This is a genomic window from Streptomyces sp. NPDC001594, assembly GCF_042893675.1.
Lineage (GTDB): Bacteria > Actinomycetota > Actinomycetes > Streptomycetales > Streptomycetaceae > Streptomyces.
In genome coordinates this window covers 277,918-333,032 of record NZ_JBIAVB010000004.1, presented here as the reverse complement: position 1 = coordinate 333,032, position 55,115 = coordinate 277,918, and the positions used below count along the sequence as shown (strand labels likewise).

The window sequence follows — 55,115 nt, the reverse complement described above, 5'->3', positions numbered from 1 at the left end:
CATCGTCACGGCCCACAGGATCACGACCGTCCAGAGCATCTGCTTCTGGTAGCGCGGACCCTTGGACCAGAAGTCCACGGCGATGACACGGAGACCGTTGAGCGCGTGGAACAGGATGGCGGCGACGAGGCCGTACTCCAGCAGCGCGACGATCGGGGTCTTGTAGGTAGCCACGACATCGTCGTACGCCTCAGGGGAGACGCGGACGAGTGCGGTGTCGAGGACGTGTACGAACAGGAAGAAGAAAATGAGGACGCCGGTGACTCGATGAGCCACCCAGGACCACATTCCTTCCCGGCCGCGGTACAACGTTCCAGCCGGCACGGAAAACCCTCCGGAAGCGGGGCGGGGGCCAGCCGGCTTCTTTGTCGGTCGGGCCCGGCCGGGTACGGTCCACCGGCCCCGGACATCGTAGCGACGCTTCGTCGGTTCCCTCGCGCGGGGTCCTCTGGTGTGATCAAACAGGCACGGACGGCCTATCCCACAGGGGCAAACAGGCCGAAATCGGCCGCCGACCGGCCGTCACCAGGCTCGTCGCGGTGCGCACCCGCCAGCCGGTCGAGCAGGCACAGCAGTCGCGAGCGGGCAACGAGCCGCAGTTCGTCGGCCGCGATCGAGCGCTCCTCGTCGATCTCGTGACCCATCCTCCGGCGGATGGCGGCCAGCAGCTGGCTTATCTGCTCCTCGGGCGGATGGCCGTCCAGACAGATCACGAAGGCGTGCCCGAAGGTGCGCTCGTACTCCGCCCGGGCCGCGTCCAGCGCGAGCAGCGCCGCGAAGGGCGCGCCGTGGCCCAGCTCCGCCGAGGACTCCCGGGCCAGCGCCTCGGTGAGGTCGCCCTGTGACATGTCGTACGCCGCCTCGTCACCCGCCGCCAGCAGGGACGCGGTGTCCGGGTAGGGCCGGTGGTCGGCCACCCGCTGGGCCCAGCGGACGCTGCCGCAGCAGTGCAGCAGGGCCGTCCGCGCGTGCTCGGGCGGCAGCGAGTTGAACCGCACCAGCCCGGTGCCCGGAGGGGAGACCGGGCCGCGGACCTGTGCCGGAAGGGGGCTGGACAGCGGGGGTCTCCTCGGGGCGCGGCTCGGGTGTACCGCCACGCTAGCGATCTCGCGGAGGCGGTGGCGTACGCATAAGGGGTTTTCACCCGGAAGTGAGCCGAAAGGATGACACCCGGGCCGGATTGAACCGGCCGAAGAGAGGGGAGGGCGACCGAGGCCGCCACCCCCCACAGGAGAGGCCCCGGCCGCCATCCGTCACGGGCTCGTGCGACAAGCCCGTATCTGTGTCAGCGTCCGGAGTGCGTTTTCTGTCACACCTCGCTCCGCGCAGGCTTGGTTGCTGGTTGTACAACGCGTGGACGAGAGGTACGCGAAAGCCGTAACGTGCGGATTTGCGCCACACGTACAGGACGTCGAACGGGTTGGGGACTTTGCTGGGGGACGACGCGGAGCTGACCGCCGCGGTGCTCGCGGCACAGGACGGCGACGAGAGCGCGTTCCGGACTGTGTACCGCGCCGTGCACCCGCGCCTGCTCGGATACGTACGCACGCTCGTCGGCGACGGCGACGCGGAAGACGTGACCTCCGAGGCATGGCTGCAGATCGCCCGCGACCTCGCCTCCTTCACCGGGGACGCCGACCGCTTCCGCGGCTGGGCGGCCCGGATCGCCCGCAACCGGGCCCTCGACCACATCCGCATGCGCGGCCGCCGGCCCGCCGTCGGCGGGGACGAGACCGAGCTGACCGGCCGGGCCGCGGACTCCGACACCTACGGCGAGGCCATGGAGGCCCTGTCCACCGGCCGCACCATGGCGCTGATCGCCCAGCTCCCCCAGGACCAGGCCGAGGCCGTCGTCCTGCGGGTGGTCGTCGGCCTCGACGCCAAGAGCGCGGCCGAGACCCTCGGCAAGCGCCCCGGCGCGGTCCGCACGGCCGCCCACCGAGGGCTGAAGAAGCTCGCCGAGCTGCTGGGAGCCGAGGCCGGCCTCACGGGTGGGGCCGACGCCCTGCCGCGGGTCGGCCATAATTCCGGAGACCTGGCACGGGACCGGGACCTCGACGCCGTACCCGCGCAGCGGGCCCGGGCGAAGGACCTCGTGGAACAAACCGGTGTGACGCATTCACGTTGGCGGACGCAGAAGGACATGTGATGGCCGACGAGCACAAGGCGTGGCTGGACGGAGCCACGGCGGAAGAGCTGCTGTGTGGACGGGCCGCCGCCCCGGTCGGACCCGGCGCCGACCCGCGCGCCCGGGCCGAGGCCGCCCGGCTGCGCGCCGCCCTCGACGCCCTGGCCCCGCCGACCGCGGACCGCGGCGAGCTGCCCGGCGAGGCCGCGGCCCTGGCCGCGTTCCGCGCGGCGCACGCCACCCGCGCCGCCGCGGCGGCCCCCGCGACCGGGGCGGGCGTCCCCGACGAGCCCCTCGTCGATCTGGCCCCGATACCCGTCGTACGGATCCCCGCACAGCGTCGCCACGGCACCCACGCCCGCTTCGGTCTGGCGGCCGCGCTCGCCGGGGTCGCGGTCGGCGGGATCGCCGCCGTGGCCGGCACCGGCCTGCTGGACCGCGACGCCCGCCTCACCGCGGGACCCGCCCCGGCGGTCTCGATCAGCGCCGACTCGGAGCGGACCCCCGCCGGGGAGACGGCCGGCCCCAGCCCCCTCCCGCAGCTGCGGCCCACCCCGGAGGGCGGCGGCCTCGCCTCGCTCCCCCCGGGCTTCTCCGTGCCGCCGGACGGGCTGGCCCGCACCCCGCTGGACCCGGCCCCCAACCTCTCGCTGCCGCCCGGCACGGTGACGACCCCCGGCACGCAGGGCGGCGGCACGACGGGCACGGACGGCGGCACCCGCAACACGTTCACCGACAAGAACGACGGCACCAAGGACGGCGGCGGCGACAACGGCGGCAAGGACCGCGACCAGCAGGCCACGAACCGGCCCGACACCCTGTGCCGGGACCACGCCGCGAACAGGCTGGGCGAGGACCGCAAGCAGTACCTCGCCAAGATCGCCGGCGGCGCCGCCAAGATCTCGCGCTTCTGCGCGAACGTGCTGGAGGCGCCGCGCTCGGGCACCCCGCAGAGCGGCAGCGCCGACCAGGGCGGCGGCGTCGTCCTGCCCACGCCGATCGTCAGCCCGGCCGGCCCGCTGGGCTTCCGCACCCGCTGACGGGCCCCCGGAAACCGGTGCGGAAACGCTTCGCCGAAAGTTCGCGCGAAGGGCAGTAACACTTTTCGACCCCCCGGCGCAGTACAGAACGAGCCGACTGGTCATCGGCCGCGCGAGAGCCGGGGTTCCCCCCGTACCCCTGGGCTCTGCGCACCGGCGCGGGCGGGGCACGTTCCCCCGGCCCTGCCCGCGCCCTCTCTCCACCCGCGGCCACGCCCGATCGGTCGACCGATCGGGCGCCACCGCCGCCGGGGTCACCAGTAGACGACGACCTGGTCCCCGACCCTCACCTGGTCGAACAGCGCCGACAGCTTCGCCTTGTCCCGGACGTTGACGCAGCCGTGCGAGGCACCGGCGTAGCCGCGGGCCGCGAAGTCCGCCGAGTAGTGCACGGCCTGGCCCTGACTGAAGAACATCGAGTACGGCATCGGCGTGTGGTAGATCGTCGACGTCCAGTCCTTCGCCTTCCACTCCACCTGGAACAGGCCCTCGCGGGTGGGGGTGTTCTCCGAGCCGAAGCGCACGTCCATGGACGAGACCACCTTGCCGTCGATCATCCAGGCCAGGGTGCGGCTCTCCTTGCTGATGCACATCACCCGGCCCCGCATGCACCGCGGGTCCGGGGCGGCGACCTCGTTGGTGGTCGGCGGGCGCAGCTCCTCCTCCGTGGGCTTGCGGCTGAGCTCCTGGATCTTCCGCCAGGTGGCCTCGTCCACCGCCCCGGTGGCGTCGAGCCCGTGCTGCGACTGGAAGGCCTTCACGGCGGCGGTCGTCTTCGACCCGTAGAAACCGGTGGGCGCCGACGTCATCAGCTTCAGCTGGCGCAGCCGGGCCTGGAGCTCGCGGACCTGGTCGGTCTCGTCCCCGTTGGCCATGACCGCCTTCACGACGGGCGCCGCCGACCGCGACGGAGCCTCGGAGGGCGAGCCGGACGGGGAAGCGGAGTCCGAGGCCGACGGCGAGGGGGAGCCGGGCTTGTCGTCCTGCCCGGACGCGGACGCGGACGCCGACGGGGACGCCACCGGCGCGGACGGCGCCGCGGGACCGGCCCCGCCATGCTGCGGCCCACACGCCCCCGCGCCGAAGACCACGGCGGCGGCGAGTCCGAACGTACGGATGAGGGCTCTCTGTCGGTGCATCGCGGTTCCCCCGAATTCATCGTCGTGTATCTGGGTGATGCTCCACGGGCGTGGACAGTTGCGGACGAACCCGCGATGTTGCGCCATTGTGACCAGCGGTCGTCGCGGGCACGGTTGTACCAGCACCGGGCCGGTCGGCTCCACGGACACGGAGGTCCACGGCATGGTCCGTCCCACGGCGCGTACCGAGAGCGGAATCCCCATCGAACCGGTCTACGGGCCCGCGGACCTGGCGGGGTGGGATCCGGTGGGGCGGCTCGGGGTGCCGGGGGAGTATCCGTACACCCGGGGCATCCATCCCGCGATGTACACGGCGCGCCCCTGGACCATGCGCCAGTACGCCGGCTTCGGCACGGCCGCCGAGTCCAACGCCCGCTACCGCAGGCTCATCGAGGGCGGCGGGACCGGCCTGTCCGTGGCCTTCGACCTGCCCACCCAGATGGGCCACGACTCCGACGCCCCCCTCGCCGCCGGGGAGGTCGGCAAGGTCGGTGTCGCCGTCGACTCGGTCGAGGACATGCGCGTGCTGCTGGAGGGGATCCCCCTCGACCGGGTCTCCACCTCGATGACGATCAACGCCCCGGCCGCCCTGCTGCTCCTGATGTACCAGCTGGTCGCGGAGGAGCAGGGCATCCCGGGCAGCCGGCTGACGGGCACGGTCCAGAACGACGTCCTGAAGGAGTACATCGCGCGCGGCACGTACATCTTCCCGCCGGGCCCCTCCCTGCGGCTGACCGCCGACACCTTCCGCTACTGCCGCGCCGAGATCCCGAAGTGGAACACCATCTCCATCTCCGGCTACCACATGGCCGAGGCGGGGGCCTCGCCCGTGCAGGAGATCGCCTTCACCCTCGCCGACGCCGTCGCCTACGTCCGGACGGCGATCGCCGCCGGGATGGCCGTCGACGAGTTCGCCCCCCGCCTGTCCTTCTTCTTCGTCGCCCGCACCACCCTCCTGGAGGAGGTGGCCAAGTTCCGGGCGGCCCGCCGGATCTGGGCCCGCGTCATGCGCGAGGAGTTCGGGGCCAAGGACCCCAAGTCGATGATGCTGCGCTTCCACACCCAGACCGCCGGCGTCCAGCTGACGGCGCAGCAGCCCGAGCTGAACCTCGTACGGGTGGGGGTGCAGGCGCTGGCGGCGGTCCTCGGCGGGACGCAGTCGCTGCACACCAACTCCTTCGACGAGGCCATCGCCCTGCCCACGGAGAAGGCCGCCCGGCTGGCGCTGCGGACCCAGCAGGTGCTGGCGTACGAGACGGACGTGCCGCACACCGCCGACCCCTTCGCCGGGTCCTACGCCGTGGAGCGGATGACGGACGAGGTGGAGGAGGCGGCCCTGGCGCTGATGAGGCGGGTCGAGGAGCTCGGCGGGGCCGTCGCGGCGATCGAGGCGGGCTTCCAGAAGGGGGAGATCGAGGCCAACGCCTACCGGATCGCGCGGGAGCAGGAGGCCGGGGCGCGCGTCGTGGTCGGGGTCAACCGGTTCGCCCTGGAGCGGGAGGAGCCGTACGAGCCGCTGCGCGTCGACCCGGCGGTCGAGGCCCGCCAGTGCGCGGCGCTGGCCCGGCTGCGGGCCGGGCGGGACGCGGAGGCGGTACGGGGCACGCTGGAGGAGCTGCGGGAGGCGGCCGCCGGGACGCGGGAGAACGTGCTGCACCCGATGAAGGAGGCGCTGCGGGCGCGGGCCACGGTGGGCGAGGTGTGCGGGGTGCTGAGGGAGGTCTGGGGGACGTACGAGCCCGCCGGTCTCGGTTCGTGAAACCCACTGGCGTGACAGGTGCGTACCTATGGGACACTCCTGCGCATGCTGGGTGTGACAGATCTTCCTACTTATCTCGCCGCGGTGCTGCTGATCGTTCTGCTGCCCGGGCCGAACTCCCTCTACGTCCTGTCCGTCGCCTCGCGGCGCGGGGTGCGGGCGGGCTACAAGGCCGCCTTCGGCGTGTTCACCGGGGACAGCGTGCTGATGGTGCTCACCGCCGTCGGCGCGGGGGCCCTGCTCAAGGCCAGCCCGGTGCTGTTCGGCGTGGTCAAGGTGCTCGGCGCCGGCTACCTGGGCTGGCTGGCCATCGGCATGATGCGGGCCGCGTGGGCCATGTGGCGGGCGCGGCGGACGCGTGACGAGGAGACCGGCCCGGCGGGGCCGGAGGCCGCGGGCGCGGCCGAGCGGCCGTACCGGCGGGCGCTGCTGGTCAGCCTGCTCAACCCGAAGGCCATCCTGTTCCTGCTGTCGTTCTTCGTGCAGTTCGTCGACCCCGGGTACGCCCACCCGGCGCTGTCGTTCCTGCTGCTCGGGACCGTCTCGCAGCTGGTCAGCCTCGCCTACCTGTCCACCCTGATCTTCACCGGCACCCGCCTGTCGGCCGCCTTCCGGCGCCGCAAGCGGCTCTCGGCCGGGGCGACCTCGGCGGCGGGCGTGATCTTCCTCGGCTTCGCCGCCAAGCTCGCCATGAGCTGACCGGCGTCAGGAACCGACTCCGAGGCGGCCCAGCCGCCTGCGCAGGCGGTGCGCCGCCCGCCGCACGGCACGGTGGCGGGGCAGGAACGCCAGCCGCCGCGGGATCCCGCCCGGCAGGCCCAGCGCGGTCAGCCGGCGGCGGCCGAAGTAGCGCCGGGTGTACGGGTCGAGGTGCCGGGCCAGGTACGCCTCGGCCGCGGGGCGGCGGTCCGGCAGGATGCGGGGCTGCATCGTGAAGCCCACCGCCGCGACCAGGCCGGGCAGGTCGGCGGGGGGATCCTGCGGGGGCCCGTCCAGGTCCGGGACCAGCGCGTCCACCAGCGTCAGCGGGATCCGGTTGCTGTTCTGGTACGGGGCCAGCCGGTCCAGCAGGGCCCCGGTACCGGTCCGCGCCACGGGGATCCCGTACAGGGCCCGGGCCGTCAGCAGCCCGGTCGAGAAGCAGCCCACCACCAGCGCCGGGCGCAGCCGCCGGTACAGGGTCTCGGCCAGCACCGGCGCGTCCAGCACCGTCAGCCGGGCCCCCAGCCGGTCGGCCTCCGCCCGGGCCCGCCGCGCGTACGCCGCCGGGGCGCTCGGATGCGGTTTGAACACCAGGTCCCGGTGGCCCCACTCGTGGGCCCCGCGCACCATCGCGGCGTGCAGCTCCTCCTCCTCGTCCGGGGACATCAGCTCCAGCGCGGACAGGTACTGGCCCAGCAGCAGCGCGGGCGGCTCCTCGTCCGTACCGGCGTCCGCGCCGGGCAGGGGGTCCGCCAGGTCCGCCAGCTCGGCGAAGACCTTCAGCACGGCCGGGGCCGGGACCAGCTCCCCCCGCACCCCGAACTCGGTCAGCAGCAGCGGCTCCAGCCCCGGCACCAGGTCCAGGTGCAGCACCCGGCGCACCCGCATCCCGATCTGCGGGTCGAGCCGGAAGCGGGTGGGCCCGTACGACATGAGCCCGTCGGCGTAGACGTCGACCGCCGCGCCCGGGAACAGCCGGCACAGGCTCTGCGCGGGCGGCACCTGGAGCGACTCCACGACCAGCTCGACCCGGTCCCCGCCCAGCCCCCACAGCCGCCGCAGCTGCCGCTCCCACAGCGGGACGTCCTCCGGGCGCGGCGCCCAGACGCCGGGGTGGTGCGGGGCGACGACCGCGTTCCAGTCGAGCACCTCGTCGAAGCGGGAGCGCAGCGCGGCGAAGCCCGGCATGGTGTCCAGGCCCGGGGTGGCCTCGGGGGCGGGGGAGTGGTTGCTGGTCAGCAGGATCCGGCGGCCGGCCGGCGGGAAGCAGCCCGCGTCGAGGGCGGCGGCGAGGGTGGCCGCGCCGTAGAGGGTGGAGGCGAGGAAGACCTGCGTCACGTTCACGCCGCCGCCCCGAAGGGGGTGCGGCGGCGCAGCCTGCGCAGCAGGGCGGAACGTTCGGCGTCCATCGAGTCCAGGGCCCGTTCCAGCACCGCGCGGGGCATGCGGGCGAGTGCGTCCGCACTCGCCGAACGGAGTTTTTTCGCCACGGCCGGTTCGAACCTTTCGATCGAGCCGATATGGTGCGCGATAATTGCGCAATACGTTCGGACGGCTTTGGGGATCAAGAGTTCGGATTCCCGGTCGGCGGCCGTCTCGCCGAGCACCTGGTCGAATGCCCGGATGAAATCGAGCTGGCGCTCGTCCCCGATCTGCGTCAACGAGGTGGAAATACCCCGCCGGTAGAACACCCCCGGCAGGCCGACCGTCGCGAAGGACTCCGCCTCCCGGTGCAGCCGCCAGATCCACGGCCGGTCCTCCGCCGTCCGCAGCCCGTCGGTGAAGTGCAGCAGCCCCCGGTCCAGCAGCCGCCGGTGGTACATCCCGGCCCAGGCGTACGGATAGTCCACCGCTGTGGCCCGCGACGCGGGCAGGATCCCGGCGCGCGGATCGGCCACCACCGACTCCGGCCCGTACGGCACCCGCTGCACGACCCGCTCACGGCCCGTCACCTGCACGTGGTCGGTCCGGACGAAGTCGCAGTCCAGGGCCTCGATGGCGGTCAGGGTGCGGGCCAGGTGCCCCGGCGCCAGCCAGTCGTCGCCGTCCAGGAAGGCGAGGTAGCGCCCGCGCGCCGCGTCCAGCCCGGTGTTGCGGGCGGTCGCCAGCCCGCCGTTGCGCTCCCGTCTGAGCAGCACCGCCCCCGGCAGGGTCGCGGCGGCCCGCTCCAGCAGCCCGGGCGTCCCGTCCGTGGAACGGTCGTCGACGAGCAGGAACTCGAAATCCTCGCGGGCGTTGAGTTCGAGACTCCGCAGGGCGTCCGGGGCATACGTCTGCACGTTGTAGAACGGCACGACCACAGAGAGCTTGAGCACCCACGAGACCCTAGGGCGCGGCCCGGCATTCACCGTGGCCCCGACGCGTATTCCATGTGAACGACGCGGGGCGTTCGCGTTAACCAGGGCGCTTTCGCATTTCGTCGACGGGTTGTTAACCCGGCGTTGTGCGCTCGTTGGGCCGACCAGCGGAAATGCGGAATAGCTTCTGCCGGGTGCCAGAGCCACTCAGCGGAAGCCGGGCCGATCAGCGGATCGCCGTACTCGCCGATTCCGATACGCGATGGAAATGGGGCGCCCTCACGGCCCGCCGCCTCGCCCCCTGCGACACCCCCGCGGACCAGCGGATCTCCGGGTACCTCCTGCGCGGCCGCGCCACCCCCACCGCCCGCCAGCTCGGCGAGGCGGGGGTGGGGGCGGACGCCGCGCCGGTGGAGGTGACCTGCGCGGAATTCCTCGCGGAGCTCGGCCGCGAACGGTACGACGTGGTCGTCCTCGCCCTCGTCGGCGGCGCCGTCCAGGCCGTCCTGCACGGGGCCCGGGCCCTGTGGCCGGAGCCCTCCCGGCGGCCCGTGTTCGTCACCGGGTACGTGGGCGTGGTCTACGAGAAGCTCGCCGACGGCCTGCTGCTGCGGCACGGCGCCGACCTGGTCCTCGCCAACTCCCGCCACGACGCGGAGCGCTTCCGCGCCGTCTACGCGGGCGTGGGCGCCGACCCGGGCGCCGTCACCGAGACCGCCCTGCCCTTCCTGGACGGGGCCCCGTACGCGCCCGCCGGGGACCGCACCCACCGGGTGGTCTTCGCGGTGCAGCCCTCCGTGCCCGAGGCCCGCGCGGACCGCGCCTACCTGCTGGGCCGGGCCGCCGGGCACGCACGGCTGCACCCGGACCGGGAGGTGCTGGTCAAACTCCGCAGCCGGCCGGGGGAGCACACCACCCACCTGGAGGAGCACCCCTACCAGCGCCTGGCCGAACGCCTCCCCGGCGGCCTCCCGCCGAACCTGCGGCTGGTCTACGGCCACATGGGCGAGGTCCTGGACACCACCGACCTGCTGGTCACCGTCTCCTCCACGGCCGCCCTGGAGTCCCTCCACCGGGGCGTCCCGACCGCCGTCCTGACCGACCTCGGCATCCGCGAGTCCCTCGGCAACCAGCACTTCCTCGGCTCGGGCTGCCTGGCCTCATGGGACCAGCTGGACGCGGGCCTCCTCCCCCAGGCCGCCCCAACCTGGCTCGCAACCCACGGCGTCCCAACCGCCCGCCGCCCCCCGACGCCCCCGGCCGCCCCGGCCGCCCCCGGGAATCCGGCGCCCGCCGGTCCCGCCGGTCCCGGGCCGGCCGCCGGTGCGGCCGCCCCCGCAGGTCCCCGGCCCGCCGGCTCGGCCACCCCCGCCGGTCCTCGGCCCGCCGGGGCGGCCGACCTCGGGGATCCGGCGCCCGCCGACCCGTACGCCGCCGCACGGGAGCGTCTCGCCCGCCTGCTGGGGGAGGAGCGGCTCGCGCCCGTGGCGCCGTACTACACCCTGGAGACCGCCCCCGGATACCTCCCCGGGATCCTCGCCCGGCAGCACCTCGCCCCCGACGGGACCCCGCTGCCGGGGGCCCTCCCGCGCGGGGAGTCGGCGGCACGGCGCTGGGTGCGGGGCCGGCTGCGCGAGGCCGCCCGGGGCGCCTACCGGCACGGGGTCCAGCGCGTGGCCCCGGCGATCCGCCGCCTGGGCGAACTGTGACCACCCCGCCCCGCACCACCACCCCGGCCCCCGCCTCGGGCACCGCCCCCGCCGCTGCGGTCACCGCCGAGCCGGCCGCCTGCGCGCCGCCCGCCACCGCTTCTTCGGGCGGGTCCTGCCCGTCCCCGCCGACCCGGCCCGGGTCCTGGAGGTCGACGACCCGCACGACCTCGCCCGCGCCCGCCTCCTCGCACCCCTCCTCGACCCGGCTCCCGCACCCCACCCACCCCGCACCCCCGACCGAAGGACGCCCGACGCCATGACCGTCGCCCCCCTCAACCCCCGCCTCCGCACCCTCGGCACGCGCATCGCCGGCCCCGGCCGCCCCGTCTACGTCGTCGGCGAGATCGGCATCAACCACAACGGAGACCTCGGCACCGCCTTCGCCCTGATCGACGCCGCCGCCGAGGCCGGCTGCGACGCCGTCAAGTTCCAGAAGCGCACCCCCGAGCTGTGCACCCCCCGCGACCAGTGGGACGTCGAACGCGACACCCCCTGGGGCCGCATGACCTACATCGACTACCGCCACCGCGTCGAGTTCGGCGAGTCCGACTACCTCGCCATCGACGAGCACTGCGCCAAGCGCGGCATCGACTGGTTCGCCTCCCCCTGGGACACCGACGCCGTCGCCTTCCTGGAGAAGTTCGACCTCCCCGCCCACAAGGTGGCCTCCGCCTGCCTCACCGACGACGAACTGCTGCGCGCCCTGCGCGCCACCGGCCGCACGGTCGTGCTCTCCACCGGCATGTCCACCCCGAAGCAGATCCGGCACGCCGTCGAGGTCCTCGGCAGCGACAACATCCTGCTCTGCCACGCCACTTCGACCTACCCCGCCAAGGCCGAGGAGCTCAACCTGCGGGTGATCAACACCCTCCAGGAGGAGTACCCGAACGTCCCCGTCGGCTACTCCGGCCACGAGACCGGCCTGCAGACCACCCTCGCCGCCGTCGCCCTCGGCGCCGTCTTCGTCGAGCGGCACATCACCCTCGACCGGGCGATGTGGGGCTCCGACCAGGCCGCCTCCGTCGAGCCCGGCGGCCTCACCCGCCTCGTGCGCGACATCCGCACCATCGAGACCGCCCTCGGCGACGGCGTGAAGAAGGTCTACGACTCCGAGCTCGCCCCCATGAAGAAGCTCCGCCGCGTCCAGGGCACCCTCCCGGCCCCGGCCCCCGCGGCCTCCTGACCCTCCCGGCCCTCCTCCCCAGAGCGGAGTACGTCGTGAACCCCTCAGCCCCCACCCTGGCCCTCGTGGAGAGCCCGGTCCAGCTCCTCAACGTGCTGGAGTGGGCCCACACCCGGCGCCGGGATGACGGCCCCCTGCTGACCACCGTCCCCCGCCAGCCCGGCCCCGCCCGCGACCGCGATCCAGCCCGCGACCGCGACCGCAACCCCGCCCGCGACCCCGCCCCCGCCCGCGACCGGTCCGGCCCCGGCACGGCCGCCGCCGGCGGGCTGCGCATCGTCGTCGTCCCCCCGACCGACCCCATGTCCCGGGGCCAGCTGCGCCGGGTCGCCGGGCTCGTCCGGGACGAGGGCCACACCGTGCACTGGCAGGAGGCCCGCGGCGGCTCCGGCTCCCCGGCGGGCGCCCTGGCCGCCCTCGCCCCCGCCGTGCGCCGGGCGGAGCGGATCGTGGTCGGCGACCCCTTCTCCCGCTTCCTCCAGCTGCTGCTGGTCCCGGCCCGGGCCGCCGAGCTGGTCGTCGTGGACGACGGCACCGCCACCATGGAGTTCGTCGCCCAGCTCGGCCGCGGCGAGCGGCTGCGCCGCTGGCACCGCAGCGGCGGCGGGGCCGCGTCCCGGGCGCGGGAGCTCGCGTACGCCCCCGTGTCGGCCGCCGCCCGGCGCCGGCTGACCCCGCGCGACGGGCACGCCGTCGAGCTCTTCACCTCGATGCCGGTCACCCCGCCGCCCGGCGCCCGGCTGCGGGTCAACGACTTCGCCTGGACCCGGGCCCGCTTCGGCCCGCCCCGCCTGACCAGGGGCACCGACCTCGTGGGCACCTCCCTGGTGGAGACCGGGGTGGTGGACCCGTTCCGCTACCTGGACGCCGTGCGCGCCCTGGCCCGGGAGCACGGAGTGACCCGCTACTTCGCGCACCGCCGCGAGTCGCCGGAGAAGCTGCGCGCGCTGAGCGAGGCGACCGGGCTGGAGATCGTCCGGCCGGACCTGCCGCTGGAGCTGATCGCCCGGCGGGGCCCCATCGGCCGGACGGTCGTCAGCTTTCCGTCCACGGTCGTCCACACGCTGCCGTACGCGCTCACCGGCACCGGCGTGACGGTCGCCGTGTGCGGTATCGACCCCGCCTGGCTCACCGCCACCGCCTCGCCCAGGGCCCGCGGCTTCCTCGCCGGCGTCACCGACACCGCCCGTGATGTGCGCAGACTCCCGCTGGGAGCGGCTCCCGCGGCCGGATGAGCGCGCGAGTTTACCCCCGGGCGCATCCGATCATGCGTCCAGAGGCCTCTTTTCTTTCCCCTAACGGCATGAATTTCTGGTGATCTCCAGACAGTTGACCCATCCGTGCGCCTACCCTTAAACGGGTGAACCAGTTGATGTCCCGCGAGTCCCTGCCCGCCCTGCCCGGCAAGCCCGACCGGCCCGAGCTGCCCGGCAAGCTTCCGGATCACCTGCGTGCCGAACTGATCGACTTCCGCCGCGATTTGCACATGCACCCCGAACTCGGGCACCAGGAGTTCCGCACCACGGCGGCGATCAAGGCGCGGCTGGAGAAGGCGGGGCTGCGACCACGGGTGCTGAAGTCCGGCACGGGCCTCATCTGTGACGTCGGCACCTGGGACGGGGGCCGGCCGATGCTGGCCCTGCGCGCGGACATCGACGCCCTGCCCATCCCCGACGCCAAGACGCACGTCCCGTACCGCTCCACCGTCCCGGACCGCGCCCACGCCTGCGGCCACGACGTGCACACCTCCGTGGTCCTCGGCGCCGGCCTGGTCCTCGCCGAGCTCGACCGCCAGGGCCTGCTCCCGCGCCCGGTGCGGCTGCTGTTCCAGCCCGCCGAGGAGGTGCTCCCGGGCGGGGCCACCGAGGCCATCGACTCCGGGGTGCTGGAGGGCGTCGGCCAGATGATCGCGGTGCACTGCGACCCGCGCGTGGACGCCGGGCGGATCGGACTGCGGTCCGGGCCCATCACCTCGGCCTGCGACCGGCTGGAGGTCACCCTCACGGGCCCCGGCGGCCACACCGCCCGCCCGCACCTGACCACCGACATGGTCACCGCCGCCGCCCGGGTCGCCGTGGACGTGCCGGCCCTGCTGGCCCGCCGGATGGACGCCCGCTCGGGCATGTCCGTCACCTGGGGCCGGATCGAGGCCGGGCACGCCTGCAACGTCATCCCGATGCACGCGGAGCTCTCCGGCACGATCCGCTGCCTGGACCTGAACGCCTGGTACGAGGCCCCGGACATGATCCACGCGGCCATCGACGAGGTCGCGACGATGCACGGGGCTAAGTTCGAGATCAACCACGTGCGCGGGGTGCCGCCCGTGGTGAACGACCCGGTGGTCACCGAGCTGCTCCGGGAGTCGATGGCGGCCCGGCGCGGCGTCGAGTCGGTCGAGGACACCGAGCAGAGCCTGGGCGGCGAGGACTTCTCCTGGTACCTGGAGCACGTGCCGGGCGCCATGGCCCGCCTCGGCGTCCGCAAGCCCGGCGACACCGCCAAGCGGGACCTGCACCGGGGCGACTTCGACGTCGACGAGTCCGCGATCGCGGTGGGCGTGGAGTTCTTCACGGCCGCCGCCCTGCTCGACGGACGCCGTACAAGGCCCTCCACGTAAAAAATCAAGTAAATCTCTGTACAGCATCCGCGAGTCCTCTGCCGAAGCTGTCCAGCCCTTGGTACACAAGGGCTGGACGCCCGCGCGGTTACCAACCGGTCACTGTCCGGTTCGCGACGATCCGATAACGACTCATGAACGGGCCTTTAACTGACATCTACGCGCGTTACGATCGCCGCGAAACCAGCGCCGGTCGTGGCGCTTCGGTCAGGTTTTGAAGGAGCCTCCCCTTGCGCCGGATCACCAGGATCGCCACCGTGGGCATCGCGTCCGCGGCGCTGGCCCTCTCGGCCACCGCCTGTGGCGGAAAGAAGTCCTCGGACAGCTCGTCCTCCTCCTCGTCCTCGTCGGAGTCGAAGGCCGCCAGCGCCGCCATCGCGTACGACGTCGGCGGCCGTGGCGACCAGTCGTTCAACGACGCCGCCTACGCGGGTCTGGAGAAGGCCGAGAAGGAGCTCAAGGTCAAGACCGCCGAGGCGGAGCCGACCGAGGGCGAGAGCGAGGCCGACAAGGTCCAGCGCCTCACCGAGCTCGCGCGCAAGGGCAACAACCCGGTCATCGGCGTCGGCTTCTCCTACGCCCCGGCCATCGAGAAGGTCGCGAAGAAGTTCCCGAAGACCACCTTCGGCATCATCGACGACACCTCGAAGACCGGCGCGAACATCGCCAACCTGGTCTTCAACGAGGAGCAGGGCTCCTACCTGGCCGGCGTCGCCGCCGCCAAGGCGTCGAAGACGGGCACGGTCGGCTTCATCGGCGGTGTCGAGGTTCCGCTGATCAAGAAGTTCCAGGCGGGCTTCGAGCAGGGCGTCAAGGACACCAACCCGAACGCCAAGGTGCTGTCGGCCTACCTGACCCAGCCGCCGGACTTCTCGGGCTTCGCCAAGCCGGACCTCGGCAAGGCCGCCGCCAAGGGCCAGCTCGACGGTGGCGCCGACGTGATCTACGCGGCCGCCGGTCTCGCGGGCTCGGGCGCCATCGAGGCCGCCTCCTCCGCCGGCAAGTGGGCCATCGGCGTCGACTCCGACCAGTACAACCAGCCCGGTCTGGCGAAGTACAAGGACCACATCCTGACCTCGGTCACCAAGGACGTCTCCCTCGCGGTCTTCGACCTGATCAAGTCGGTCAAGGACGGCAAGCCGGAGTCCGGCGAGGTCCGCTACGGCCTGGACAAGAACGGTGTCGCGCTGGCCGACTCCAACCCGCAGTACAAGGCGATGACCGACCTCACCGCCGCGGTGGAGAAGGCCAAGGCCGACATCATCGCCAAGAAGATCACCGTCAAGACCGCGCCGTAAGGCCCCTGTCTGACACCTGAGTCGTGGTCTCCGGGGTCCGGAAGCGGTCAACCCGCTCCCGGACCCCGAGCCGCGTATTCGCCTCCAGTCCGTGCGAACTTGTGGCCACTTGGCCGCAAGTTTTCACTTCCGACAGTGCTACGCGCGTAGAGGCATCGTGGACGCGATACCGTCCCTCTCCCGCCCACCCGCCCGGCCGATCCCCGCCCTGTCCTCCTGCCACTTGGCTCAATCCGGCTCCTTCCGCGCCAAGGAGAGTGCGTCATCAACGCGTCCAGCCCCCCTCTCGCCGTAGAACTGCACGGCATCACCAAGCGTTTCCCCGGCGTCGTCGCCAACAAGGACATCGCCATCTCCGTCCGCAAGGGCACGGTCCACGCCCTCATCGGTGAGAACGGTGCCGGCAAGTCGACCCTGATGAAGATCCTCTACGGCATGCAGAAGCCGGACGAGGGCACCATCGCCGTCGACGGGGAGCAGGTCTCCTTCCACAACCCGGGCGACGCCATCGCCCGCGGCATCGGCATGGTCCACCAGCACTTCATGCTGGCCGACAACCTCACCGTGCTGGAGAACGTCGTCCTCGGCGGCGAGAAGCTCCACGGCATCGGCGGCAAGGCCCGCAAGAAGATCATGGAGATCTCGGACGCCTACGGCCTCGGCGTCCGTCCCGACGCCCTGATCGAGGACCTCGGCGTCGCCGACCGCCAGCGCGTGGAGATCCTCAAGGTCCTCTACCGCGGCGCCAAGACCCTCATCCTCGACGAGCCCACCGCCGTGCTCGTGCCGCAGGAAGTGGACGCGCTCTTCGACAACCTGCGCGAGCTCAAGGCCGAGGGCCTGACCGTCATCTTCATCTCGCACAAGCTGGGCGAGGTGCTGAAGGTCGCCGACGACATCACCGTCATCCGCCGCGGCACCACGGTCGGCACCGCCGACCCGAAGACGGCCACGACCAAGCAGCTCGCCGAGCTCATGGTCGGCACCGAGCTGCCGTCGCCGGAGACCCGCGAGTCCACGGTGACCACGACTCCGATGCTGACGGTCGAGAACCTGACGGTGATCGAGACCGGTGTCGTGAAGGTCGCTGCCGAGAGCTCGGCGAAGCTGCTCCTGCCCAAGGACACCTACGTGCACGAGGGCGCGGACGTCGGCCGACGTCTGCTCGACGGCATCGGCTTCACCATCCACAAGGGCGAGATCCTCGGCATCGCCGGCGTCGAAGGCAACGGCCAGACGGAGCTGATCGAGGCCCTCATGGGCATGCTCGCCCCCGACGCGGGCGTCATCACCCTCGACGGCGCCGACATCACCAAGATGCCGGTCCGCAAGCGCCGCGAGGGCGGCATCGGCTACATCCCCGAGGACCGCCACCGGCACGGCCTGCTGCTGGAGTCCCCCCTCTGGGAGAACCGCATCCTCGGCCACGTCACCGAGAAGCCCAACTCCAAGGGCGGCATCCTCGACCCGAAGGCCGCCCGCAAGGACACCGAGCGGATCGTGCGCGAGTACGACGTCCGCACCCCCGGCATCGAGGTCACCGCGGCCTCCCTCTCCGGCGGCAACCAGCAGAAGCTGATCGTCGGCCGCGAGATGAGCCACAACCCCAAGTTCCTGATCGCCGCCCACCCCACCCGCGGTGTGGACGTCGGCGCTCAGGCGCAGATCTGGGACGCCATCCGCGAGGCCCGCCGCGAGGGCCTGGCCGTGCTCCTGATCTCGGCCGACCTGGACGAGCTGATCGGCCTGTCCGACACCCTCCGGGTCATCTACCGCGGCCGTCTGGTCGCCGACGCCGACCCGGCGACGATCACCCCCGAGGAGCTCGGCACCGCCATGACCGGCGCCGCCAGCGGGCACCTCGAAGCCCATGACGACCACTCCGCCGGGGTCGACGGCGACACCACGGAGGACGAGGCCCGATGAAGAAATTCGACAAGGACCGGCTGCTCCTGGCAGCCGCCGGACCAGTGCTCGCACTGGTCAGCGCCCTCGTGCTGACCATGATCGTGCTGGCGGCCACGGGCGTGGACCCGATCGACCCGCTGCGGATCATGATCGAGCAGGCCGGTTACGAGGACATCCAGGTCCTGATCATCAACCAGGCCGGCATCTACTTCCTCGCGGCCCTGGCCGTCGCCGTCGGCTTCCGGATGAACCTCTTCAACATCGGCGTCGACGGCCAGTACCGCCTCGCGGCGATGGTCTCCGCCGTGGTCGGCGCGGCGGTCTCGCTGCCCGCGCCGCTGCACATCCTGCTGATCGTGGTCATCGCCATGGCGACCGGTGCCTTCTGGTCCGGCATCGCGGGCATCCTCAAGGCCCGCCGCGGCGTGAGCGAGGTCGTCTCCACGATCATGCTCAACGCCATCGCGACCTCGCTGATCGCCTGGCTGATCCTGCCGAAGAACCTCGGCGTGCAGCCGGCCGGCTCGAACGACCTCACCACCGGCGACATCGCGGAGTCCGGCTGGTTCCCGGCCGTCTCCCTGCCCGGCGGCGACATCTACGGCTTCACCTTCGTCGCCTTCGCGCTGGGCGTCGTCTACTGGTTCGTCCTCAACCGGACCCGCTTCGGCTTCGACCTGCGCGCCTCCGGCGCCAGCGAGTCCGCCGCGCAGGCCTCCGGCGTCGAGCCCAAGAAGATGATCATGACCGCGATGCTCATCTCGGGCGCCGTCGCCGGTCTGACCGGTATGCCGCTGCTGCTCGGCGAGTCGCACACGTACAACCTGTCCTTCCCGCTGGGCGTCGGCTTCACCGGCATCACCGTCGCGCTCCTCGGGCGCAACAACCCGATCGGCATCTTCTTCTCGGCCTTCCTGATCGCCTTCATCGACAAGGCGTCCGCCGGTCTCGACACCGAGGGCTACGCCAAGGAGATCGGCACGATCATGCAGGGCCTGATCGTGATCGCGGTCGTCGTCAGCTACGAGCTCGTCCGCCGCTACGGCATCCGCCGCCAGCAGCAGAAGGTCGGCGAAGAGCTGGCCGCCGGCCATGCCCTCAAGACCGACAACAAGGAGGTCGCGGCGTGAGCACCAGCACCGTTTCCGCGACGAGCGCCGCGCCCAAGAAGGGCGGCGGCCGCCGCAAGCTCACCCTGCCCTGGATCCTGCTGATCGTCGCGGCCGGCCTCGCGCTGGTCTCCGTGGTCCGCCTGATCTCCGGCGCCAACGACCTGACCTCCGTCGGCCAGTTCTCCGGCGCCCTCCAGCTCGCCGTGCCGATCGCCCTCGCGGGCCTCGGCGGCCTGTGGGCCGAGCGCGCCGGCGTGGTCAACATCGGCCTCGAAGGCATGATGATCCTCGGCACCTGGTTCGGCGCCTGGGCCGGCTACCAGTGGGGCCCGTGGAGCGGTGTCGTCCTCGGCATCATCGGCGGCGCCCTCGGCGGGCTGCTGCACGCGATCATCACCGTGACGTTCAACGTGAACCACATCGTCTCCGGTGTGGCGATCAACATCCTGGCCGTCGGCTTCACCCAGTACCTGTCGAACTTCACCTTCGACAAGACCCCGGGCGGCTCCTCCAAGCAGTCCCCGCGCATCGACCCGATCACCGAGATCACCATCCCAGGCCTCTCGGACGGACTGGCGACGCTCCAGGGCAAGCACTGGTTCCTGATCTCCGACGCCGCCGGCGCCCTCGGCGGCCTGGTCACCAACCTCTCGCTGCTGACCGTCGTCGCCGTGCTGCTGGTCCCGCTCACCTGGTGGGTGCTGTGGCGGACCGCCTTCGGCCTGCGCCTGCGCTCCTGCGGTGAGAACCCGACGGCCGCCGAGTCCCTCGGCGTCAACGTCTACAAGTACAAGTACATCGCCGTGATCGTCTCCGGTGCGATGGCCGGCCTGGGCGGCGCGTTCCTCGCGATCGTCTCCACCGGCATCTACCAGGAGGGCCAGACCGGCGGCCGCGGCTACATCGGTCTCGCCGCCATGATCTTCGGCAACTGGATGCCGGGCGGCATGGCCCTCGGCTCGGGCCTCTTCGGCTTCACCTACAGCCTGCGCCTGCGCGGCGGTGCCGAGAACGTGCACGCGATGCTCCTGCTCATCGCGATCCTGCTCGTGCTCGCCGTCGCCTGGCAGCTGTACAAGAAGAAGTACCTCCAGGCCGGCATCGCCGCGGTCTGCGCCGCCGGGCTCTTCGTCTGGTACGCGCTCACCGACCAGGTGCCCAGCCAGTTCGTGGACGCCGCTCCGTACGTCACCACGCTGCTGGTGCTCGCCCTGTCGGCGCAGCGCCTGCGGATGCCCAAGGCGGACGGCATGCCGTACCGCAAGGGCCAGGGCAAGTGACCCCGGCCCCCGTGGTGGACTGGGAAGCCCTGCGGACGGCCGCGCGGTCGGCGATGACCCGCGCGTACGCCCCGTACTCGGGCTTCCCCGTCGGGGTGGCCGCGCTGGTCGACGACGGGCGCACGGTCACCGGCTGCAACGTCGAGAACGCCAGCTACGGCCTCGGCCTGTGCGCCGAGTGCGGCCTGGTCTCCTCCCTCCAGGCCACCGGCGGCGGCCGCCTCACCCACTTCACGTGCGTGGACGGCAAGGGCGAGATCCTCGTCCCGTGCGGCCGCTGCCGCCAGCTGCTCTACGAGTTCGGCGGCCCGGACCTGCTGGTGGAGACACCGGACGGGATCCTCCCGCTGAGCGCGATGCTGCCGCAGGCCTTCGGGCCCGACCACCTCAGACAGCCGTGACGACGGCCCTCCGCCCCACCGGGCGGAGGGCCGTCGGCCGTCTTCGAGCCGGGCTCGACCCCGCCTGAAAATCCTTGAACCCCCCGACCATTCCTCCCTCATCTCTATGCGCGTAGAAGGAAGTCACCTCATGGACGTCATCTCCGTCATCCGGACCAAGCGGGACCGCGGTGAGCTGAGCCCCGAGCAGATCGACTGGGTCATCGACGCCTACACCCGCGGGATCGTCGCCGACGAGCAGATGTCCTCGCTGGCCATGGCCATCCTGCTCAACGGCATGAACCGGACCGAGATCGCCCGCTGGACCGCCGCGATGATCGCCTCCGGCGAGCGGATGAACTTCGACTCCCTCTCCCGCCCCACCGCCGACAAGCACTCCACCGGCGGCGTCGGTGACAAGATCACCCTCCCGCTCGCCCCGCTCGTCGCCGCCTGCGGCGCGGCCGTCCCGCAGCTCTCGGGCCGCGGCCTCGGCCACACCGGCGGCACCCTGGACAAGCTGGAGTCCATCCCCGGCTGGCGCGCGCTCCTCTCCAACGAGGAGATGCTGAACGTCCTCGACACCACCGGCGCCGTCATCTGCGCGGCCGGCGACGGCCTGGCCCCGGCCGACAAGAAGCTCTACGCCCTGCGCGACGTCACGGGCACCGTCGAGGCCATCCCGCTGATCGCCTCCTCGATCATGTCGAAGAAGATCGCCGAGGGCACCGGCTCCCTGGTCCTGGACGTGAAGGTCGGCTCCGGCGCCTTCATGAAGAACATCGAGGACGCCCGCGAGCTGGCCTCCACCATGGTGGCGCTGGGCACCGACAGCGGCGTCAAGACGATCGCCCTGCTCACCGACATGTCCACCCCGCTCGGCCTCACCGCGGGCAACGCCCTTGAGGTCCGCGAGTCCGTCGAGGTCCTGGCCGGCGGCGGCCCCTCCGACGTGGTCGAGCTGACCATCGCCCTGGCGCAGGAGATGCTCACCGCGGCCGGCATCAAGGACGCCGACCCGGCGAAGGCCCTCGCCGACGGCTCCGCCATGGACGTGTGGCGCCGGATGATCTCCGCCCAGGGCGGCGACCCGGACGCGGCCCTGCCGGTCGCCCGCGAGCAGCACGTGGTCACCGCCTCCGCCTCGGGCGTCCTGACCCGCCTCGACGCGTACGCGGTCGGCGTCGGCGCCTGGCGCCTGGGCGCGGGCCGCGCCCGCAAGGAGGACCCGGTTCAGGCGGGCGCCGGCATCGAGCTCCACGCCAAGCCGGGCGACACCGTCACGGCCGGCCAGCCGCTGATGACCCTGCACACGGACACCCCGGAGAAGTTCGAGTACGCCCTGGCCTCCCTGGAGGGCTCCTACGACGTGGCCCCGGCGGGCACGGCCTTCACCGCCACGCCGATCGTCCTGGACCGCATCGCCTGACCCGGACTCACTCGTGCGGCTGAACGGGATCGGTGGACGCCCACCGGTCCCGTTCGTCATGCTGGGATCGGTGACGAACCGATTGAGGAGCACACCATGAGCGCACTCACCGTCCAGCATGAGCCACGTGGTGGCGACAGCTGGGACGCGCTTGTCCGTCTCTGGGAGGAGTCGGACTGGCCGGAGGGCTGCAAGGTGGAGATCATCGAGGGGATCATCACCGTGGCGCCCACGCCTGCCAACAATCACAACAGCATCACCGAGGCCGTGCAGCGCAAGCTGTACGGGGTCATCCCGGATGAGTGGGGCATCTATCAGGTGCAGAGCGTGGCCATTCCGTCCCGCAAGGGCATGTTCATCCCGGATCTGCTGGTCATGCCCAGTGACATCCTTTCCGAGTCCGAGCAGTACGTGCCCGCCGCGGCGGCCGAACTCGTCGTCGAGGTGACGTCACCCTCGAACGCCTCGCACGACCGCATCGCGAAGGCCGCGGGATACGCAGAGGGCGGGGTGCCGCTCTATCTGCTCATCGACTCCTTCGCCCCCGGCGGGCCCACGGTCACCCTCTACGGCGAGCCGTGCGAGGGCGTCTACCGAGTGCTTCGGGCGGGCAAGTTCGGTGAGACCTTCCACCTGCCCGTGCCGTTTGACCTCAAGTTGGACACCTCCACCTTCCCCACGCCCTGACGCGCCCGCCCGCAGGCGATGATTTCCGGGTAGCCGGCCGGTCCTCATCTCGTGGAGACCAGACGACTCGCACTGCCCGGGCCCAGCCCCACCGAGCAGCACGCCGCCGCGCTGTGCGCGCGCCTGGCGCGGCTGTACGACGACGGGGCCGCCGCCGTGGTGTGCGATGCCGGGGCCGTCACCGCCCCCGGGCTCGGGGCCGTCGCGGTGCTGGCCCGGCTGCGGCTGGCCGCGCGCGGGCGCGGGGCCCTCACCGTCGCCGGCGCGACCCCCGCCCTGCGGGCCCTACTGGACCTCGTCGGACTCCGCGAGCTCCTCGGGCAGCCCGAACAGCGGGAACCACCGGGCGGTGTCCAGGAAGGCGTTGAGGCCGACGATGCGGCCCTCTGACACCTCCAGCACCTGCAGGGCCCACGGCACGTGCCCCGGCCGCCGGTCCTCGCGCGGCCGGTACTGGCCGAACGCCGGCAGCCCGTTCGCCGTGGTCGGTATCAGGCGCGAACCCTTGCAGCCGATGCCCTGGTTCAGATGCCAGGCCGCGATGTCCCGCGGCCCCCGCAGCCACAGGTCGAACGGCGGCATCGACAGCACCGCGTCCTCGTGCAGCAGGGTGGTCAGCCGGGTGATGTCGTAGGCCTCGAAGGCCGACAGGTACTGCTCCAGCAGCTTCTTCTGCTCCGCGTCCAGCGGGTCCGCCGGATCGCTCGGCCGCAGCGCCTGCCCCGACAGCGTCGCCCGCGCCCGCTGGAGCGCGCTGTTCACCGAGGCCACCGTCGTCTCCAGGAGCTGCGCGACCTCGTCCGCCTTCCAGGCCAGCACCTCCCGCAGGATCAGCACCGCCCGCTGCTTCGCCGGCAGGTGCTGGAGCGCCGCCACGAAGGCGAGCCGCACCGACTCCTTCGCCAGCGCCATCTCCGCCGGGTCGGCGGTCTGCGGCAGCACCCGCCCGTCCGGCACCGGCTCCAGCCAGGTCACCTCCGGCCGCTCGTTCAGCACGGCGGACGCCTGGTGCTGCGGGGCGGTGAGGTCCATCGGCCGGGCCCGCTTCCTCCCCGCGTTCAGCAGGTCCAGGCAGACGTTCGTGGCGATCCGGTACAGCCACGAGCGCAGCGAGGAACGCCCCTCGAACTTCCCGTACGCCCGCCAGGCCCGCACGTACGTGTCCTGCACCGCGTCCTCGGCGTCGAAGGCCGAGCCGAGCATCCGGTAGCAGTACCCGGTCAGCTCGACGCGGTAGCGCTCCATCGCCGCGTCGAGCTCCGGGGAGGTGGTGGTCGCGAGGTCGCTCATGGCTGCCGTCCCCCAGGGTGTCGTCCGTCACTCCGGAAACTACCCGAGGGGTCTGACAACGGCAGCCCGGGCACGGCGCGGTGGATCAGGTCCCGGGCTTGCGCCCGTACACGAACACGTCCTCACCGTTGGTCAGCATGTTCCAGTACGCCTTGGCGTCGGCCGTCGTCATGTTGACGCAGCCGCCCGAACCCGGCGGGTTCCACATGCTCTTCTCCACCGAGTGGAAGGCGATGCCCCCGTCGAAGAACTGCGCGTACGGCATCGCCACGTTGTAGATCGTCGACCAGTGGTTGATGTTGCGGTAGTAGATCTTCTTCAGCCCGGTCCGCGTCGGGGTCTCCGCCTTGCCCGTGCGCACCGGAACCGGCCCGTACTTCAGCGTCGCCCCGTCCTGGATCCAGCTCAACTGCCGGGTCAGGTCGACGCAGGCGATCCGCCCCAGGTTGGTGGGGCACTGCCCGGCGGCGTTCGGGTTCTTCCCGGCCGCCCGCTGCGCCAGCATGATGCTCATCGTCTGCCAGGTCAGCGGCCCCGCGTACCCCATCGTCGGGGTGATCCCGTGGGTGGCCTGGAAGGACTGGATGGCCGCGCAGTCGGCCGCCGACTGCACCCCGTCCACCGGCCGCCCCAGGAACTGCTCCACCTGCCGCTGGTACGGCCCCGTCGTCACGTTGCAGGAGGCCGCGGCCTGCGCCGCCCCGCCCCCCGCCACCACCAGGGGCGCCGCCAGCGCCACCGCCCCGCCGAACACCGCCGCGGCCCGCCGCCCCGCGCGCACGCGTACGCGTATCCCCGCCATCGATCCCTCCCCTGCCGCGCCCGCACCCTGGGGACGCCGGTGCCCACCACGCTAGAGCGCGGCGGGCACGGCGGATAGGAGTCCGACAGGACTTCGCACGGGACCTCAGCGGGCGGCCGCCGCGGTGGCCGGCAGCCGGCGCCCGGCACGGGCCGCGTGCGACCCGTACAGGGTGATCGAGACGACGCCCAGCACCGCCAGCAGCGCGATCCCGACCGTGGCCCCCCACCCGGCGGCGTGGTAGGCGAGCGCCCCCAGGGTGCCGCCCGCGCTGGAGCCCAGGTAGTACGCGGACTGGTACAGCGCCGAGGCCTGCGCCCGGCCCGTCTTCGCCGTCCGGCTCACCGAGGACGAGGCCACCGCGTGGCCGGCGAAGAACCCGGCCGTGATCAGCACCAGCCCCGGCAGGATCAGCCACAGCGAGTCCGCCAGCGACAGCAGCAGCCCCAGCGCGGTCGTGGTCACCGCCAGGTACAGCGCACCGCGCCGCCCGGTCCGTGCCACCAGCTGCCCGGCCGCCGCCGAGGAGGCCGTACCCACCAGGTAGATCAGGAAGATCGAGCCGACCACGCCCTGCCCCAGCGAGAACGGCGCCTCCACCAGCCGGTAGCCGATGACCGTGTACACCGCACCGAACACGGTCATGAACAGCGCGCCGATCCCGTACAGCCGCAGCAGCAGCGGGTCCCGCAGGTGCCCGCCGACCGTACGGCCCACCGCGCGCGGGTTCAGCGAGGCCGGCCGGAAGAACCGCGCCCGGGGCAGCAGCACCAGGAAGGCCACCGCGCAGGCCAGCGCCATCACGCCGACGGCCAGCAGCCCGCCGCGCCAGCCCCACAGCTGGGCGCCCCAGCCGGTGACGATGCGGCCGCTCATGCCGCCGATGGAATTGCCCGCCACGAACAGGCCGATCGCCCCGACCAGCGCCTTGGGCCGGACCTCCTCCGCCAGGTACGCCATCGCGGAGGCGGGGATGCCGGCGATCGCCGCACCCTGCACCGCGCGCAGCGCCACCAGCCACTCCAGGCTCGGCGCGAACGGCACCAGCAGCCCGATGCCGACGGCCACCACCATGGACCAGGCCATCATCCGGGTCCGCCCGAACCGCTCGGACAGCGCGCTGAGCGGCAGCACGAACAGGGCAAGCGCCCCGGTGGCCGCGGACACCGTCCAGCTGGCCTGACCGGCCGTCACGCCGAAGCCGGCGGAGACCGCGGGGAGCAGGGCCTGGGTGGAGTAGAGGAGGGCGAAGGTCGCCAGCCCGGCGGCGAAGAGCGCCAAGCTCATCCGGCGGTAGCCGGGGCGGCCGGGGGAGAGGGGCTCGGGGGGCGACACGGTGGAGGCACCCGGGATGACAGGTGCCCCGGTATGAGCGGGAGGCATGTACCGACCGTAAGCCGCCCCTTCTTCATGCGTCCAATGCACAAACGGGCCATAATCAATCCACCCACGCATCAGCACAGCTCATGGCTTCGGATATCAATGAACCGTTACGAAGAAGACATGGCCGTGACACAAGGGCTGGCGCCGCGCCTCGCCCAGTTCGTCGCGGTCGCCCGGCACGAGCACGTCACCCGCGCCGCCCAGGAGCTGGGCGTACCGCAGTCCACCCTCTCCCGGGCCATGGTCCGCCTCGAACAGGACCTGGGCGTCTCGCTGTTCGCCCGCAAGGGCCGCACCGTCGCCCTCACCACGGCCGGCCGCACCTTCCTGGCCTCCGCCGAGGAGGCCCTCGCCGGGATCGCCCGCGCCGCCGGCTCCGTACAGCAGGACGCCGACCCCGGCTTCGGGAAGGTCGCCTTCGGGTTCCTGCACACCCTGGGCCCCGAGACCGTACCCGGCCTGATCCGCGCCTTCCGCGCCGACCACCCCCGGGTGCGCTTCTCCCTCGTCCAGAACTACGGCGAGGCCATGCTGGAGAAGCTCCGCGCCGGAGAGCTCGACCTCTGCCTGACCTCCCCCGTCCCCGACGCCCCCGACCTGGTGGGCCGCCGCCTGGACGAGCAGCGGCTGCGCCTGGTGGTCCCGGACGACCACCGCCTGGCCGTCCGCAAGCGCATCCGCCTCGCCGAGGCCGCCGAGGAAACCTTCGTCACCCTGGAGCCCGGCTACGGCCTGCGGCGCATCACCGACAACCTGTGCGCGGAGGCGGGGTTCACCCCGAAGGTGGCCTTCGAGGGCGAGGAGGCCGAAACCCTGCGCGGCCTGGTCGCGGCGGGCCTGGGCGTGGCTCTGCTGCCCCCGCCCCTGGTCCCCCGCCCGGGCGTGGTCGAGCTGACGGTCACCGCCCCGCGCGCGGTCCGCGAGATCGGCGTGGCCTGGTTGGACGGCCACCCGGACACCCCACCGGTAGCCGCCTTCAAACGCTTCCTCCTCTCCCGCCGCGGTCGCCTCATCCCAGAACTCGAACCCCCTGCCTGAGATGTTGCCGGGGTTGCCGGAGCTCGTGCACCGGGACCAGACTTGGAAGTGTCGGAGCCGTGGCTGATGCGCGCGCCGACCCTGGGCGCGCCCCTGCCGAAGAGGGTGAGCCGGTGAGTTCTCTGCGGATATTCCTTTCGGAGGAGGGGGCGGAGGCCGAACGCCTCGACGTTCTGGCCGGCCGTCTGCGGGAGGACTTGCTCCAGCTGGAAGTTGACGGTGTAACCAGTGTCCCGGGCGGCGACGTTCCGGAGGGGGCCAGGGGCTTCGGTACCGAGGCGGGTGCCCTGCTGGTCGGACTGGGGCCCTCCTTCACGATCTTCCGTGAAGTCCTGAACGCCGTGATGGACTGGTGGAAGCGGAGTCCGAGCCGTCCGACCATCCGGCTGGTGATGGACGACGACGTCCTCGAGATCTCCCAGGCCTCGCCGACCCAGGTCGACCGCTCCTTCGAGCTCTTCGTCAACCGGCATTCACCCAACGGGTCCGAGCCATGAACGCCTCACGGCGCGCCTTGATCATCGCCAATGACGACTACGAGAACCCCGGCCTCAAGGCGCTCGTGTCCCCCGCCGAGGACGCCGTGGCCCTCGCGGCCGTCCTTTCCGACCCGAAGATCGGGGAATTCGAAGTCCAGGTGGCCAGGAACGAGCCGGCGCACACGATCCTGAGGAAGATCGAGGATTTCTTCGCCGACGGCAGACCGAGCGACGAGCTGATGCTTCATTTCTCGTGCCACGGACTGAAGAACGAGTCGGGGGAGCTCTTCTTCGCGGCGAGTGACACGGTGCCGGGACGGCTGATCTCCACCGGAGTGGCGGCGGATTTCGTCCGCAGGTGTATGGCGGCCAGCCGGGCGCGGAGCATCGTGCTCTTCCTCGACTGCTGTTATGGAGGGGCCTTCTCGAAGGGCATGCGCGTACGCGCCGGGGAGGACGTGCACGCGCTCGAGGCCTTCTCCGGCCAGAAACTCGGAGGCGGCCGCGGCTGGGCGGTGATCACGGCTTCCAACTCCATGGAGTTCGCCCTGGAGGGGGGAAGCGCGCTCAGCGGGGAATTCGAGGCCCCTCGTCCCTCGGTCTTCACCAGTGCGCTGGTGAACGGTCTCACCAGCGGCGACGCAGATCTCGACGAGGACGGCCTGGTCTCCCTCGACGAGCTGTACGAGTACGTCTACGGGCAGGTCCGCCAGGAGAACCCGCGCCAGACGCCCTGTCGTGACATCAACCTGCAGGGGGACCTCTACCTCGCGCGCAGCGGGCGCAAGAAGATCAAGCCGGCCCTGCTGCCGGACGACCTGCGGGCGGCGATCGCGAGCCCTGACATCTTCACCCGGCGGGGCGCGCTGGAGGAGCTCCGCTCCCGCATGGCGAGCACGCACCTCGACGTCGCGGCGGGAGCCCGCTCGGCGCTGGCGGAGATGGCGCGAACGGAGATCAAGTGGCTCGCGGACGAGGCGAACGCCGCCCTGAGCCAGGTGGCGCTCAGCCCGGAACCGTCCGAGCTGGACTTCGGCGCCCTGCCCCAGGGCTCGCCGGCGCCGCACCTGGAGGTGCGCCTCACGGGCCCGCCTCTCGCACGGAACTGCGAGGTCCGACCGGATGACAACCGGATCCGGGTGGAGGAGACCGAACGCGGCCTGGAGGTGTCCGTGGACACGTCCAGGGCGGGCCGGCTGAGCGCGGGCATCCTCCTGAAGGGGGTGGGGGAGGAGAGGACGCTCCAGGTCACCGCGGAGATCCTCCCGGAGCGCGTCGTGGTGCCACCCCCGAAGACCCCGCCGCCGCCGGATTTTCCGCCGCCGGAGACCTCGCCACCGTTGAAGACACCGCCGCTCTCGAAAGCCCCGCCGAAATGGACCCAGGCCGGCACCTCCTCGAAACCCGGCGCGGGCCGGCCGTCTGAGACGCCCCCTGCTGCGGCGGTGGGGCAACCGGGGGTGCGGGATGCGAAAGCGGCCCGCACGCTGTCCGTGGTGGCCGCGATCGCAGGGACCGTCTCGGTCGTGTACAGCGTGCTGGGCATAGTGACGCACGGATATGTCAGTGACGACCTCAGCGAGTTCCAAAAGCAGGGGAAAACATTCGCGCAAGCGGTCGCAGGTGCCATGCCCAATGTGAATTATCTCGGGGCGGAGGCGCTGACTGCGGCCCTTACCGCGACCGCCGCCCTCATTTTGGCCCACTATGCGAGGAAGAAGGCCGTTGCTGCGGAAGGGAATCGTTCCGGCCGGGTGCTGAGTGGGGTGAAAAAGTCGATGATCGTTGTGGTGTCGGTGGCCTTTGCGTCGCTCATCGCTTCACTCGTCCTGCTCGTCCTCTTCCTGTGGTACGCCTCCGTGAAGTGACCCGGCATCCCCCTCGCGCCGCCGGAGTGCTGCCGCCGACAGCAAGTATCCGGCCTGGAAGCGGGACTTGGCGCCGATTGCGCGCATGATTTCCGCGATGTGGCGCTGGCAGGTGCGTTCCGACATGCCCAGGCGGCGGGCGATGACCTTGTCCTCCAGGCCCTCCGACAGCAGTCGGACGATCATCTGGCGGAGCTCGTCCGAGAGGGAGCGGGCGGCCTCCGGGCTCACCGTCGTCGGGAAGGGGCGGGCGCCCAGCCAGGAGCGTTCGAAGGCCGCCGTCATGAAGTGGACGACGCTGGGCTCCCGCACCAGCAGGGCCGCGCCCTGGCGGTCCGGGACGGACATCAGGCCGGTGTGGGCGTCGAAGATCAGCATCCGCATCAGGCCGTCGCCCAGGGTGCGCACCTGGGCCCCCAGGGCGGTCACCCGTTCCACGTACGCCGCCGTGGGCCGGGAGTAGCGCGCGGTGTGCTGGTAGATCGTCCGCATCCGGACCCCGCGCGCCAGCAGCGACTCGTCCCGGCCGACCGCCTCCTCCAGGGTTTCCTGCGGCCGGCCGCCGCCCGGCTGGGAGGTCAGCATTTCCCGCTCGCAGCCCGCCACCAGCTCGGTGATCAGCCCCCGCACCGCCCCCAGGTCGGTGACCAGCTCCAGGCTGCCCGCCCGGCCGTCGTCGCGGTGCGCGGTGCCCGCCTCGTACGCGGGGACCAGCGCCTCCAGCCGCCCGCGCAACCGGTCCATCTCGTCATGGGTCTCGCGGACGAGGAGGGCGAGCGGGGCCAGCGCCCGGGCCGCCGCCGCGCGGGGCGCGACCGCGGTCCAGCGTTCCGGGCCGTCGCCGGGGGCCCGCTGGAGCAGGTGGGCGGCGGCCAGCTCCTTGACGGCGGCGCCCGCGCGGGCACCCAGCGCGGTGGTGGCCTCCGCGGGGGTGAAGGCGTGCCGCTCCACGGCGAAGCCGTACAGGCGCCGGGCGGCGGGGCTCAGATCGGATCCATCGGCTCCGTCGGCATCGATTGCATCGACTGGCATATGCCTATTCGTCCCTGACTGTGCCCGTTTATAAACCCCTCGTGTTCCCGCAAGGCGGCAAGTCGACTCCGGTATCCGTGCATACGGCATATGCCGAACCGGCACAGTAGGGATCACGGCGCGCCGGGGGCGGTGACGCCGGATCCATCGGTGCCGTCCGACCGTGAGGGGGCGGAGCGGCAGGCACGGACGGACACCGCGCGCCCGCCCCCGTCCCGCACGGCCGCGTTACTGCGGCTTGGCGTAGTTCCCGTAGCCCGTCCAGTCCAGCGCCACGACCGGCTCGTCGCCCACCACCCAGGCGTCGTGCCCGGGCGCTATCTGCATGAAGTCGCCCGGCCCGAAGTCCTCGGCCTCCCCGTCGTCCATGGCGACGTGGATCCGGCCGCTCAGCACGTACCCGGTGTGCGCGGACTGGCAGCTGTCCGTGCCCGCCAGCGGCTTGATGTGCTCCGACCAGCGCCAGCCCGGCTCGAACACGGCCCGTCCGACGGAACCGCCGTCGGTCTCGATCACGTCCAGCCGGCCCTTGCCGTCCTCGAACGGACGGGTCTCGTCGGGCTTGTCGAAGTTCTTGCGCACCATCGCGGCCATGGCCCCATCGCCTCCCGGGAGGAAAAAACGGCCCCGAGTCCACTCCTCACTCTACGCGCGGGCCGCCCGCCCCTCACCCCCGCAGCGACCGCCCGAACCCCGAGGCCAGCGGCATCCGCAGGCCGAGCGGCGGAGGAGCCGCCAGCGCGTCCGTCACCGGCCGCGAGTACCGTCCCGAGACCATCGCCCCGAGGACGAAGTCCACCGCGAGCGCCACCACTTCCGCCCGGTGCTCGCGCAGCGCGTGCCCGTCCGAATGCACCTCGAACCGGCACGTGGAACGATTCGCCTTCTTCGCCCGCGCCGCCAGCCGGAAGGAGGACTCCGGGTCGCTGCGCGCGTCGTTGGTCCCGTGCACGATCAGCACCTGCCGCCCGGCGAGCTGTTTCACCGGATCAGGGGAGCCGTCGCCCGCCCCCTCCGGTAAGCAAGGGGCCAGCGCCACCACCGAGTTGACGGCGCCGTGCCCCGCCGCCCGCAGCGCCGTCCGGCCCCCGGCCCCGTAGCCGGCCAGGCAGACGGGCACGTCCCCGTACCGACGCAGCGCCTCGTCGGCCGCCCACCGCACGGCCTCCTCCCGTCCCTGGGGGCCGTGCAGCACGGAGTGCGCCACCAGCCCCTCCGCCCGGCCCGCCCGGGCCAGCGCCCGCGCCAGCGGGCGCAGCGGACCGGGGGCGATCCTGGACGCCCCGGGGAGCAGGAGGACCACACCACTGACCATCGACTCCGGGCCGTTCGCGCCGACCGCCCGCCCCAGGCGGGCCCCGCGCGCCGGCGGCGCATGCTGTGCCATGGCGGAACAGTCTCAGACCGGCAGGTGTATGCCACCCGTCCGTACGGTCTCTGTTACATATCGACGCCTGCGGCCGACCGGTTGCTCTACGCGCGTAGGAGTAGAGTGCCGGGATGACGAGCGAGACCCCCAACACGCCCAGCCCGGATCAGATCCGCCGCTCCCCGAAGGTGCTGCTGCACGACCACCTCGACGGTGGCCTCCGCCCCGGCACCATCATCGAGCTGGCCGCCGAGGTCGGATACGACAAGCTGCCCGAGACCGACGCCGACAAGCTCGGCGTCTGGTTCCGCGACGCCGCCGACTCCGGCTCCCTCCCGCGCTACCTGGAGACGTTCGCGCACACCTGCGCCGTCATGCAGACCAAGGAGGCCCTCTTCCGGGTCGCCGCCGAGTGCGCCGAGGACCTGGCCGAGGACGGCGTCGTGTACGCCGAGATCCGCTACGCCCCCGAGCAGCACCTCGAAGCCGGCCTGAGCCTCGAAGAGGTCGTCGAGGCGGTCAACGACGGCTTCCGCGAGGGCGAGCGCCGCGCCAAGGCCAACGGCCACCGCATCCGCGTCGGCGCCCTGCTGACCGCCATGCGCCACGCCGCCCGCGCGCTGGAGATCGCCGAACTGGCCAACCGTTACCGCGACAACGGTGTCGTCGGCTTCGACATCGCCGGCGCCGAGGCCGGGTTCCCCCCCACCCGCCACCTCGACGCCTTCGAGTACCTCAAGCGCGAGAACAACCACTTCACCATCCACGCGGGCGAGGCCTTCGGCCTGCCGTCGATCTGGCAGGCCCTCCAGTGGTGCGGCGCCGACCGCCTGGGCCACGGCGTGAAGATCATCGACGACATCGAGGTCGCCGCCGACGGCTCCGTGAAGCTGGGCCGCCTGGCCTCGTACGTCCGCGACAAGCGCATCCCCCTGGAGATGTGCCCGACGTCGAACCTGCAGACCGCCGCGGCCGCCTCGTACGCCGAGCACCCGATCGGCCTGCTGCGCAAGCTGCACTTCCGGCTCACGGTCAACACCGACAACCGCCTGATGAGCGGCACCAGCATGAGCCGCGAGTTCGAGCACCTGGTCGACGCCTTCGGCTACTCGCTCGACGACATGCAGTGGTTCACCGTCAATGCGATGAAGTCCGCGTTCATTCCTTTCGATGAACGACTGGCGATGATCAACGACGTGATCAAGCCGGGCTACGCAGAGTTGAAGTCCGAGTGGCTTTTCCGGCAGACCGCTTCCACCAGCGGATCTGTCTCGGCCTAGGCCATGGGATGACCCACGGAAAGCGCCCGGCGGTAGGACACGCCGGGCGCTTTCTCGTATTTACGGATGTTTGCGGGACGGGGTTTGAAGTGACTAGTTTGCGGAGCCGCTCGATTCCCCGTCGCAAGGACGATTTTTCATGAAGCAGTCTGCTGCCAAGTCCCTCGGTGTCGCTGTCATTGGTGCCGCCCTCGCCGCGGGTGCCGCGGGTACCGCCTCCGCCTCGGCGCTCCCGACCCCGAACCTCACGGACGCCCTCGGCACCGTCACCAGCGCCACCAGCTCCATCACCAACCAGACGGAGCACGGCCAGCAGGGCCAGGACGGCCAGGCCAGCGACCCGGCCGCCCCGGTGAACCAGCTGCTCGGCGGAGTCCCCGCCCTCGGCGGCCTCGGCGGCGCGCTCGGCTAGCAGCCGGCCCGGGAAACGCACGCCCGTACGCCTGGCGCACACCTCTTCGAGGCGGTGTGCGCCAGGCGGCGGCGTGTGCCACGATCACCACCAACTGCCCGCCGACGTATGGGTGGTGGCACCACCCAGCGGTAGCTGGGGGAGAGGTCCGGTCATGCGCATCACGGCACGATTCACGGCGCCCGCGACGACGTTCGCGCTGCTCCCCGCCCTGCTCCTCGGAGCCGTCGGCTGCAGCAGCGGCACGGACGCCTCCCCGCCCGGCAAGGGCCCGGACCCCAAGGGCTCCGCGGCCGCCTCCCCTACCGGCGCACCCGGCCCCGCCGCCGCCTCCCCGGCCCCCAAGGCCAAGGACGGCCGCCTGGAACGCTCCGCCCTCGAACAGGGCGACCTCCCCGGCTACCAGGTCTCGGCGCAGGGCAAGAACCCCAACGCCCCGGCCGGGCAGCCGCAGGCCGACAAGAAGGCCTGCCAGCCGCTCGCCGACATCATGGGCGACAAGCCCGACCCGGCCGCTCACGAGACCGTCAACCGGGGCGTCGGCTCCCAGAAGCAGGTCGGCCTCGCCGTCTCCGCGTCCGTCAGCTCCTACGACGAGAGCGACGCCAAGAAGGTCGTCTCCCGGCTCCGCGAGGCCGTCGCGGCCTGCGGCTCCGGCTTCACCGCCACCGTGCAGAAGCAGACCGGCAGCTACCGGGACGTGAAGGCGGTCCCGTTCAAGGCCGCCGGTGACGAGAGCGTCAGCTGGACCACGACCGCCTCCGCCCAGGGCGTCTCCGCCCAGGTCCACCTCGTCGTCGTCCGGGAGGGGTCCAGCATCGTCCGGCTGATGGCCCTCAACGTGGCGGCCGCCGGCCAGAAGGCGGCGGTTCCGCAGGAGGTCGCCGACAAGCAGCTGGAGAAGGTCCGGAAGGCCGGCTGAGTCCGGCCGGAGACTCCGACCAGAATCGCCACCGGATTCGTACCGGCATTCCTACCGGACTCCTACCAGGCGGTGCTCGGGGCGCCCACGCCGGACTTCTCGTTCGGGATCAGCAGCCACAGCGCCAGGTAGACCAGGAACTGGGGGCCGGGCAGCAGGCAGGACACGAGAAAGATGAGCCGCATCGTGCGGGCCTTCATTCCGAACCGCTTGGCCAGTCCGGCGCAGACGCCGCCGATCAGCCGTCCGTCACGGGGGCGGGTCAGCGCGCTCATGGTGTGCTCCTTCGTATCGGGATTCGCGCGCTTTCGGTAATTGCCTGGCGCGATGACTCAATACTCGCGCGGCACCGCCGACAGAACGTCGGTCCACGGGCCGAGGCCGACCCTGGGAATTCTCGGGGTGTTCCCCTGAGACACGGCGTCGGCGGAGGTCAGGGGCCTGCGCAGCCTCGCCCGCAGCACCGGTACGACCGCCATGTGCACGAGGACCACCCCGGCGGTGTTCAGCAGCAGCGAATCCACGTCCAGCACCCGTCCCGGAACGGCCGTCTGGAGCATTTCGATGCTCAGCGAGAGCAGCACCGCGGCCGCCGCCGTCCGCGCCAGCGAGGCCCACGCCGCCAGCGGCCCGGGCCGCAGCCGGCCCCCGGCGAGCGGCAGCAGCACCCCCAGCGGGGCCAGCAGCGCCAGCCCCTCCCCGATCCGGCGCGCGGCCTCCAGCGGGCCCATGGCCAGGTCCGCCCGGATCCCCTCCAGCGGGGACAGGTTCGCGGCCGCCGCCCAGGGCACGTCCAGCGGACTCAGGGTGAGCCAACCGACGAGCAGCAGGTGCGCGGCCAGCAGGGCCCCGCTCAGGAGCCGGGGACGGACCGGGAGCTGTGTGGCGGTGGCGGCGCTGCCGCTGCCCTCATGACGGTGCACACCACCGAGGACGCCGCCCCCGGTGGCAGCGGTTCCGGTCGGCCGGGCCCGTATCGTCCCTTTCGGCGCCCCCGGCCATCCGGCCCCCGCCCATCCGGCCCCCGGTCATCCGGTCCCCGGCCCGCCCGGCCGACGGGCGGCGGCGGTCGCCGCCGGGTGCCGCCGCGCCCAGTCGGCGAGGCCGGTCAGCCGCTCGTAGAGCTCGCGCGCCGCCTCGGTGGCGGCGTACTCGACCCGGGGCGGCACCGTGGGGTACACGGTGCGGACCAGCAGCCCGCCCTCCTCCAGCTCGCGCAGGGTGAGGGTGAGGATCCGGCGGCTGATCCCGGCCAGCGACCGTTCGAGCGCGGAGAAGCGGACGGGTCCGTGGAGGGTCTCGCTCAGGACGCCGAGGCTCCATTTGCCGCTCACCCTGCCGAGCACGTCGAGGACGGTGCACAGCTCCCGGCTGCCCGGGTCCTCCTGCGCCGTGCACGCGGTAGTACGTGACATAAATGTGCCTTCTTCCGTGGTGCGCAGCCGTCTTCGAGGATGAGCGGAGTGCACGTCAGTGCCCGCGAGGACGGCCCCCGGCCGGCTCGCGCCCATCCGCAGGCCCGACAATGGACGAGGGACGACGAATGATCAACGACGGCGACACGGAAGAGCTTCCCGCGACGGTGGCGCTGGACGCGGGGGTGAGGGAGCTGGTCGACGGCCGGAACTTCGCCGTCGTGGCGACGCTGAACGCCGACGGCGGCCCGCAGACCTCCGTCGTCTGGGTCGGCAGGCGCGGGGACGCGGTGGTCTTCTCCACCACCGCCGGCCGCAAGAAGGCGCGCAACCTGGCCCGCGACCCCCGCATCAGCCTGACGGTCTACGACCGCGAAAACCCCTACCGGTCGGCGGAGATACGGGGCACGGCCGCACTGCTGCCGGACCCGGACAAGGAACTGCCGCGCGAGCTGTCGCAGCACTACCTCGGCGAGGACCCGCCGCCGGAGCCGGCCGAGGTCGTCCGGCTGGTCGTGCGGATCCGTGCGGAGAAGGTCGTCGCGATCTCGCTGTAGGGCCTGTCCGACCCTGATCCGCCGGACAGGCCTTAGCCGCGCCCGGCACCCCGGGGCGGCGCCGTCGAGCGCGCGGCCCGTGCCGGTGACCGAAGGCAGCGCGGTGCCTCGTCCCGGGCCCGACGCCCCGGTCGCTAGCCGACCATCAGCAGCACGGCCAGCAGGACCGCGCCCGCGACCGCCGGCACGATGATCTCCCAGGCCCACCGGACGCGGACCTGCCCCTGCGCGCCCGGGCGGGCGGCGCCGCGCTCGGCGAGCTCCGTCAGCTCGTCCACGGCCTTGTCGGCGGAGGCCCGCACGGCCGGCGCGGCCGCCGGGCCGCCCGCGCCCGCCGCCTCGCGCCGGCCGGCCGAGCGGTTGGCCTTCTTGCGCTCGCGCAGCGACACCGGCACCGACCAGAGCTGGTACTTCGCCCCGTCCGCCAGCACCTCCGCCGAGTACCCGGCGCGCACCGCGTCGACGATGCCCCAGGGCAGCTCGATGACCCGGAACGGGTTGCGCACGCGCATCCGGTCCTCGTTCGCGAAGACGGCCGGCCGGATGGTGAACGCCACGGTCAGCGGCACGGCGCACAGCGCGGCGGCGAGCCCGATCCACCGGCCGACGCCCACACCGCGCACGACGGCGTCCCCGCACAGCCAGACGATCATCGCCAGGATCAGCACCCCGGTGACGACGGCCATGGGGGAGCGGTAGACGCGGTCCGCGTAGGCCGGCTCAGGGGCGGAGGGTGTGCTCATGCCGCCGATTGTGCCGCATGCCCGCCCGGAGGCGACCGGCGCACGGGGGTCGGGTGCACCGATGGCGGATGTCACGCCCAGATGTGCACGAGGGGGGTGACACGTCGCTACGCGCGTAGATATGCTCATCTGGTGACCATGCCCACCACCCTCACCGCATTCGCTGACGTGACGACGTCCGACAGCGCGCTGCGCCGCTTCCTGCACGGGCTGCCCGGCGTCGACGCAGTCGGACTGGAGGCCCGCGCGGCCTCCCTCGGCACCCGCTCGATCAAGACGACGGCCAAGGCGTACGCCATCGACCTGGCCATCTCGATGATCGACCTGACGACGCTCGAGGGTGCGGACACCCCGGGCAAGGTCCGGTCGCTCGCCGCCAAGGCCGTCAACCCCGACCCCCTCGACCGTACGACGCCCACGACCGCCGCGGTCTGCGTCTACCCCGACATGGTGGCCACCGCCAAGGCGGCCCTGAACGGCGCCGACGTCAAGGTCGCCTCCGTCGCCACCGCCTTCCCGGCGGGCCGCGCCGCCCTCCCGGTCAAGCTGGCCGACACCCGTGACGCCGTCGCCGCCGGCGCCGACGAGATCGACATGGTCATCGACCGTGGCGCCTTCCTCGCCGGCCGCTACCTGGAGACCTACGAGCTGATCAAGGCCGTCAAGGAGGCGTGCGTCCGGGAGGACGGCACCGCCGCACGGCTGAAGGTCATCTTCGAGACCGGCGAGCTGTCGACGTACGACAACATCCGCCGCGCCTCCTGGATCGGCATGCTCGCGGGCGCCGACTTCATCAAGACCTCCACCGGCAAGGTCGGCGTCAACGCGACCCCCGCCAACACCCTGCTGATGCTCGAAGCCGTCCGCGACTTCAAGGCGCAGACTGGAATCCAGATCGGCGTGAAGCCGGCCGGCGGCATCCGGACCACCAAGGACGCCATCAAGTTCCTGGTCCTGGTCAACGAGACCGCGGGCGAGGACTGGCTGACCAACGAGTGGTTCCGCTTCGGCGCCTCCAGCCTGCTGAACGACCTGCTCATGCAGCGCCAGAAGCTGAGCACCGGGCGTTACTCCGGTCCCGACTACGTGACGGTGGACTGATCACCATGGCATCCCTCTTCGAGTACGCACCGGCTCCCGAGTCCCGCTCGGTCGTCGACATCGCCCCCTCCTACGGGCTCTTCATCGACGGCGAGTTCACCGACGCCGCCGACGGCAAGGTCTTCAAGACCGTCAGCCCCTCCAGCGAGGAGGTCCTGGCGGAGGTGGCCCAGGCCGGCGCCGCCGACGTCGACCGCGCCGTCAAGGCCGCCCGCCGCGCCTTCGAGAAGTGGTCCGCGCTGCCCGGCTCCGAGCGCGCCAAGTACCTCTTCCGCATCGCCCGGATCATCCAGGAGCGCAGCCGCGAGCTCGCCGTCCTGGAGACCCTGGACAACGGCAAGCCGATCAAGGAGACCCGCGACGCGGACCTCCCCCTGGTCGCCGCGCACTTCTTCTACTACGCGGGCTGGGCCGACAAGCTCGACCACGCGGGCTACGGCGCGAACCCGCGCCCGCTCGGCGTGGCCGGCCAGGTCATCCCGTGGAACTTCCCGCTGCTGATGCTCGCGTGGAAGATCGCCCCGGCGCTCGCCACCGGCAACACGGTCGTGCTGAAGCCGGCGGAGACCACCCCCCTCTCGGCGCTGTTCTTCGCGGACATCTGCCGCCAGGCCGGCCTGCCCAAGGGCGTCGTCAACATCATCCCCGGCTACGGGGACGCGGGCGCCGAACTCGTCGCCCACCCGGACGTCAACAAGGTCGCCTTCACCGGCTCCACCGCGGTCGGCAAGGCCATCGCCCGCCAGATCGCCGGCACCGACAAGAAGGTCACCCTGGAGCTGGGCGGCAAGGGCGCCAACATCGTCTTCGACGACGCCCCCATCGACCAGGCCGTCGAGGGCATCGTCAACGGCATCTTCTTCAACCAGGGCCAGGTCTGCTGCGCGGGCTCCCGCCTGCTGGTCCAGGAGTCGATCCACGACGAGCTCCTCGACTCCCTCAAGCGCCGCCTGAGCACCCTGCGCCTGGGCGACCCGCTCGACAAGAACACCGACATCGGCGCGATCAACTCCGCCGAACAGCTCGCCCGGATCACGGCCCTGGCCGACACCGGCGAGGCCGAGGGCGCCGAGCGCTGGTCCCCGGCCTGCGAGCTGCCGTCCTCCGGCTACTGGTTCGCCCCGACGCTCTTCACGAACGTCACCCAGGCGCACACCGTCGCCCGTGACGAGATCTTCGGCCCGGTCCTGTCCGTGCTGACGTTCCGCACCCCCGACGAGGCCGTCGCCAAGGCCAACAACAGCCAGTACGGCCTGTCCGCCGGCATCTGGACGGAGAAGGGCTCGCGCATCCTCGCGGTCGCGAACAAGCTCCGCGCGGGCGTCGTCTGGGCCAACACGTTCAACAAGTTCGACCCGACCTCGCCCTTCGGCGGCTACAAGGAGTCGGGCTTCGGCCGCGAGGGCGGCCGCCACGGTCTGGAGGCCTACCTCGATGTCTGAGTCTTCTGTGACCCGCCTGAACGTCTTCAAGACCTACAAGCTGTACGTCGGGGGCAAGTTCCCCCGCTCCGAGAGCGGCCGGGTGTACGAGGTGAGCGACTCGAAGGGGAAGTGGCTGGCCAACGCCCCGCTGTCCTCCCGCAAGGACGCCCGTGACGCGGTCGTCGCCGCGCGCAAGGCCTTCGGCGGCTGGGCGGGCGCCACCGCGTACAACCGCGGCCAGGTCCTCTACCGCGTCGCCGAGATGCTGGAGGGCCGCCGCGAGCAGTTCGTCCGCGAGGTCGGCGAGGCCGAGGGCCTGTCCAAGTCGAAGGCGGCCGCGGTCGTCGACGCGGCCATCGACCGCTGGGTCTGGTACGCGGGCTGGACCGACAAGATCGGCCAGGTCATCGGCGGGGCCAACCCGGTCGCGGGCCCGTTCTTCAACCTCTCCACCCCGGAGCCGACCGGCGTCGTCACGGTCGTGGCCCCCCAGGAGTCGTCCTTCCTGGGCCTGGTCTCGGTGATCGCCCCGGTGATCGCGACGGGCAACACCGCCGTCGTCATCGCCAGCGAGAAGGCCCCGCTGCCCGCCCTGTCCCTGGGCGAGGTGCTGGCCACCTCCGACCTGCCGGGCGGCGTCGTCAACATCCTCTCCGGCAAGGCCGCCGAGACGGGCCCGCACCTCGCGGCCCACCAGGACGTCAACGCGATCGACCTCGCGGGCGCGGACACCGCCCTCGCCAAGGAGCTGGAGATCGCCGCGGCCGACAACCTCAAGCGCGTCCTGCGTCCACAGCCTGTGGACGACTGGGCCGCCGACCCGGGCACGTCGCGCATGACGGCGTTCCTGGAGACCAAGACGGTCTGGCACCCCACCGGATCGCTCGGCTCGGGCGGCTCCTCCTACTAGCCCCCGGCCCCGTGAACCGGCCCCGGCAGTCCGTCCCCCCGGCTGCCGGGGCCTTCGCGTGCCCGCCCCGCCCCTACTGCTTCGGGAGCACCGGGCCCAGCAGCGAGGAGACGGCCGCCTGCGGGATCTCCTTCACCGACGGCCCCTGCGTCAGTACCCCCGTGACCATCGTCGTGCCCACCGCCGGGAAGTCGGCGACCTTCGTGCCCACCCCGTTGTCGAGGGGGTCCACGCCGGTGTGGGCGAGGGGGTTCACCTTCAGGTTGGAGATCGGGTCGACCACCCCCGAGACCGCCGCCGCCGGGTCCAGCTCGCCGGCCTGCGCCGCGCCGGCCGCCATGGCCAGGGCGGCCCCGGCCAGGGAGAGGGTCAGTCCGGCGGAGCGGAGCCGCTGGGGAGAGGGGTCGGAGGCTGCGTGACGTGCCATTGGTTCCCGCCTGTGGTCGTAGTCGCGTGCGCACACAGCGTAGTCGAGGGGGCCTCCCCGGTTCCAACCCGCCGTGGAGGGGCCCCTTGAGAGCTGTGAGACCGGTCGCAGGAGCTGTCGGCGGTGTGTTGATACGCCGGGTCATGCCTCACACTGGTCTCCCGTGAGCTGTTCATCTCCCCTTCCGACGCGCGTCGTGCTCCTGACCGGTCCCTCGGGTTCCGGCAAGTCCTCGCTCGCGGCCCGCTCGGGGCTGCCCGTCCTGCGCCTGGACGACTTCTACAAGGAGGGGACGGACCCGACCCTCCCCCTGGTCGAGGGCAGCTCGGACATCGACTGGGACTCCCCGGAGTCCTGGGACGCCGACGTCGCCGTGGCCGCCGTCGCCGCACTCTGCCGCACCGGCCGCACCGAGGTCCCGGTCTACGACATCGCGACCAGCTCCCGCACCGGCACCGAGACCCTGGACATCTCCCGCACCCCGCTGTTCATCGCGGAGGGCATCTTCGCCGCCGACATCGCCGCCCGCTGCCAGGAACTCGGCCTCCTCGCCGACGCCATCTGCCTGCGCGGCCGCCCCTCCACCACCTTCCGCCGGCGCCTCGCCCGCGACCTGCGCGAAGGCCGCAAGTCCCTGCCGTTCCTGGTGCGCCGGGGCCTGCGCCTGATGCGCGCCGAACGCGGCATCGTCGCCCGGCACGTCGCCCTCGGCGCCCACGCCTGCGGCGGCGACGAGGCCCTGGGCCGCCTCGCCGCGGCCGCGGCGGGCCGCCACCGCTCGGCCAGCGCGGCGGTGGCGTAGCCGGCGGTACGCGAAGGCCCGCGAAGGCCCCGCCGTACGTGAAAGCGCCCGGGCCGCGTGAGCGACCCGGGCGCAAAGAGGAAGCGGGACCGAGCGGACCCCCGACCGCCCGATCCCGCCTCCATCCCCCCATGGCCTCCGTCCCACCCCCGTAGGACGGACCCCCTGGCCGGTGGTCTGTGTGGGTGTCGCCGCGTTACGCGACGAGCTCCCCGAAGGACTCCGCCTCGTCACGGCCGAAGCTCAGCACCTCGTCCTCGCGCAGCCGGCGCAGCGACCGCCAGATGCTCGACTTCACCGTGCCGACGCTGATGCCCAGGATCTCCGCGATCTCCGGGTCCGTGCGGCCCTCGTAGTAGCGCAGCACCAGCATCGTGCGCTGCGGCTCCGGGATCCGGGCCAGCGCCTGCCAGAGCACCGCGCGCAGCTCCGTACCGCGCATCGCGTCCGTGTCGGAGGCCGTCTCGGGCAGCTCCTCCGTCGGGTACTCGTTCAGCTTGCGCCGGCGCCACGCGCTGATGTGCAGGTTCGTCATCGTCCGGCGCAGGTAGCCGCCCACCGCCGCCTTGTCACTGATCCGGTCCCAGGCCCGGTACGTGGAGAACAGCGCGCTCTGCAGCAGGTCCTCGGCCTCGTGCCGGTCGCCGGTCAGGTGGAAGGCCGTCGCGTACAGAGCCGCGCGCCGCTCCTGGACGTACGCCGTGAACTCCGCCTCCGAGGAGGAGGACGGGGAGGAAGTGGAGGAAGGGGTCCGCTGGGCGGGAACCGCCTGGTACTGGTTCGCGTCAATGGCTACGACGCGAGCCTGTCGCCGGGAGCCCGGCACCGTACGGACACCCGCCCGGCGGTTCGCGTCGTGCAGCCGCGTGACAACCGCGCTGGTGGTGATGCTGTGCAGCGTGTTCATCTCGCGCCCCCCGTCGTGGAGTCTGCTTCTGTCCGTGTTCCGATGACAAAAGACTGCCCGGCCGACTTAACCGCCGTGTCCGTCGACTGTCACAGCACTGTCACAGCCGCCCGCGATCCGGATCCGAGCGGGACTCGACGCCGGATCCACGCCGGACCCGCGAGGGACGCGTGCCGGATCCGCGGAGGATCCGTCGCGCGCGACGGTCGAAGTCCCGACGGCCGATGGGACAGAATGAGCCCGTGCCTTTCCTGTTGCTGATCGAGGACGACGACGCCATCCGCACGGCCCTCGAACTCTCCCTGACCCGCCAGGGCCACCGTGTGGCCACCGCGGCGACGGGTGAGGACGGCCTGAAACTGCTCCGTGAGCAGCGGCCGGACCTGATCGTGCTCGACGTCATGCTGCCCGGCATCGACGGCTTCGAGGTGTGCCGGAGGATCCGCCGCACCGACCAGCTGCCGATCATCCTGCTCACCGCGCGCAGCGACGACATCGATGTCGTCGTCGGCCTGGAGTCCGGAGCCGACGACTACGTCGTCAAGCCCGTCCAGGGCCGGGTGCTCGACGCCCGCATCCGCGCAGTGCTGCGCCGCGGCGAGCGCGAGGCCAGCGACTCCGCCGTCTTCGGGTCCCTCGTCATCGACCGCGCCGCCATGACCGTGACCAAGAACGGCGAGGACCTCCAGCTCACGCCGACCGAGCTGCGGCTGCTGCTGGAGCTCAGCCGCCGGCCCGGGCAGGCGCTCTCCCGCCAGCAGCTGCTGCGGCTGGTGTGGGAGCACGACTACCTCGGCGACTCGCGGCTCGTCGACGCGTGCGTCCAGCGGCTGCGCGCCAAGGTCGAGGAGGTCCCCTCCTCACCGACCCTGATCCGCACGGTCCGGGGTGTCGGCTACCGGCTGGACTCCCCGCAGTGATCAAGGCCCTCTTCGCGGGCCGGCGCTGGACCAGTCTGCGGGTGCGGCTGCTCGTGGTGTTCGCCCTGGTCGCCCTGACGGCCGCGGTCTCCGCCTCCGGAATCGCCTACTGGCTCAACCGCGAGGCGGTGCTCACCCGCACCCAGGACGCGGCCCTGGGCGACTTCCGCCAGGAGATGCAGAACCGCGCCGCCGCCCTGCCCGCCGACCCCACCCCCGAGGAACTCCAGCGCACCGCCGAACTCATGGCCGGCAGCAGCCCCGGGTACAGCGTGCTGCTCGTCAGCGAGGGCAAGGACAAGCGGCTGCGGTTCGGCGCCGCCGGGGCCGCGACCTTCGGACTGGACGACGTACCGAAGTCCCTCCAGCACGCCGTGAACGACCAGCAGAAGAGCACCACCGCGAACGACGCCCAGTACCACATGTACTGGCAGCGGACGAAGCCCCACGGCAACCCGTACCTGGTCGGCGGCACGCGCATCGTCGGCGGCGGACCCACCGGCTACATGTACAAGTCCCTGGCCACGGAACGCGACGACCTCAACGCCCTCGGCTGGTCCCTGACCATCGCGACGGGCCTGGCCCTGCTCGGGTCCGCCCTGCTCGCGCAAGCGGCCGCCCGGACCGTCCTCAAGCCCGTACAGCGCCTCGCCGAGGCCGCGCGGCGGCTCGGCGAGGGCGAACTCGACCACCGGCTCGACGTGTCGGGGACCGACGAACTCGCCGACCTGTCACGGACCTTCAACCGGACCGCCGAGGCGCTGGAGAAGAAGGTCGCCGACATGAGCGCGCGGGAGGAGGCCAGCCGGCGGTTCGTCGCCGACATGAGCCACGAACTGCGCACCCCGCTCACGGCGTTGACCGCGGTCGCCGAGGTGCTGGAGGAAGAGGTCGACGACCTCGACCCGATGATCGCGCCGGCGGTGGGCCTGGTGGTCAGCGAGACGAGGCGGTTGAACGACCTGGTGGAGAACCTGATGGAGGTCACCCGCTTCGACGCGGGGACGGCCCGGCTCGTCCTCGACGACGTCAACGTCGCCGACCAGGTCACCGCCTGCATCGACGCCCGCGCCTGGCTGGACGCCGTCGAGGTCGACGCCGGACGCGGCATCGTGGCCCGCCTCGACCCCAGGCGGCTCGACGTCATCCTGGCCAACCTGATCGGCAACGCCCTCAAGCACGGCGGCTCGCCGGTGCGGGTTTCGGTCCGGGTCGAGGAGGAGTGGCTGGTCGTCGCCGTCAAGGACAACGGACCGGGCATCCCGGAGGAGGTGCTGCCGCACGTCTTCGACCGGTTCTACAAGGCCAGCGCCTCCCGGCCGAAGTCGGACGGCAGCGGACTGGGCCTGTCGATCGCCATGGAGAACGCGCACATCCACGGCGGCGACATCACGGCCGCGAACGGCCCGGAGGGCGGGGCCGTGTTCACCCTGCGGCTTCCGGTGGACGTGGGGAAGGTGATCGCCGGTGACGGCACGGACGCGTAGGACACTGCCGGCTCTGGGATGCCTCTTCCTCGCCCTCTCCCTGTCCGGGTGCGGGATCCGGGCCACGACCGTCCCGGTCGACGTGGGCCCGGCCCCCTCACGGGTCTCCTGCGACACCCCGGACCTGCCGCCCGGACAGAGCGGGGTGCAGGGGTTCCGCGCCAAGGTGGAACTGGTCTGCGGATCGCAGCTGGTGGCGGTGGAACGGGTCGTCCCCGTACCCGAGAAGCGCACCGGGCGCGAGCCCGTCACGCTGGTCGCGCAGGCCCTGCTGGAGGAACTGGAACGCACCCCGTCCGAGCAGGAACGGGAAGGCGGCTTCACGACCGGCGTCCCGGACGGCCTGACGGCCACCCCGGCGCGCCCCGGCGACCCGTCGGGCACGGTACGGCTGAGCCGCAAGCCGGAGGACCTCCCGCCGGTGGCCCTGGCCCAGATCGTGTGCACCCTCTCGGCGAGCGACGCCATCTCGGCGGGCCCCGGCCCGGTGGTCCTGGGCGGCCCGGACGCGGACCCGCCGCGCGCCTGGGAATGCACCGACGCGGTCCGCAACCGCCCGGAATCCGCCCCGACCCTGGGCGAACTGGTCCGCCCGACGGGGAGCCCGTCGCCTTCGGCCTCCTGAGGGGGGTGGGGGGACGTCCGACGGGCAGCCCGTCGCCGTCGGCCTCCTGAGGGGGTGGACGGCTCGCGGTGCGGGCCCGCCATCTCCCCCTCGAGAGGTCCCGGCTGAGCGGCGCCTGCCCACCCGCCTCCCCCGGTGCGGGCCGGTGGGTGGGGACGGGGACTCCGCCGGGCGGGACCGTCCTGCCGGCCGGAACTTACGAAGACCGGGTTCCGGCGGGGCGGTCTCAGGGAGGGGTTGGGGCTTTCCCGTCAGTCTCATCGTCCTTCCGCGTCGGGCCGGTCAGTCAAGAGCGCTCCTTCGTCGCGTCGCTACGCGATGTCGCTGCGCTCCACCCTTGACAGCCCGTCCCGCCCCGGAAAAACGGAGACTGCCGGGAAACCCCCAAAGGAACGGGACGGTGGATTGATGGACATGCGGCCGTATCAGCGACCCTTCGGGGTCGTCGGGGGCCGCCTCGCCGGGCATCCGGGCCGACATGCATGCCCTTCGGTGCCGCCCTCCGCGTCAGATCGCTACGCGCTTCTCCTGTCTCAGCGTCTGCCGGCCGTCTGGGGTTGTTGCACGCCAACTGGCTGAGAAGGAAGGGCGCGGCGGCTCGGAGGAGGGCCTCGGGCATGTGTTCGTCGATGTAGGCGAGCACCGGATCGAACAGGGCCCATGAGTGTTCGTCGGGGTGACCGGAGTAATGGGTGCAGACGTCGTCGCTTCCCGCAGCCAGGCCGTTGCTCGCGCCGCAGTTCTTGAGGATCTCGACGGATGTCGGCAGCTCGCCGTTCCGCCAGGACGTCCAGACCGCGCTGTCTTCCCCGTCCGTGTCCAAGACCAGGTCGCGATGGCGCCCACGGTGCGGCCCGAGGGTGCAGCGGAGGGTCGGATCGATCAGGTCAAGCGCGTCCTGCTCCCCTTCGGTGATGTGTACGGCGGCAAGAGCCAGTGCGAGTGGCAGTTCGCTGGTTGCGCCGCAGACCTGTCGCCTGATCGCACCGACGCCGGTGTGAGGCCACATCAGTTGGCCGATCGAGTGGGGGTGTCCGGGAAGACGGTCACCCGGTGGTTAGCGGATCCCACGCTGGTGCCGCATGCTCGAAACCGTGCGGATGTGGCGCGGGTGTTGGGAGTTGAGGAGCGCATGATCTGGCCCGAGGCAGTGAGCAGCCGTGTGAAGACCGGGCAGGACAGGGAGCTCGTCCACTCCTACCCGTACCGCTCGGCGTGCCCTTCCACCGTGTGGGCCAAGCTGGTCGCCGACGCGACGTCCGACATGCTGCTGGCCGGGTACACGAACTACTTCTTCTGGACGATGATCCCCGACTTCGCGGGGATCATCCGCAAGAAGGTCCAGAGCGGCTGCCGGGTCCGCTTCCTCCTCGGCGATCCGACCGGCGAGACCACTCGTCGGCGCGAGGAGGTCGAAGGGGCGGCGCTGACCGTCTCCACGCGCATCCGGATGTCCCTGGAGCAGCTGGACCGGCTCGCCCCCCTGGACGGTCTGGAAGTCCGGACCAGCGCCCCGGAAGACGCCGCCAACCACGTCGGCCTGAGCGTGTTCCTCTTCGACTCCGACGCCCTCGTCACCCCCCCACCTCGCTCGCGTGATCGGCCATGACTCGCCCATGTTCCACCTCCGCCGCCATGGTGAGGAGGGGATGTACGACCGCTTCGCCGGTCACGCCGAAGAACTGTGGGCGCGCGGCATCCCGTACGTCAGCGCACGCTCCACGCGCTGATCGTGGCGAGTGGGACCCGGAAGGATTCGCCGAGGGCGGCGGGGAGGCTGCTGGCGCCGGAGATCAGTTGGCAGCCTTGGAGGTGGAGGAAGGCCGGGGGGTACTCAAGGGGCTCCCCGGCCTCTCGGCTGAAGTCCTCGGCGAAGCGGAGGTCGGGGAGGCCGGTGTCGGAGAGCTGGGCGGCAAGGTGCGTCGCCCAGTGCCGGTGGGCCGCGATCCGGCCCGTTATCACCACACCCTGCGCCACGACGGTGATGCGAGGCCCTTCGCCCTCCATCTCCGTCCGGTTGATCAGATCGATGAGCAAGTCGTCTCGTGTGGTCATGTCCGAACCTTAATGATCAAGGCGGCCCGCTTCTTCGGTGCAGGTAGAAGCCCAAGACGGCAGCTCGCCGCCGAAAAACGAGGAGCGCGTAGCGATCTGGTGCGCCCACCGGCCCCGGATGACGGTCCGGTTGGCCTTTGGTGCGGGCAGCGGGCCCAGGCGGGCGGCGGACGCTGAGACGGGAGGAGCGCGTAGCGATCTGTCGCGGAGGGCGGTTCCGGGGGACAGCGCTGAGTCCGCCGCACGTCCAATTCCGGACCGTCCCGTTCCTTGGGGGGTTTCCCGGCAGTCTTCGTTTTTCCGGGGCGGGACGGGCTGTCAAGGGTGGAGCGCAGCGACATCGCGTAGCGACGCGACGAAGGAGCGCTCTTGACAGGCCGGCCCGACGCGGAAGGACGATGAGACTGACGGGGAAGCCCCAAGACAGCTCTGAGACCGCTGGATGGGGTCCCGACCCTGTGTGGTGCCGTCCGGCTGGTCGGTGCCGGTCGCGGACGGCGACGGCCCCCGCAGCCGGAGCTGTGGGGGCCGTCGGGGCGGGGGTCAGGGGCTACAGGCCCATGGCCGCCGCGAGGTCCTTCTTCACCGTGTCCAGGACTTCCTGGCCGCGGGTGCGGGCCGAGGCGAGGTCCGAGGGTTCCGCTACCGGGACGACCACCTCGAGGTAGCACTTCAGCTTGGGCTCCGTGCCGGACGGGCGGCAGATGACCCGGGCCTTGTAGTCGCCCTCCAGGTAGTAGCGCAGGCCGTCCGTGGGCGGGAGCTTGTCCGTGCCCTGGGACAGGTCCTCCGCCGAGACCACCCGCAGGCCCGCCAGGGCCGTCGGGGGTTCCGCGCGCAGCTGCGCCATCGCGTTGGCGATGATCGACAGGTCCTCGACGCGGACCGACAGCTGGTCGGTGTGGTGGAGGCCGTGGGCCATCGCCAGGTCGTCCAGGAGGTCGGTCAGGGTGCGGCCCTGCTCCTTGAGCACCGAGGCCAGTTCGGCGACCAGCAGGGCGGCGGTGATGCCGTCCTTGTCGCGGACGCCCTCGGGGTCCACGCAGTAGCCGAGGGCCTCCTCGTAGCCGTAGCGCAGGCCCTCCACGCGGGAGATCCACTTGAAGCCCGTGAGGGTCTCCTCGTAGCCGAGGTTCGCCGCCTCGGCGATCCGCCCCAGGAGGGACGAGGAGACGATCGACTCGGCGAAGACGCCCTGCGCGCCCTTGTGGACCAGGTGGGCCGCCAGGAGGGCGCCGACCTCGTCGCCGCGCAGCATGCGCCAGCCGCCGTTGTCGGGGACGGCCACGGCGCAGCGGTCCGCGTCCGGGTCGTTGGCGATCACGATGTCCGGCTGGACCTCGGCGGCCTTCGCGAAGGCCAGGTCCATCGCGCCGGGCTCCTCCGGGTTGGGGAAGGCGACCGTCGGGAAGGCCGGGTCCGGCTCCGCCTGCTCGGCGACGAGCACCGGGGTGGGGAAGCCGTGCCGGGCGAAGGCCGCCATGACGACGTCCTTGCCGACGCCGTGCATGGCCGTGTACACGGTCCGCACGCCGCGCGGGGACGCGGGCGTCAGGACGGCGTCCGTGCGCGCCAGGTAGGCCTCCAGGACCTCCTCGTCGAGCTGCAGCCAGCCGTCGGAGGGGCGGGGGACGGCGGCGAGGGAGGGGATCGCGTCGATCTCCGCCGCGATCTGCGCGTCCGCCGGGGAGACGATCTGCGAGCCGTCGCCGAGGTAGACCTTGTAGCCGTTGTCCCGGGGCGGGTTGTGGCTCGCGGTCACCTCGACGCCGGCGACGGCCCCCAGGTGCCTTATGGCGTACGCGAGGACGGGCGTGGGGAGGGGGCGGGGGAGCACGGCCGCGCGCAGGCCGGCGCCCGTCATGACGGCCGCCGTGTCGCGGGCGAAGTCCGCGGACTTGTAGCGGGCGTCGTAGCCGACGACCACCAGGCCGCCCTCGTGGCCCTGGGCCTTGAGGTAGGCCGCCAGGCCCGCCGCGGCGCGGATGACCACGGAGCGGTTCATCCGCATCGGGCCCGCGCCGATCTCCCCGCGCAGCCCGGCGGTGCCGAACTGGAGCGTGCCGGAGAAGCGGTCCGCGAGCTCCGCGGTGTCGCCCGCCTCGATGAGCGCGCGCAGCTCGGCCGCCGTCTCCTCGTCGGGGTCCTCCGCCAGCCAGGTCCGGGCCCGGGTGAGCAGGTCGTCCTGTGCCTGTTCCACTAGTTCCGCCTTACCTCTCGTGCGTCGTCGGTCAGATGCGGGCGAGGACCTGCGTCAGCAGGGTGCCCATGCGGGCGGCGGAGTCGCGGCCGGCCTGGAGGACCTCTTCGTGGTTCAGCGGCTCGCCGGACAGGCCCGCGGCCAGGTTGGTGACCAGGGAGATGCCGAGCACCTCGGCGCCGGCCTCACGGGCGGCGATGGCCTCCAGCACGGTGGACATGCCGACCAGGTCGGCGCCCATGACGCGGATCATGTTGATCTCGGCCGGGGTCTCGTAGTGCGGGCCGGGGAACTGGACGTAGACGCCCTCTTCGAGGGTCTCGTCGATCTCCTTGCACATCGCGCGCAGGCGCGGCGAGTACAGGTCGGTGAGGTCCACGAAGTTCGCGCCGACGATCGGCGAGGTCGCGGTGAGGTTGAGGTGGTCGCTGATCAGGACGGGCTGGCCGGGCTTCATGCCCTCGCGCAGGCCGCCGCAGCCGTTGGTCAGGACGACGGTCTTGCAGCCCGCGGCGACGGCGGTGCGGACGCCGTGCGCGACGGCGGCGACGCCGCGGCCCTCGTAGAAGTGGGTCCGGCCGAGGAAGAGCAGCGCGCGCTTGTCGCCGATCTTGTAGGAGCGGATCTTGCCGCCGTGGCCCTCGACGGCGGGCGGCGGGAAGCCGGGCAGCTCGGTGACCGGGAACTCGGCCTCGGGCGCGCCGAGCGCCTCTGCGGCGGGGGCCCAGCCGGAGCCCATGACGAGGGCGACATCGTGGGATTCGACGCCGGTGAGCTCGCGGAGGCGGGCGGCGGCGGCGTCGGCGGCGGCGAAGGGGTCGGTAACAGATGCGTTCACGCGGATGAGCGTAGCCGCTGTTGGCCTACGCGCGTAGATGGCACAGCTCACGGTGTTCGGATCGTTGCCTTGTCGTTTCCGCCGAAACGTCCCCCCGCGCGCCAAACTCCCCCGGCTACCGCTGGGAGGTGCCCCCAGGCGGGGCGGATCGTCAGCAGGGGCGCTTGCGGAGTTCCATCACGTAGTCGTGCGGGGCGCCCGCCGATTCCGCGGCGTCGGCGATCTCGCCGAGGTAGCGGGCCGAGGGGAGGCCGCCCTCGTAGCCGTTGAGGACGTAGCACCAGGCGGCCTCCTCGCCGTCCAGCGTGTGGACCCGGATGCGCATGCGGCGGTAGATGTCCAGGCCGACGCCCTCCCAGCGGTCCATGGAGTCCTCGTCGAGCGGCGCGACGTCGTACAGGGCGACGAAGACCTGCTGGCGGGGGGCTTCCACGATGGTGGCGAGGGCGCCCTCCCAGCCCATTTGCTCGCCGCCGAAGGTCAGCCGCCAGTCGTTGATCCAGCCCGTGCCGCGCAGCGGCGAATGCGGAGCGCGGCGCGTCATCAGCCGCGGGTCGAGGTTGCCGGCGTACGCGGCGTAGAGCGACATGAGGTCGAGGGTACGGGAGGGGTGCCCCGGCACGCGTGCCCGGATGGCGCACGGATGACAGGACCGGGAGTGGGACACGTGGGCGGGACCGGGAGTGGAGCACCTTGAAGCGTGCGGGACAATGGGCGTGGAATGCATCCCCCGGGGAGACCCCCCGGATCGCCGGCCGGGGCGGCAGCCGGCCGGGCAGACGTGAGGCGGAGTTTTCGTGACCCGGATCGTGATCATCGGCGGCGGACCCGGCGGGTATGAGGCGGCCCTGGTGGGGGCCCAGCTCGGCGCGGAGGTGACCGTCGTCGACTGCGACGGTCTGGGCGGGGCGTCGGTGCTGACCGACTGCGTGCCCTCCAAGACCCTCATCGCGACCGCCGAGGTCATGACCACCTTCGACTCCTCCTACGAGGAGCTCGGCATCGTCGTCGCCGACGACACCCCGCCCCTCGAGCAGGCCGCGCGCGTCGTCGGCGTCGACCTCGGCAAGGTGAACCGGCGCGTCAAGCGCCTCGCGCTCGCCCAGTCGCACGACATCACCGCCTCCGTGACCCGGGCCGGCGCCCGCGTCCTGCGCGGCCGCGGCAAGCTCGGCGGGCCGCAGGGCATCGACGGCACCCGGGACGTCATCGTCACCGCGGCCGACGGCACGGAGACGATCCTCACCGCCGACGCCGTGCTGATCGCCACCGGCGGCACCCCCCGCGAGATCCCCGACGCGATGCCCGACGGGGAGCGGATCCTGAACTGGACCCAGGTCTACGACCTGGAGGAGCTCCCCGAGGAGCTCATCGTGGTCGGCTCCGGTGTCACGGGCGCCGAGTTCGCCGGCGCGTACCAGGCGCTGGGCTCCCGCGTGACGCTGGTGTCCTCGCGCGACCGCGTGCTGCCGGGCGAGGACCCGGACGCGGCCGCCGTCCTGGAGGACGTCTTCCGCCGCCGCGGCATGAACGTCATCGGCCGCTCGCGCGCCGAGTCCGCCAAGCGGGTCGGCGACCGGGTCGAGGTCACCCTCTCCGACGGCCGGGTCATCAGCGGCACGCACTGCCTGATGGCGGTCGGCGCGATCCCGAACACCAAGAACATGAACCTGGAGGAGTCCGGGGTCCGGCTCAAGGAGTCCGGGCACATCTGGACCGACAAGGTCTCGCGCACGTCCTCGCCGGGCGTGTACGCGGCCGGCGACGTGACGGGCGTCTTCGCGCTGGCCTCCGTGGCCGCCATGCAGGGGCGCATCGCGATGTACCACTTCCTCGGCGACGCGGTGGCCCCGCTGAACCTCAAGACGGTCTCCTCGAACGTCTTCACCGACCCCGAGATCGCCACTGTCGGTTACACCCAGGCCGACGTGGACGCCGGGAAGATCGACGCCCGTGTCGTGAAGCTGCCCCTGCTGCGCAACCCGCGCGCCAAGATGCAGGGCATCCGGGACGGCTTCGTGAAGATGTTCTGCCGCCCGGGCACCGGGATCGTGGTCGGCGGTGTGGTCGTGTCGCCGCGTGCGAGCGAGCTGATCCACCCGATCTCGATCGCCGTCGACAACAACCTGACCGTCGAGCAGATCGCAAACGCGTTCACCGTGTACCCCTCGCTGTCGGGTTCGATCGCCGAGGTCGCCCGCCAGCTGCACACGCGCAAGGCGGCCGGCGAGGCGTAGGGCCCGGGTAACCGCCCCTGCCGGCAACGGGGTTGGGGCGGGCTCCGGGGGCCGGGCGGTGGCGTCCGGATGGACGCGGGATGTCCGTTCGGACGCGTATACCACTTGTCGCCCCACCGTATGGACAACTTCGGTATTCCGGTGCAAGGAGCTGAAACCAGACGGTCGTTGGGGTTACTGTCAGTTTCGTGTTCGCTGCTGAACGTCGCCAACTGATCCTCGAAATGGTGCGGGCCAACGGAGCGGTATCGCTCCGGGAGCTCGCCCGCGTCGTCCAGACCTCCGAAGTGACCGTACGGCGCGACGTGCGGGCACTGGAGGCAGAAGGACTCCTCGACCGCCGGCACGGCGGTGCGGTATTGCCGGGCGGATTCACGCGAGAGTCCGGCTTTCCGCAAAAGTCCCATCTCGCCACGGCGGAGAAGACCGCCATCGCCGACGTCGCGGCCGGTCTCGTCGAAGAGGGCGAGGCCGTCGTCGTCGGCGCGGGCACCACGACCCAGGAGCTGGCCCGCCGGCTGGCCCGGGTGCCCGGCCTGACCGTCGTCACCAACTCGCTGCTCGTCGCCCAGGCGCTGGCGCACGCCAACCGGGTGGAGGTGGTGATGACCGGCGGCACGCTGCGCGGGTCGAACTACGCCCTCGTCGGCAGCGGCGCCGAGCAGTCCCTGCAGGGGCTGCGGGTCTCGCGGGCCTTCCTGTCCGGCAGCGGTCTGACCGCCGAGCGCGGGCTGTCCACGTCCAACATGCTCTCCGCGAGCGTGGACCGGGCGCTGGTGCAGGCGGCGGCGGAGGTGGTGGTCCTCGCGGACCACACGAAGCTGGGCACCGACACGATGTTCCAGACGGTGCCGACGGACGTGATGACCCGGCTGGTGACGGACGAGCCCCCGCCGCACGACGACCGGGCCGCCACGGAGTTGCAGGCGCTGGCCGACCAGGGCGTGCAGATCACGGTCGCCGGGTCCGCGCCGGCCTCCGGCGGCGGGCACGGCGGGGCCGGGGACGGGCTGCCGGGGCGTCGGCCGCGCCGGGAGGCGCCGCTGCCGGTGCAGCGGCGGGGCGGCCCGACGGCTGCGCAGCTGCGGAGTGCGCCCGCGGGGCTGCTGGAGCAGCAGGGGGCGGGGGAGCGGGCGCGGGTCGCGGACATGAGGCGCCGCTAGCCGTTCGGCTGCCGCCGGTCCCGCCGTGGTTCTTCCGGCCGGTGTCCGCCGGGCCGTCCCCGCCAGGGCGGCCCGTCGGACACCGGCCGGTGGTGCGGTGGGGTGCGGTGCGGCCGCCCGCGGGGCGGGGCCTCCTGGGGGCTCCGCCCCCAGACCCTCCCCCAGCTACCGCTGGGAGGTGCCCCCAGCGCCTCAAACGCCGGCGGGGCTATAAATAGCCCCGCCGGCGTTTTCGGGAAGCCCGAAGGCCCCCGCCCGGTCAGCCGGGCGGGGGCCTTCGTACGTGCGGGGGTGTCAGTCCTTGATCTCGCAGATGGTGGCGCCCGAGGTGAGCGACGCGCCGACCTCGGCCGTCAGGCCGACGATGGTGCCGGAGCGGTGCGCGTTCAGCGGCTGCTCCATCTTCATCGCCTCCAGGACGACGATCAGGTCGCCCTCGTTGACCTGCTGGCCCTCCTCCACCGCGACCTTGACGATCGTGCCCTGCATCGGGGACGCGAGGGTGTCGCCGGAGGCGGCCGGGCCGGACTTCTTCGCGGCGCGGCGCTTCGGCTTGGCGCCGCCCGCTGCGGCCGTGCGGGCCAGGGTCATGCCCAGGGAGGACGGGAGGGAGACCTCCAGCCGCTTGCCGCCGACCTCGACGACGACCGTCTCGCGGCCGGGCTCGTCCTCGGTGTCCTCGGCGGCCGGGGCCGCGAACGCGGGGATCTCGTTGACGAACTCGGTCTCGATCCAGCGGGTGTGGACCGTGAACGGGT

At 72.1% G+C, this 55,115-nt stretch carries 55 protein-coding genes (2 of these 55 only partly in view); 33 read left to right on the top strand and 22 right to left on the bottom strand.

Going from position 1 to position 55,115, the window contains the following annotated elements:
* On the bottom strand, positions 1–324 hold the 5' portion of the coding sequence (sdhC, locus tag ACFY0O_RS10480) for a succinate dehydrogenase, cytochrome b556 subunit (protein ID WP_358893554.1). Its footprint begins 57 nt before the window's first position; 324 of the gene's 381 nt are visible here — the first part of the coding sequence; it begins with the start codon at positions 322–324; the stop codon falls past the left edge of the window.
* A 152-nt stretch (positions 325–476) separates the two neighbouring features.
* The gene (locus ACFY0O_RS10475) at positions 477–1,097 is read right to left on the bottom strand and encodes a 2-oxo-4-hydroxy-4-carboxy-5-ureidoimidazoline decarboxylase (protein ID WP_388945249.1); all 621 of its coding nucleotides are present in this window, start codon (positions 1,095–1,097) and stop codon (positions 477–479) included.
* A 332-nt stretch (positions 1,098–1,429) separates the two neighbouring features.
* Between ACFY0O_RS10475 and ACFY0O_RS10470 the strand changes: the two genes are divergently transcribed.
* Together ACFY0O_RS10470 and ACFY0O_RS10465 are read left to right on the top strand one after the other, a co-directional pair.
* Complete coding sequence (locus tag ACFY0O_RS10470; protein ID WP_388945612.1) at positions 1,430–2,149, top strand: RNA polymerase sigma factor; 720 nt, start codon at positions 1,430–1,432, stop codon at positions 2,147–2,149.
* Complete coding sequence (locus ACFY0O_RS10465) at positions 2,149–3,168, top strand: hypothetical protein (protein WP_388945247.1); 1,020 nt, start codon at positions 2,149–2,151, stop codon at positions 3,166–3,168. The genes ACFY0O_RS10470 and ACFY0O_RS10465 overlap by 1 nt, the downstream gene beginning before the upstream one ends.
* Positions 3,169–3,422: 254 nt before the next feature.
* Here the strand turns inward: ACFY0O_RS10465 and ACFY0O_RS10460 are convergent, their stop codons facing one another.
* Entirely contained in the window at positions 3,423–4,307 is an 885-nt protein-coding gene (locus tag ACFY0O_RS10460; RefSeq protein WP_388945244.1) for a peptidoglycan-binding protein, read from the bottom strand.
* A 163-nt stretch (positions 4,308–4,470) separates the two neighbouring features.
* Between ACFY0O_RS10460 and ACFY0O_RS10455 the strand changes: the two genes are divergently transcribed.
* The gene (locus ACFY0O_RS10455) at positions 4,471–6,066 is read left to right on the top strand and encodes a methylmalonyl-CoA mutase (protein ID WP_388945241.1); all 1,596 of its coding nucleotides are present in this window, start codon (positions 4,471–4,473) and stop codon (positions 6,064–6,066) included.
* Positions 6,067–6,111: 45 nt separating this feature from the next.
* The gene (gene leuE, locus ACFY0O_RS10450) at positions 6,112–6,765 is read left to right on the top strand and encodes a leucine efflux protein LeuE (RefSeq protein WP_358893559.1); all 654 of its coding nucleotides are present in this window, start codon (positions 6,112–6,114) and stop codon (positions 6,763–6,765) included.
* A gap of 6 nt (positions 6,766–6,771) precedes the next feature.
* On the opposite strand, the gene ACFY0O_RS10445 is transcribed toward leuE, so the two are convergent.
* Together ACFY0O_RS10445 and ACFY0O_RS10440 are read right to left on the bottom strand one after the other, a co-directional pair.
* Complete coding sequence (locus ACFY0O_RS10445) at positions 6,772–8,112, bottom strand: polysialyltransferase family glycosyltransferase (RefSeq protein WP_388945238.1); 1,341 nt, start codon at positions 8,110–8,112, stop codon at positions 6,772–6,774.
* The gene (locus ACFY0O_RS10440; RefSeq protein ID WP_388945235.1) at positions 8,109–9,083 is read right to left on the bottom strand and encodes a glycosyltransferase family 2 protein; all 975 of its coding nucleotides are present in this window, start codon (positions 9,081–9,083) and stop codon (positions 8,109–8,111) included. The genes ACFY0O_RS10445 and ACFY0O_RS10440 overlap by 4 nt, the downstream gene beginning before the upstream one ends.
* A 155-nt stretch (positions 9,084–9,238) precedes the next feature.
* Here ACFY0O_RS10440 and ACFY0O_RS10435 point away from each other — a divergent pair, with 155 nt between their 5' ends.
* From ACFY0O_RS10435 to ACFY0O_RS10380, 12 genes are all read left to right on the top strand, one after another.
* A complete protein-coding gene (locus ACFY0O_RS10435) occupies positions 9,239–10,774 on the top strand; it encodes a DUF6716 putative glycosyltransferase (RefSeq protein WP_388945232.1) in 1,536 nt (511 codons plus the stop codon).
* Between the two features lie 259 nt (positions 10,775–11,033).
* Positions 11,034–11,960, top strand: a complete 927-nt coding sequence (locus ACFY0O_RS10430; RefSeq protein ID WP_388945230.1) for an N-acetylneuraminate synthase family protein — start codon at positions 11,034–11,036, stop codon at positions 11,958–11,960.
* A gap of 35 nt (positions 11,961–11,995) precedes the next feature.
* Entirely contained in the window at positions 11,996–13,195 is a 1,200-nt protein-coding gene (locus tag ACFY0O_RS10425; RefSeq protein ID WP_388945227.1) for a hypothetical protein, read from the top strand.
* Positions 13,196–13,332: 137 nt separating this feature from the next.
* On the top strand, positions 13,333–14,577 hold the full coding sequence (locus ACFY0O_RS10420; RefSeq protein ID WP_358893618.1) for an amidohydrolase: 1,245 nt from the start codon (positions 13,333–13,335) through the stop codon (positions 14,575–14,577).
* A 230-nt stretch (positions 14,578–14,807) separates the two neighbouring features.
* Positions 14,808–15,875 (top strand): BMP family protein, encoded by a 1,068-nt coding sequence (locus tag ACFY0O_RS10415; protein WP_388945224.1) that lies wholly within the window; start codon positions 14,808–14,810, stop codon positions 15,873–15,875.
* A gap of 264 nt (positions 15,876–16,139) precedes the next feature.
* On the top strand, positions 16,140–17,801 hold the full coding sequence (locus ACFY0O_RS10410) for an ABC transporter ATP-binding protein (protein WP_388945609.1): 1,662 nt from the start codon (positions 16,140–16,142) through the stop codon (positions 17,799–17,801).
* Positions 17,798–18,913 (top strand): ABC transporter permease, encoded by a 1,116-nt coding sequence (locus tag ACFY0O_RS10405; RefSeq protein WP_358893565.1) that lies wholly within the window; start codon positions 17,798–17,800, stop codon positions 18,911–18,913. Before ACFY0O_RS10410 ends, ACFY0O_RS10405 begins: the two co-directional genes overlap by 4 nt.
* The gene (locus ACFY0O_RS10400; protein ID WP_388945222.1) at positions 18,910–20,175 is read left to right on the top strand and encodes an ABC transporter permease; all 1,266 of its coding nucleotides are present in this window, start codon (positions 18,910–18,912) and stop codon (positions 20,173–20,175) included. Before ACFY0O_RS10405 ends, ACFY0O_RS10400 begins: the two co-directional genes overlap by 4 nt.
* A complete protein-coding gene (locus tag ACFY0O_RS10395) occupies positions 20,172–20,576 on the top strand; it encodes a cytidine deaminase (protein ID WP_358893567.1) in 405 nt (134 codons plus the stop codon). Before ACFY0O_RS10400 ends, ACFY0O_RS10395 begins: the two co-directional genes overlap by 4 nt.
* Positions 20,577–20,706: 130 nt before the next feature.
* Positions 20,707–21,984 carry a thymidine phosphorylase gene (locus tag ACFY0O_RS10390; RefSeq protein WP_388945220.1) on the top strand — a complete coding sequence of 426 codons (1,278 nt, stop codon included), beginning with the start codon at positions 20,707–20,709 and terminating at the stop codon, positions 21,982–21,984.
* A 96-nt stretch (positions 21,985–22,080) separates the two neighbouring features.
* Positions 22,081–22,671 (top strand): Uma2 family endonuclease, encoded by a 591-nt coding sequence (locus ACFY0O_RS10385; protein ID WP_388945217.1) that lies wholly within the window; start codon positions 22,081–22,083, stop codon positions 22,669–22,671.
* Between the two features lie 51 nt (positions 22,672–22,722).
* On the top strand, positions 22,723–23,061 hold the full coding sequence (locus ACFY0O_RS10380) for an STAS domain-containing protein (protein ID WP_388945214.1): 339 nt from the start codon (positions 22,723–22,725) through the stop codon (positions 23,059–23,061).
* Here the strand turns inward: ACFY0O_RS10380 and ACFY0O_RS10375 are convergent.
* From ACFY0O_RS10375 to ACFY0O_RS10365, 3 genes are all read right to left on the bottom strand, one after another.
* Positions 22,957–23,961, bottom strand: coding sequence for a sigma-70 family RNA polymerase sigma factor (locus tag ACFY0O_RS10375; protein ID WP_388945212.1), 1,005 nt, complete (start codon positions 23,959–23,961; stop codon positions 22,957–22,959). The genes ACFY0O_RS10380 and ACFY0O_RS10375 overlap by 105 nt on opposite strands.
* Before the next feature lie 85 nt (positions 23,962–24,046).
* A complete protein-coding gene (locus ACFY0O_RS10370) occupies positions 24,047–24,763 on the bottom strand; it encodes a L,D-transpeptidase family protein (RefSeq protein ID WP_388945209.1) in 717 nt (238 codons plus the stop codon).
* Between the two features lie 105 nt (positions 24,764–24,868).
* Entirely contained in the window at positions 24,869–26,146 is a 1,278-nt protein-coding gene (locus ACFY0O_RS10365; RefSeq protein WP_388945207.1) for an MFS transporter, read from the bottom strand.
* A 99-nt stretch (positions 26,147–26,245) separates the two neighbouring features.
* Here ACFY0O_RS10365 and ACFY0O_RS10360 point away from each other — a divergent pair, with 99 nt between their 5' ends.
* The 3 genes from ACFY0O_RS10360 to ACFY0O_RS10350 all read left to right on the top strand — a co-directional run bounded on the left by ACFY0O_RS10360 (position 26,246) and on the right by ACFY0O_RS10350 (position 29,531).
* A complete protein-coding gene (locus tag ACFY0O_RS10360; RefSeq protein WP_388945205.1) occupies positions 26,246–27,184 on the top strand; it encodes a LysR family transcriptional regulator in 939 nt (312 codons plus the stop codon).
* Between the two features lie 113 nt (positions 27,185–27,297).
* Positions 27,298–27,681, top strand: a complete 384-nt coding sequence (locus tag ACFY0O_RS10355; RefSeq protein ID WP_388945202.1) for a hypothetical protein — start codon at positions 27,298–27,300, stop codon at positions 27,679–27,681.
* Complete coding sequence (locus tag ACFY0O_RS10350) at positions 27,678–29,531, top strand: caspase domain-containing protein (protein ID WP_388945199.1); 1,854 nt, start codon at positions 27,678–27,680, stop codon at positions 29,529–29,531. Before ACFY0O_RS10355 ends, ACFY0O_RS10350 begins: the two co-directional genes overlap by 4 nt.
* Here ACFY0O_RS10350 and ACFY0O_RS10345 read toward each other — a convergent pair.
* From ACFY0O_RS10345 to ACFY0O_RS10335, 3 genes are all read right to left on the bottom strand, one after another.
* A complete protein-coding gene (locus ACFY0O_RS10345) occupies positions 29,484–30,563 on the bottom strand; it encodes a LuxR C-terminal-related transcriptional regulator (protein WP_388945196.1) in 1,080 nt (359 codons plus the stop codon). The two genes, ACFY0O_RS10350 and ACFY0O_RS10345, sit on opposite strands and share 48 nt — an antisense overlap.
* A gap of 228 nt (positions 30,564–30,791) precedes the next feature.
* The gene (locus tag ACFY0O_RS10340) at positions 30,792–31,157 is read right to left on the bottom strand and encodes a cupin domain-containing protein (protein ID WP_388945193.1); all 366 of its coding nucleotides are present in this window, start codon (positions 31,155–31,157) and stop codon (positions 30,792–30,794) included.
* Positions 31,158–31,230: 73 nt separating this feature from the next.
* The gene (locus ACFY0O_RS10335; protein ID WP_388945190.1) at positions 31,231–31,950 is read right to left on the bottom strand and encodes an alpha/beta hydrolase; all 720 of its coding nucleotides are present in this window, start codon (positions 31,948–31,950) and stop codon (positions 31,231–31,233) included.
* A gap of 113 nt (positions 31,951–32,063) precedes the next feature.
* Between ACFY0O_RS10335 and ACFY0O_RS10330 the strand changes: the two genes are divergently transcribed.
* From ACFY0O_RS10330 to ACFY0O_RS10320, 3 genes are all read left to right on the top strand, one after another.
* Positions 32,064–33,212 (top strand): adenosine deaminase, encoded by a 1,149-nt coding sequence (locus ACFY0O_RS10330; protein ID WP_388945187.1) that lies wholly within the window; start codon positions 32,064–32,066, stop codon positions 33,210–33,212.
* Positions 33,213–33,351: 139 nt separating this feature from the next.
* A complete protein-coding gene (locus ACFY0O_RS10325; RefSeq protein WP_358893585.1) occupies positions 33,352–33,624 on the top strand; it encodes a hypothetical protein in 273 nt (90 codons plus the stop codon).
* 154 nt (positions 33,625–33,778) lie between these two features.
* On the top strand, positions 33,779–34,546 hold the full coding sequence (locus ACFY0O_RS10320) for a hypothetical protein (protein ID WP_388945184.1): 768 nt from the start codon (positions 33,779–33,781) through the stop codon (positions 34,544–34,546).
* 62 nt (positions 34,547–34,608) lie between these two features.
* Here ACFY0O_RS10320 and ACFY0O_RS10315 read toward each other — a convergent pair whose 3' ends face one another.
* The 3 genes from ACFY0O_RS10315 to ACFY0O_RS10305 all read right to left on the bottom strand — a co-directional run bounded on the left by ACFY0O_RS10315 (position 34,609) and on the right by ACFY0O_RS10305 (position 35,961).
* Positions 34,609–34,821, bottom strand: coding sequence for a PspC domain-containing protein (locus ACFY0O_RS10315; RefSeq protein WP_358893587.1), 213 nt, complete (start codon positions 34,819–34,821; stop codon positions 34,609–34,611).
* Positions 34,822–34,878: 57 nt separating this feature from the next.
* Positions 34,879–35,469 (bottom strand): VanZ family protein, encoded by a 591-nt coding sequence (locus tag ACFY0O_RS10310; RefSeq protein ID WP_388945181.1) that lies wholly within the window; start codon positions 35,467–35,469, stop codon positions 34,879–34,881.
* A gap of 105 nt (positions 35,470–35,574) precedes the next feature.
* Positions 35,575–35,961 (bottom strand): winged helix-turn-helix transcriptional regulator, encoded by a 387-nt coding sequence (locus tag ACFY0O_RS10305; RefSeq protein ID WP_388945178.1) that lies wholly within the window; start codon positions 35,959–35,961, stop codon positions 35,575–35,577.
* Between the two features lie 128 nt (positions 35,962–36,089).
* Here ACFY0O_RS10305 and ACFY0O_RS10300 point away from each other — a divergent pair, with 128 nt between their 5' ends.
* Positions 36,090–36,518 (top strand): PPOX class F420-dependent oxidoreductase, encoded by a 429-nt coding sequence (locus ACFY0O_RS10300; RefSeq protein WP_388945175.1) that lies wholly within the window; start codon positions 36,090–36,092, stop codon positions 36,516–36,518.
* A 134-nt stretch (positions 36,519–36,652) separates the two neighbouring features.
* Here the strand turns inward: ACFY0O_RS10300 and ACFY0O_RS10295 are convergent, their stop codons facing one another.
* A complete protein-coding gene (locus ACFY0O_RS10295; protein WP_388945172.1) occupies positions 36,653–37,261 on the bottom strand; it encodes a PH domain-containing protein in 609 nt (202 codons plus the stop codon).
* A gap of 138 nt (positions 37,262–37,399) precedes the next feature.
* Between ACFY0O_RS10295 and deoC the strand changes: the two genes are divergently transcribed.
* From deoC to ACFY0O_RS10280, 3 genes are read left to right on the top strand one after another with little or no spacing between them, the layout of a single operon-like run.
* Positions 37,400–38,362 (top strand): deoxyribose-phosphate aldolase, encoded by a 963-nt coding sequence (gene deoC, locus ACFY0O_RS10290; protein WP_388945606.1) that lies wholly within the window; start codon positions 37,400–37,402, stop codon positions 38,360–38,362.
* A gap of 5 nt (positions 38,363–38,367) precedes the next feature.
* Positions 38,368–39,804, top strand: a complete 1,437-nt coding sequence (locus ACFY0O_RS10285; protein ID WP_388945169.1) for an aldehyde dehydrogenase family protein — start codon at positions 38,368–38,370, stop codon at positions 39,802–39,804.
* Positions 39,797–40,696 (top strand): aldehyde dehydrogenase family protein, encoded by a 900-nt coding sequence (locus ACFY0O_RS10280; protein WP_388945167.1) that lies wholly within the window; start codon positions 39,797–39,799, stop codon positions 40,694–40,696. Before ACFY0O_RS10285 ends, ACFY0O_RS10280 begins: the two co-directional genes overlap by 8 nt.
* 73 nt (positions 40,697–40,769) lie before the next feature.
* On the opposite strand, the gene ACFY0O_RS10275 is transcribed toward ACFY0O_RS10280, so the two are convergent.
* Complete coding sequence (locus tag ACFY0O_RS10275; RefSeq protein WP_358893591.1) at positions 40,770–41,123, bottom strand: hypothetical protein; 354 nt, start codon at positions 41,121–41,123, stop codon at positions 40,770–40,772.
* A gap of 163 nt (positions 41,124–41,286) precedes the next feature.
* On the opposite strand from ACFY0O_RS10275, the gene ACFY0O_RS10270 reads away from it, so the two are divergent.
* A complete protein-coding gene (locus ACFY0O_RS10270; RefSeq protein WP_358893592.1) occupies positions 41,287–41,925 on the top strand; it encodes an ATP-binding protein in 639 nt (212 codons plus the stop codon).
* Between the two features lie 196 nt (positions 41,926–42,121).
* Here the strand turns inward: ACFY0O_RS10270 and ACFY0O_RS10265 are convergent, their stop codons facing one another.
* Positions 42,122–42,832 carry a SigE family RNA polymerase sigma factor gene (locus ACFY0O_RS10265; protein WP_388945163.1) on the bottom strand — a complete coding sequence of 237 codons (711 nt, stop codon included), beginning with the start codon at positions 42,830–42,832 and terminating at the stop codon, positions 42,122–42,124.
* Positions 42,833–43,074: 242 nt separating this feature from the next.
* On the opposite strand from ACFY0O_RS10265, the gene afsQ1 reads away from it, so the two are divergent.
* From afsQ1 to ACFY0O_RS10245, 4 genes are all read left to right on the top strand, one after another.
* Positions 43,075–43,752 carry a two-component system response regulator AfsQ1 gene (gene afsQ1, locus ACFY0O_RS10260; RefSeq protein WP_185117195.1) on the top strand — a complete coding sequence of 226 codons (678 nt, stop codon included), beginning with the start codon at positions 43,075–43,077 and terminating at the stop codon, positions 43,750–43,752.
* The gene (locus tag ACFY0O_RS10255; RefSeq protein WP_388945160.1) at positions 43,749–45,239 is read left to right on the top strand and encodes a sensor histidine kinase; all 1,491 of its coding nucleotides are present in this window, start codon (positions 43,749–43,751) and stop codon (positions 45,237–45,239) included. Before afsQ1 ends, ACFY0O_RS10255 begins: the two co-directional genes overlap by 4 nt.
* The gene (locus ACFY0O_RS10250; RefSeq protein ID WP_388945158.1) at positions 45,220–45,864 is read left to right on the top strand and encodes a hypothetical protein; all 645 of its coding nucleotides are present in this window, start codon (positions 45,220–45,222) and stop codon (positions 45,862–45,864) included. The genes ACFY0O_RS10255 and ACFY0O_RS10250 overlap by 20 nt, the downstream gene beginning before the upstream one ends.
* Positions 45,865–46,996: 1,132 nt before the next feature.
* Positions 46,997–47,473, top strand: coding sequence for an XRE family transcriptional regulator (locus tag ACFY0O_RS10245; RefSeq protein WP_388945155.1), 477 nt, complete (start codon positions 46,997–46,999; stop codon positions 47,471–47,473).
* Between the two features lie 98 nt (positions 47,474–47,571).
* Here the strand turns inward: ACFY0O_RS10245 and ACFY0O_RS10240 are convergent, their stop codons facing one another.
* The 4 genes from ACFY0O_RS10240 to ACFY0O_RS10225 form a co-directional block, all read right to left on the bottom strand.
* Entirely contained in the window at positions 47,572–47,919 is a 348-nt protein-coding gene (locus ACFY0O_RS10240; RefSeq protein WP_358893598.1) for a hypothetical protein, read from the bottom strand.
* Between the two features lie 550 nt (positions 47,920–48,469).
* Positions 48,470–50,119 carry a phospho-sugar mutase gene (locus ACFY0O_RS10235; protein ID WP_388945152.1) on the bottom strand — a complete coding sequence of 550 codons (1,650 nt, stop codon included), beginning with the start codon at positions 50,117–50,119 and terminating at the stop codon, positions 48,470–48,472.
* A gap of 31 nt (positions 50,120–50,150) precedes the next feature.
* Positions 50,151–50,957 carry a purine-nucleoside phosphorylase gene (locus tag ACFY0O_RS10230; protein WP_045949141.1) on the bottom strand — a complete coding sequence of 269 codons (807 nt, stop codon included), beginning with the start codon at positions 50,955–50,957 and terminating at the stop codon, positions 50,151–50,153.
* Positions 50,958–51,108: 151 nt separating this feature from the next.
* Positions 51,109–51,546, bottom strand: coding sequence for a gamma-glutamylcyclotransferase (locus ACFY0O_RS10225; protein WP_358893600.1), 438 nt, complete (start codon positions 51,544–51,546; stop codon positions 51,109–51,111).
* 208 nt (positions 51,547–51,754) lie between these two features.
* On the opposite strand from ACFY0O_RS10225, the gene ACFY0O_RS10220 reads away from it, so the two are divergent.
* The gene (locus tag ACFY0O_RS10220) at positions 51,755–53,194 is read left to right on the top strand and encodes an NAD(P)H-quinone dehydrogenase (protein ID WP_388945148.1); all 1,440 of its coding nucleotides are present in this window, start codon (positions 51,755–51,757) and stop codon (positions 53,192–53,194) included.
* Positions 53,195–53,418: 224 nt separating this feature from the next.
* On the top strand, positions 53,419–54,357 hold the full coding sequence (locus ACFY0O_RS10215) for a DeoR/GlpR family DNA-binding transcription regulator (RefSeq protein ID WP_388945605.1): 939 nt from the start codon (positions 53,419–53,421) through the stop codon (positions 54,355–54,357).
* A gap of 294 nt (positions 54,358–54,651) precedes the next feature.
* Here ACFY0O_RS10215 and ACFY0O_RS10210 read toward each other — a convergent pair whose 3' ends face one another.
* Positions 54,652–55,115: the 3' portion of an acetyl/propionyl/methylcrotonyl-CoA carboxylase subunit alpha gene (locus ACFY0O_RS10210; protein ID WP_388945145.1), read on the bottom strand. Its footprint extends 1,300 nt past the window's final position; 464 of the gene's 1,764 nt are visible here — the last part of the coding sequence; its start codon lies beyond the right edge, outside the window; it ends in the stop codon at positions 54,652–54,654.

What these genes read in the sequence shown, in the direction of transcription:
- ACFY0O_RS10465 (WP_388945247.1), top strand. Translation starts at nt 2,149, where the DNA reads ATGGCCGACGAGCACAAGGCGTGGCTGGACGGAGCCACGGCGGAAGAG.
- ACFY0O_RS10460 (WP_388945244.1), bottom strand. Translation starts at nt 4,307, where the DNA reads ATGCACCGACAGAGAGCCCTCATCCGTACGTTCGGACTCGCCGCCGCC.
- ACFY0O_RS10455 (WP_388945241.1), top strand. Translation starts at nt 4,471, where the DNA reads ATGGTCCGTCCCACGGCGCGTACCGAGAGCGGAATCCCCATCGAACCG.
- leuE (WP_358893559.1), top strand. Translation starts at nt 6,112, where the DNA reads ATGCTGGGTGTGACAGATCTTCCTACTTATCTCGCCGCGGTGCTGCTG.
- ACFY0O_RS10435 (WP_388945232.1), top strand. Translation starts at nt 9,239, where the DNA reads ATGCGGAATAGCTTCTGCCGGGTGCCAGAGCCACTCAGCGGAAGCCGG.
- ACFY0O_RS10430 (WP_388945230.1), top strand. Translation starts at nt 11,034, where the DNA reads ATGACCGTCGCCCCCCTCAACCCCCGCCTCCGCACCCTCGGCACGCGC.
- ACFY0O_RS10420 (WP_358893618.1), top strand. Translation starts at nt 13,333, where the DNA reads ATGTCCCGCGAGTCCCTGCCCGCCCTGCCCGGCAAGCCCGACCGGCCC.
- ACFY0O_RS10405 (WP_358893565.1), top strand. Translation starts at nt 17,798, where the DNA reads ATGAAGAAATTCGACAAGGACCGGCTGCTCCTGGCAGCCGCCGGACCA.
- ACFY0O_RS10390 (WP_388945220.1), top strand. Translation starts at nt 20,707, where the DNA reads ATGGACGTCATCTCCGTCATCCGGACCAAGCGGGACCGCGGTGAGCTG.
- ACFY0O_RS10385 (WP_388945217.1), top strand. Translation starts at nt 22,081, where the DNA reads ATGAGCGCACTCACCGTCCAGCATGAGCCACGTGGTGGCGACAGCTGG.
- ACFY0O_RS10375 (WP_388945212.1), bottom strand. Translation starts at nt 23,961, where the DNA reads ATGAGCGACCTCGCGACCACCACCTCCCCGGAGCTCGACGCGGCGATG.
- ACFY0O_RS10370 (WP_388945209.1), bottom strand. Translation starts at nt 24,763, where the DNA reads ATGGCGGGGATACGCGTACGCGTGCGCGCGGGGCGGCGGGCCGCGGCG.
- ACFY0O_RS10365 (WP_388945207.1), bottom strand. Translation starts at nt 26,146, where the DNA reads ATGCCTCCCGCTCATACCGGGGCACCTGTCATCCCGGGTGCCTCCACC.
- ACFY0O_RS10360 (WP_388945205.1), top strand. Translation starts at nt 26,246, where the DNA reads ATGAACCGTTACGAAGAAGACATGGCCGTGACACAAGGGCTGGCGCCG.
- ACFY0O_RS10350 (WP_388945199.1), top strand. Translation starts at nt 27,678, where the DNA reads ATGAACGCCTCACGGCGCGCCTTGATCATCGCCAATGACGACTACGAG.
- ACFY0O_RS10345 (WP_388945196.1), bottom strand. Translation starts at nt 30,563, where the DNA reads ATGCCAGTCGATGCAATCGATGCCGACGGAGCCGATGGATCCGATCTG.
- ACFY0O_RS10340 (WP_388945193.1), bottom strand. Translation starts at nt 31,157, where the DNA reads ATGGCCGCGATGGTGCGCAAGAACTTCGACAAGCCCGACGAGACCCGT.
- ACFY0O_RS10335 (WP_388945190.1), bottom strand. Translation starts at nt 31,950, where the DNA reads ATGGCACAGCATGCGCCGCCGGCGCGCGGGGCCCGCCTGGGGCGGGCG.
- ACFY0O_RS10330 (WP_388945187.1), top strand. Translation starts at nt 32,064, where the DNA reads ATGACGAGCGAGACCCCCAACACGCCCAGCCCGGATCAGATCCGCCGC.
- ACFY0O_RS10325 (WP_358893585.1), top strand. Translation starts at nt 33,352, where the DNA reads ATGAAGCAGTCTGCTGCCAAGTCCCTCGGTGTCGCTGTCATTGGTGCC.
- ACFY0O_RS10320 (WP_388945184.1), top strand. Translation starts at nt 33,779, where the DNA reads ATGCGCATCACGGCACGATTCACGGCGCCCGCGACGACGTTCGCGCTG.
- ACFY0O_RS10315 (WP_358893587.1), bottom strand. Translation starts at nt 34,821, where the DNA reads ATGAGCGCGCTGACCCGCCCCCGTGACGGACGGCTGATCGGCGGCGTC.
- ACFY0O_RS10305 (WP_388945178.1), bottom strand. Translation starts at nt 35,961, where the DNA reads ATGTCACGTACTACCGCGTGCACGGCGCAGGAGGACCCGGGCAGCCGG.
- ACFY0O_RS10300 (WP_388945175.1), top strand. Translation starts at nt 36,090, where the DNA reads ATGATCAACGACGGCGACACGGAAGAGCTTCCCGCGACGGTGGCGCTG.
- ACFY0O_RS10295 (WP_388945172.1), bottom strand. Translation starts at nt 37,261, where the DNA reads ATGAGCACACCCTCCGCCCCTGAGCCGGCCTACGCGGACCGCGTCTAC.
- deoC (WP_388945606.1), top strand. Translation starts at nt 37,400, where the DNA reads ATGCCCACCACCCTCACCGCATTCGCTGACGTGACGACGTCCGACAGC.
- ACFY0O_RS10285 (WP_388945169.1), top strand. Translation starts at nt 38,368, where the DNA reads ATGGCATCCCTCTTCGAGTACGCACCGGCTCCCGAGTCCCGCTCGGTC.
- ACFY0O_RS10280 (WP_388945167.1), top strand. Translation starts at nt 39,797, where the DNA reads ATGTCTGAGTCTTCTGTGACCCGCCTGAACGTCTTCAAGACCTACAAG.
- ACFY0O_RS10275 (WP_358893591.1), bottom strand. Translation starts at nt 41,123, where the DNA reads ATGGCACGTCACGCAGCCTCCGACCCCTCTCCCCAGCGGCTCCGCTCC.
- ACFY0O_RS10265 (WP_388945163.1), bottom strand. Translation starts at nt 42,832, where the DNA reads ATGAACACGCTGCACAGCATCACCACCAGCGCGGTTGTCACGCGGCTG.
- ACFY0O_RS10245 (WP_388945155.1), top strand. Translation starts at nt 46,997, where the DNA reads ATGATCTGGCCCGAGGCAGTGAGCAGCCGTGTGAAGACCGGGCAGGAC.
- ACFY0O_RS10240 (WP_358893598.1), bottom strand. Translation starts at nt 47,919, where the DNA reads ATGACCACACGAGACGACTTGCTCATCGATCTGATCAACCGGACGGAG.
- ACFY0O_RS10225 (WP_358893600.1), bottom strand. Translation starts at nt 51,546, where the DNA reads ATGTCGCTCTACGCCGCGTACGCCGGCAACCTCGACCCGCGGCTGATG.
- ACFY0O_RS10215 (WP_388945605.1), top strand. Translation starts at nt 53,419, where the DNA reads ATGGTGCGGGCCAACGGAGCGGTATCGCTCCGGGAGCTCGCCCGCGTC.